This is a genomic window from Nocardia glycosmidis (genome assembly GCF_052545115.1).
This window is the reverse complement of the sequence record NZ_JBQWRH010000025.1, coordinates 1-57,671: the sequence shown is the minus strand read 5'-3', so window position 1 is coordinate 57,671 and position 57,671 is coordinate 1. Positions and strand designations below refer to the sequence as shown.

50 protein-coding genes and 1 pseudogene (1 of these 51 running past the window's edge) are annotated in these 57,671 nt (G+C 66.4%); 33 read left to right on the top strand and 18 right to left on the bottom strand.

The annotated features are described in order from the left end of the window. Together ACT86A_RS24955 and ACT86A_RS24950 are read right to left on the bottom strand one after the other, a co-directional pair. A protein-coding gene (locus ACT86A_RS24955; RefSeq protein ID WP_445094647.1) for a mandelate racemase/muconate lactonizing enzyme family protein crosses the window boundary here: on the bottom strand, positions 1–546 show its 5' end (the start). It extends 558 nt beyond the left edge of the window; the window shows 546 of its 1,104 coding nt (coding positions 1–546); its start codon is at positions 544–546; the stop codon falls past the left edge of the window. Further along, positions 543–1,451 carry a LysR substrate-binding domain-containing protein gene (locus ACT86A_RS24950; RefSeq protein WP_445094646.1) on the bottom strand — a complete coding sequence of 303 codons (909 nt, stop codon included), beginning with the start codon at positions 1,449–1,451 and terminating at the stop codon, positions 543–545. The genes ACT86A_RS24955 and ACT86A_RS24950 overlap by 4 nt, the downstream gene beginning before the upstream one ends. Positions 1,452–1,704: 253 nt before the next feature. Between ACT86A_RS24950 and benA the strand changes: the two genes are divergently transcribed. The 9 genes from benA (at position 1,705) to ACT86A_RS24905 (ending at position 13,861) form a co-directional block, all read left to right on the top strand. Beyond that, on the top strand, positions 1,705–3,099 hold the full coding sequence (gene benA, locus ACT86A_RS24945) for a benzoate 1,2-dioxygenase large subunit (RefSeq protein WP_445094645.1): 1,395 nt from the start codon (positions 1,705–1,707) through the stop codon (positions 3,097–3,099). 13 nt (positions 3,100–3,112) lie between these two features. Next, the gene (benB, locus tag ACT86A_RS24940; protein WP_445094644.1) at positions 3,113–3,643 is read left to right on the top strand and encodes a benzoate 1,2-dioxygenase small subunit; all 531 of its coding nucleotides are present in this window, start codon (positions 3,113–3,115) and stop codon (positions 3,641–3,643) included. Positions 3,644–3,663: 20 nt separating this feature from the next. Then, positions 3,664–6,426, top strand: a complete 2,763-nt coding sequence (gene benC, locus ACT86A_RS24935; RefSeq protein ID WP_445094643.1) for a benzoate 1,2-dioxygenase electron transfer component BenC — start codon at positions 3,664–3,666, stop codon at positions 6,424–6,426. An 85-nt stretch (positions 6,427–6,511) separates the two neighbouring features. Further along, positions 6,512–9,193 carry a helix-turn-helix transcriptional regulator gene (locus ACT86A_RS24930; protein WP_445094642.1) on the top strand — a complete coding sequence of 894 codons (2,682 nt, stop codon included), beginning with the start codon at positions 6,512–6,514 and terminating at the stop codon, positions 9,191–9,193. A 231-nt stretch (positions 9,194–9,424) separates the two neighbouring features. Further along, positions 9,425–10,249: a CoA transferase subunit A gene (locus ACT86A_RS24925; RefSeq protein ID WP_445094641.1), complete on the top strand. Its 825-nt coding sequence runs from the start codon at positions 9,425–9,427 to the stop codon at positions 10,247–10,249. Then, entirely contained in the window at positions 10,246–11,022 is a 777-nt protein-coding gene (locus tag ACT86A_RS24920; protein WP_445094640.1) for a CoA-transferase subunit beta, read from the top strand. The genes ACT86A_RS24925 and ACT86A_RS24920 overlap by 4 nt, the downstream gene beginning before the upstream one ends. After that, complete coding sequence (locus ACT86A_RS24915; RefSeq protein ID WP_445094639.1) at positions 11,022–12,206, top strand: thiolase family protein; 1,185 nt, start codon at positions 11,022–11,024, stop codon at positions 12,204–12,206. The genes ACT86A_RS24920 and ACT86A_RS24915 overlap by 1 nt, the downstream gene beginning before the upstream one ends. Then, positions 12,203–12,973 (top strand): 3-oxoadipate enol-lactonase, encoded by a 771-nt coding sequence (gene pcaD, locus ACT86A_RS24910; RefSeq protein ID WP_445094638.1) that lies wholly within the window; start codon positions 12,203–12,205, stop codon positions 12,971–12,973. Before ACT86A_RS24915 ends, pcaD begins: the two co-directional genes overlap by 4 nt. Before the next feature lie 66 nt (positions 12,974–13,039). After that, a complete protein-coding gene (locus ACT86A_RS24905; protein WP_445094637.1) occupies positions 13,040–13,861 on the top strand; it encodes an IclR family transcriptional regulator in 822 nt (273 codons plus the stop codon). A gap of 185 nt (positions 13,862–14,046) precedes the next feature. On the opposite strand, the gene ACT86A_RS24900 is transcribed toward ACT86A_RS24905, so the two are convergent. The 3 genes from ACT86A_RS24900 to ACT86A_RS24890 form a co-directional block, all read right to left on the bottom strand. Next, entirely contained in the window at positions 14,047–14,727 is a 681-nt protein-coding gene (locus ACT86A_RS24900; RefSeq protein WP_445094636.1) for an alpha/beta fold hydrolase, read from the bottom strand. Between the two features lie 222 nt (positions 14,728–14,949). Continuing rightward, positions 14,950–15,771, bottom strand: a complete 822-nt coding sequence (locus ACT86A_RS24895; RefSeq protein ID WP_445094635.1) for an alpha/beta hydrolase — start codon at positions 15,769–15,771, stop codon at positions 14,950–14,952. A gap of 304 nt (positions 15,772–16,075) precedes the next feature. Beyond that, entirely contained in the window at positions 16,076–16,663 is a 588-nt protein-coding gene (locus tag ACT86A_RS24890) for a TetR/AcrR family transcriptional regulator (RefSeq protein WP_445094634.1), read from the bottom strand. 432 nt (positions 16,664–17,095) lie between these two features. Between ACT86A_RS24890 and ACT86A_RS24885 the strand changes: the two genes are divergently transcribed. From ACT86A_RS24885 to ACT86A_RS24860, 6 genes are all read left to right on the top strand, one after another. Further along, positions 17,096–18,685 (top strand): ABC transporter substrate-binding protein, encoded by a 1,590-nt coding sequence (locus ACT86A_RS24885; protein WP_445094633.1) that lies wholly within the window; start codon positions 17,096–17,098, stop codon positions 18,683–18,685. A gap of 8 nt (positions 18,686–18,693) precedes the next feature. Continuing rightward, positions 18,694–19,635 carry an ABC transporter permease gene (locus ACT86A_RS24880; protein ID WP_445094632.1) on the top strand — a complete coding sequence of 314 codons (942 nt, stop codon included), beginning with the start codon at positions 18,694–18,696 and terminating at the stop codon, positions 19,633–19,635. Further along, positions 19,632–20,546: an ABC transporter permease gene (locus ACT86A_RS24875; protein ID WP_445094631.1), complete on the top strand. Its 915-nt coding sequence runs from the start codon at positions 19,632–19,634 to the stop codon at positions 20,544–20,546. Before ACT86A_RS24880 ends, ACT86A_RS24875 begins: the two co-directional genes overlap by 4 nt. Then, positions 20,533–22,203: a dipeptide ABC transporter ATP-binding protein gene (locus tag ACT86A_RS24870; RefSeq protein WP_445094630.1), complete on the top strand. Its 1,671-nt coding sequence runs from the start codon at positions 20,533–20,535 to the stop codon at positions 22,201–22,203. The genes ACT86A_RS24875 and ACT86A_RS24870 overlap by 14 nt, the downstream gene beginning before the upstream one ends. 19 nt (positions 22,204–22,222) lie before the next feature. Beyond that, a complete protein-coding gene (locus tag ACT86A_RS24865) occupies positions 22,223–23,671 on the top strand; it encodes an NtaA/DmoA family FMN-dependent monooxygenase (RefSeq protein WP_445094629.1) in 1,449 nt (482 codons plus the stop codon). A gap of 119 nt (positions 23,672–23,790) precedes the next feature. Next, positions 23,791–24,804, top strand: coding sequence for an aldo/keto reductase (locus tag ACT86A_RS24860; RefSeq protein WP_445094628.1), 1,014 nt, complete (start codon positions 23,791–23,793; stop codon positions 24,802–24,804). Positions 24,805–25,037: 233 nt separating this feature from the next. On the opposite strand, the gene ACT86A_RS24855 is transcribed toward ACT86A_RS24860, so the two are convergent. Together ACT86A_RS24855 and ACT86A_RS24850 are read right to left on the bottom strand one after the other, a co-directional pair. Continuing rightward, the gene (locus ACT86A_RS24855) at positions 25,038–25,664 is read right to left on the bottom strand and encodes an LOG family protein (protein ID WP_445094627.1); all 627 of its coding nucleotides are present in this window, start codon (positions 25,662–25,664) and stop codon (positions 25,038–25,040) included. 9 nt (positions 25,665–25,673) lie between these two features. Beyond that, positions 25,674–26,417, bottom strand: a complete 744-nt coding sequence (locus ACT86A_RS24850; RefSeq protein ID WP_445094653.1) for an isopentenyl transferase family protein — start codon at positions 26,415–26,417, stop codon at positions 25,674–25,676. Between the two features lie 486 nt (positions 26,418–26,903). On the opposite strand from ACT86A_RS24850, the gene ACT86A_RS24845 reads away from it, so the two are divergent. Further along, positions 26,904–28,082, top strand: coding sequence for a PucR family transcriptional regulator (locus ACT86A_RS24845; RefSeq protein ID WP_445094626.1), 1,179 nt, complete (start codon positions 26,904–26,906; stop codon positions 28,080–28,082). 56 nt (positions 28,083–28,138) lie between these two features. Here ACT86A_RS24845 and cysC read toward each other — a convergent pair. From cysC to ACT86A_RS24830, 3 genes and pseudogenes are all read right to left on the bottom strand, one after another. After that, positions 28,139–28,798 (bottom strand): annotated as a pseudogene (gene cysC, locus ACT86A_RS24840) (adenylyl-sulfate kinase); the annotation flags it as partial. Positions 28,799–28,995: 197 nt separating this feature from the next. Then, positions 28,996–30,156, bottom strand: a complete 1,161-nt coding sequence (locus tag ACT86A_RS24835; RefSeq protein WP_445094625.1) for a cytochrome P450 — start codon at positions 30,154–30,156, stop codon at positions 28,996–28,998. Between the two features lie 52 nt (positions 30,157–30,208). Continuing rightward, positions 30,209–31,402: a sulfotransferase family protein gene (locus ACT86A_RS24830; protein ID WP_445094624.1), complete on the bottom strand. Its 1,194-nt coding sequence runs from the start codon at positions 31,400–31,402 to the stop codon at positions 30,209–30,211. 142 nt (positions 31,403–31,544) lie between these two features. On the opposite strand from ACT86A_RS24830, the gene ACT86A_RS24825 reads away from it, so the two are divergent. Next, the gene (locus ACT86A_RS24825; RefSeq protein WP_445094623.1) at positions 31,545–32,585 is read left to right on the top strand and encodes a class I SAM-dependent DNA methyltransferase; all 1,041 of its coding nucleotides are present in this window, start codon (positions 31,545–31,547) and stop codon (positions 32,583–32,585) included. 393 nt (positions 32,586–32,978) lie between these two features. On the opposite strand, the gene ACT86A_RS24820 is transcribed toward ACT86A_RS24825, so the two are convergent. Then, a complete protein-coding gene (locus tag ACT86A_RS24820) occupies positions 32,979–33,248 on the bottom strand; it encodes a MarR family transcriptional regulator (protein WP_445094622.1) in 270 nt (89 codons plus the stop codon). Between the two features lie 562 nt (positions 33,249–33,810). Then, positions 33,811–34,689 (bottom strand): alpha/beta fold hydrolase, encoded by an 879-nt coding sequence (locus tag ACT86A_RS24815; RefSeq protein ID WP_445094621.1) that lies wholly within the window; start codon positions 34,687–34,689, stop codon positions 33,811–33,813. 78 nt (positions 34,690–34,767) lie between these two features. Between ACT86A_RS24815 and ACT86A_RS24810 the strand changes: the two genes are divergently transcribed. Next, a complete protein-coding gene (locus tag ACT86A_RS24810) occupies positions 34,768–35,592 on the top strand; it encodes a helix-turn-helix domain-containing protein (RefSeq protein ID WP_445094620.1) in 825 nt (274 codons plus the stop codon). Between the two features lie 142 nt (positions 35,593–35,734). Here ACT86A_RS24810 and ACT86A_RS24805 read toward each other — a convergent pair whose 3' ends face one another. Continuing rightward, complete coding sequence (locus ACT86A_RS24805; protein WP_445094619.1) at positions 35,735–35,935, bottom strand: hypothetical protein; 201 nt, start codon at positions 35,933–35,935, stop codon at positions 35,735–35,737. A 381-nt stretch (positions 35,936–36,316) separates the two neighbouring features. On the opposite strand from ACT86A_RS24805, the gene ACT86A_RS24800 reads away from it, so the two are divergent. Genes ACT86A_RS24800 through ACT86A_RS24765 form a run of 8 tightly spaced genes read left to right on the top strand, consistent with a single transcriptional unit; the run spans position 36,317 to position 43,335 of the window. Beyond that, a complete protein-coding gene (locus ACT86A_RS24800) occupies positions 36,317–38,200 on the top strand; it encodes an FAD-dependent monooxygenase (RefSeq protein WP_445094618.1) in 1,884 nt (627 codons plus the stop codon). A 22-nt stretch (positions 38,201–38,222) separates the two neighbouring features. Then, positions 38,223–39,203 carry a DODA-type extradiol aromatic ring-opening family dioxygenase gene (locus tag ACT86A_RS24795; protein ID WP_445094617.1) on the top strand — a complete coding sequence of 327 codons (981 nt, stop codon included), beginning with the start codon at positions 38,223–38,225 and terminating at the stop codon, positions 39,201–39,203. 16 nt (positions 39,204–39,219) lie between these two features. Further along, positions 39,220–39,618, top strand: coding sequence for a RidA family protein (locus tag ACT86A_RS24790; RefSeq protein WP_445094616.1), 399 nt, complete (start codon positions 39,220–39,222; stop codon positions 39,616–39,618). Beyond that, complete coding sequence (locus ACT86A_RS24785; protein ID WP_445094615.1) at positions 39,615–40,625, top strand: amidohydrolase family protein; 1,011 nt, start codon at positions 39,615–39,617, stop codon at positions 40,623–40,625. Before ACT86A_RS24790 ends, ACT86A_RS24785 begins: the two co-directional genes overlap by 4 nt. Before the next feature lie 8 nt (positions 40,626–40,633). After that, the gene (locus tag ACT86A_RS24780; RefSeq protein WP_445094614.1) at positions 40,634–41,287 is read left to right on the top strand and encodes an RraA family protein; all 654 of its coding nucleotides are present in this window, start codon (positions 40,634–40,636) and stop codon (positions 41,285–41,287) included. After that, entirely contained in the window at positions 41,274–41,945 is a 672-nt protein-coding gene (locus tag ACT86A_RS24775; protein ID WP_445094613.1) for an RraA family protein, read from the top strand. Before ACT86A_RS24780 ends, ACT86A_RS24775 begins: the two co-directional genes overlap by 14 nt. Beyond that, on the top strand, positions 41,942–42,553 hold the full coding sequence (locus ACT86A_RS24770) for an RraA family protein (protein WP_445094612.1): 612 nt from the start codon (positions 41,942–41,944) through the stop codon (positions 42,551–42,553). Before ACT86A_RS24775 ends, ACT86A_RS24770 begins: the two co-directional genes overlap by 4 nt. Continuing rightward, positions 42,550–43,335 (top strand): GntR family transcriptional regulator, encoded by a 786-nt coding sequence (locus tag ACT86A_RS24765; RefSeq protein ID WP_445094611.1) that lies wholly within the window; start codon positions 42,550–42,552, stop codon positions 43,333–43,335. The genes ACT86A_RS24770 and ACT86A_RS24765 overlap by 4 nt, the downstream gene beginning before the upstream one ends. Positions 43,336–43,356: 21 nt before the next feature. On the opposite strand, the gene ACT86A_RS24760 is transcribed toward ACT86A_RS24765, so the two are convergent. Then, entirely contained in the window at positions 43,357–44,319 is a 963-nt protein-coding gene (locus ACT86A_RS24760) for an AraC family transcriptional regulator (RefSeq protein ID WP_445094610.1), read from the bottom strand. 178 nt (positions 44,320–44,497) lie between these two features. Between ACT86A_RS24760 and ACT86A_RS24755 the strand changes: the two genes are divergently transcribed. The 7 genes from ACT86A_RS24755 to ACT86A_RS24725 all read left to right on the top strand — a co-directional run bounded on the left by ACT86A_RS24755 (position 44,498) and on the right by ACT86A_RS24725 (position 53,544). After that, positions 44,498–45,310: a crotonase/enoyl-CoA hydratase family protein gene (locus tag ACT86A_RS24755; RefSeq protein WP_445094609.1), complete on the top strand. Its 813-nt coding sequence runs from the start codon at positions 44,498–44,500 to the stop codon at positions 45,308–45,310. A gap of 9 nt (positions 45,311–45,319) precedes the next feature. Further along, positions 45,320–47,485 carry an acetate--CoA ligase family protein gene (locus tag ACT86A_RS24750; protein ID WP_445094608.1) on the top strand — a complete coding sequence of 722 codons (2,166 nt, stop codon included), beginning with the start codon at positions 45,320–45,322 and terminating at the stop codon, positions 47,483–47,485. Further along, a complete protein-coding gene (locus ACT86A_RS24745) occupies positions 47,482–48,858 on the top strand; it encodes a 3-hydroxyacyl-CoA dehydrogenase (protein ID WP_445094607.1) in 1,377 nt (458 codons plus the stop codon). The genes ACT86A_RS24750 and ACT86A_RS24745 overlap by 4 nt, the downstream gene beginning before the upstream one ends. Next, positions 48,855–49,739: an amidohydrolase family protein gene (locus tag ACT86A_RS24740; RefSeq protein WP_445094606.1), complete on the top strand. Its 885-nt coding sequence runs from the start codon at positions 48,855–48,857 to the stop codon at positions 49,737–49,739. Before ACT86A_RS24745 ends, ACT86A_RS24740 begins: the two co-directional genes overlap by 4 nt. Before the next feature lie 72 nt (positions 49,740–49,811). Then, positions 49,812–50,747 (top strand): SDR family oxidoreductase, encoded by a 936-nt coding sequence (locus ACT86A_RS24735; protein WP_445094605.1) that lies wholly within the window; start codon positions 49,812–49,814, stop codon positions 50,745–50,747. 206 nt (positions 50,748–50,953) lie between these two features. Next, positions 50,954–52,411, top strand: coding sequence for a benzaldehyde dehydrogenase (locus ACT86A_RS24730; RefSeq protein WP_445094604.1), 1,458 nt, complete (start codon positions 50,954–50,956; stop codon positions 52,409–52,411). Positions 52,412–52,434: 23 nt separating this feature from the next. After that, complete coding sequence (locus ACT86A_RS24725) at positions 52,435–53,544, top strand: NAD(P)-dependent alcohol dehydrogenase (protein ID WP_445094603.1); 1,110 nt, start codon at positions 52,435–52,437, stop codon at positions 53,542–53,544. A gap of 36 nt (positions 53,545–53,580) precedes the next feature. Here the strand turns inward: ACT86A_RS24725 and ACT86A_RS24720 are convergent, their stop codons facing one another. From ACT86A_RS24720 to ACT86A_RS24705, 4 genes are all read right to left on the bottom strand, one after another. Then, positions 53,581–54,834 (bottom strand): FAD-dependent monooxygenase, encoded by a 1,254-nt coding sequence (locus ACT86A_RS24720; protein ID WP_445094602.1) that lies wholly within the window; start codon positions 54,832–54,834, stop codon positions 53,581–53,583. A 100-nt stretch (positions 54,835–54,934) separates the two neighbouring features. Continuing rightward, entirely contained in the window at positions 54,935–55,813 is an 879-nt protein-coding gene (locus ACT86A_RS24715; protein WP_445094601.1) for a VOC family protein, read from the bottom strand. Positions 55,814–55,876: 63 nt separating this feature from the next. Next, entirely contained in the window at positions 55,877–56,719 is an 843-nt protein-coding gene (locus ACT86A_RS24710; protein WP_445094600.1) for a dienelactone hydrolase family protein, read from the bottom strand. A gap of 57 nt (positions 56,720–56,776) precedes the next feature. Beyond that, on the bottom strand, positions 56,777–57,637 hold the full coding sequence (locus tag ACT86A_RS24705; RefSeq protein ID WP_445094599.1) for a helix-turn-helix domain-containing protein: 861 nt from the start codon (positions 57,635–57,637) through the stop codon (positions 56,777–56,779). Positions 57,638–57,671: the final 34 nt, after the last annotated feature.

The following is a 57,671-nucleotide window of genomic DNA, read 5'->3' as shown; positions in this document are numbered from 1 at the left end:
GAACCGGTGGCGCAGCGCTCGCACCACCGCGATGTCGAGTCCGGCTGGTCGGCGGCCGACCTTCACCTTGAAGGTGGTGATGCCGTAACTGTCGCGCATGCGCTCGGCCTCGGCGACCATCGCGGCCGGATCATCGAAACCCAGCATGTGAGATACCCGCATGCGGTCGGTGAATCCGCCGAGCAAATCGGTGACCTGGACGTCGAGGGTGCGTCCGAGCGCGTCCCACACCGCCATGTCGATCGCTGCTTTGGCGGTCGGGTTGCCAACCGTGCGGCCCAGCCGGGCGCCGATGGTTTCGCGCTGGAGCAGCGTCAGTCCGATGATCTGGGGTGCGAAGATCTTTTGGATCACCGCCACGATCCCGTCCTGGGTCTCGCCGTAGGTGAACGGGCGGGGCGGCGCCTCCGCCACACCGACGATGCCGTCGTCGGTGTGCACCCGCACCAGCACATGCTCGGCGACGTGCACCTCGCCGGAAGCGAACTTCAGCGGCTTACGGTAGGGGATGGCGAACGGAATCGCTTCCACGCCAGTGATTTTCATCTGCTGACCTCGGTAGGTTGCGGGGCCGACGCCAGGGCGTCGGTGAGGACGTCGAGAACAGAGGCGACTGCCGCGGAGTCGTCATCGCGGTGCCAGGCCAGCGCCAATTCGACCGGCTCGGCGTCGAGCAGATCACGGAATACGACTCCGGCCAGCGGCAGCGCGCGAGCGGATGCGGGCACGATTGCGATGCCGAGCCCGCCTGCTACCAGTGCGAGCAGCACAGCGGTACCTGCCGCCTCGTGCCCCACGTGCGGACTGAATCCGGCGGCCCGGCAACTGCGCTGCGCCGCCGCGTTGACCACAGAGTCCGGGCTGGCGTACGCGATGAAGTTCTCCGTGCGCAGGTCGGCCACCCCGATCACGGGCTCGAGGGCGAGTCGGTGATCGACGGGCACGGCCAGCACGAGCGGCTCGACTTCGAGAGTGTGCAGCGCGATGCCGTCGCCCCGGACCGGCGGTCGAAGTATACCCAAGTCGAGGCTGCCGTCGCGCAGCCGGTCGCATTGCGCGGGGGTGAGTAGATCCGAATGGACTTCGAGTGCGATACCGGGCAGATCGCGCTGTAACGTGCGAGCGATTCGCGGGAGGTGGGACAACACTGCGGTGCCGGTGAAGGCCATGCGGACCAGGCCGCGCCGGCCCTCGGCGATCCGGCGGACGCCGTGCACACTTTCATCGACGATAGCGAGCACTCGGCGGGCTTCGCCGAGCAGAAACTCGCCCGCCGGTGTGAGCGAAACGTGGCGGGTCGTGCGGGTGAACAGCTCCGCGCCGAGCTCCGTCTCCAGTTGTCGGATCGCCTGCGACAACGCCGGTTGCGCCATATGCAGGCGCTCCGCTGCTCGGCCGAAGTGGCAGGTATCGGCGACGGCCGCGAAGTAACGCAGGTGACGTAGCTCCATGGGGACCTCCTTTCGCTCCACCGCAACCCGCCGAATATGTGCATTGAGTCACGGTAGGTACAAGCATTCAGTTCCGACAAATACTTATTATGCGTCAATTGATACGCTTGGATGATTAATTGGGGTCCAGGCCAGAGCTGGGCATTCACCTGGGGTGAGCGCCGTCACACCCTGTCACCATTGACGAACACGCCACGGCGGCGAGCGCTGCCGCCGGCCGGAGCGAAGTCGCTCGAAGCTGTTGGAGGACTCAATGACCAGTACGCTCGACCATCTGTCCGATGTGCTCGATGACGCGATCGTCGAGGACCGCGAGGCCGGTATCTACCGGGCCAAGCGCGAGATATTCACTGACGAAGACATCTTCGAACTCGAAATGAAGCACATCTTCGAGGGCAACTGGGTCTACCTGGCGCACGAGAGCCAGATCCCGAACCCGGGCGACTACTTCACCACCTACATCGGACGGCAGCCGATCGTCATCACGCGCGACCGCGACGGCGAGCTGCACTGCCTGATCAACGCCTGTGCCCACCGCGGGGCCATGCTCTGCCGCCGCAAGACGGACAACCGCCTCACCCTGACCTGCCCCTTTCACGGCTGGACCTTCCGTAACGACGGCAAGCTGCTGAAGGTCAAGGATCCCGATGGCGCGGGTTATCCCGATTCGTTCGATAGCAACGGATCGCACAACCTGACCAAGGTGGCACGCTTCGAGAGCTACCGAGGGTTTCTCTTCGGCAGCCTGAACGCTGATGTGGTGAGTCTGGGCGAGCATCTCGGCGACACGACCACAGTCATCGACATGCTGGTCGACCAGTCTCCCGAGGGCCTGGAGGTGCTGCGCGGCTCCTCGACCTACACCTACGACGGAAACTGGAAGGTGCAGGCCGAAAACGGTGCCGACGGCTACCACGTCACCGCGACGCATTGGAACTACGCCGCCACCACCGCGCGCCGCAACACCGGTCAGTCCAAGAACGACACCAAGACCCTCGACGCGGGCGGGTGGGGCAAGTCGGGCGGCGGCTACTGGTCGTACCCCCATGGGCACCTCTGCCTGTGGACCTGGGCGGCCAACCCGCAGGACCGGCCGCTGTGGCCGCGGATGGACGAACTCAAGCAGAACTTCGGCGACGCCAAGGGCGAGTTCATGGTCAAAGGCTCGCGCAACCTGCTGCTGTACCCGAACGTCTACCTGATGGACCAGTTCAGCACCCAGATCCGGCACTTCCGGCCGATCAGCCACGACAAGACCGAGGTCACGATCTACTGCATCGCCCCGAAGGGGGAGAGCCCCGAGTCGCGTGCCTGGCGGATCCGGCAGTACGAGGACTTCTTCAACGCCTCCGGCATGGCTACGCCCGATGACCTCGAGGAATTCCGATCCTGCCAGCTCACGTTCCAGGCGACCGCCGCGCCGTGGAACGACATGAGCCGCGGCGCCCAGCACTGGGTGTCCGGACCCGACCCCGTCGCGGAGTCGCTCGGCATGCACGGTGTGCTGTCGGCCGGTCTGAAGAACGAGGACGAGGGCCTCTATCCGGTGCAGCATGGCTACTGGCTGTCCGTCATTCGTGCGGCAGTCGAACGTGAGCGTGCTCGATCGGCCGCCGACCAGTCCGCCGCAACCGGCGCCGAAGCCTGAGGGGAACATCACCATGACTGTCACCGCTGACGCCACAGTGGCTGCGGGCGCCAAGCTCATCACCCAGAACGACATCGAACAGTTCCTGTACCGAGAGGCCCGCTACCTCGACGACCGGGAGTTCGAAAAGTGGCTCGACTGTTACGCCGACGACGTCGTCTACTGGATGCCCGCATGGGGCGATGACGATCTGCTGACCGAGGACCCGCAGACCGACATCTCGCTGATCTACTACCCGAACAAGGGCGGACTCGAGGACCGGGTCTTCCGCATCCGGACCGAACGGTCCAGCGCGACCTCCATTCCGGAGCCGCGGACCAGTCACAACATCGGCAACGTCGAGGTCATCGAGCGGCGCGGCGATATCGTCGACGTCCGATTCAACTGGCACACAATGTATTTCCGTTACAAGACGGTCGATCCGTACTACGGCACTTCCTTCTACACGATCGACTTCTCGGGTGATTCCCCGTTGATCCGCCGCAAGACAGTGGTGCTCAAGAACGATTACATCCACCACGTCGTCGACGTGTACCACTTCTGAGCCCGCGGAGAGTACCTGTAATGACCTACCGGATTGCGTTGTCCTTCGAGGATGGCGTGACGCGTTTCATCACCTGTGCCGCGGACCAGACCGTCGCGGACGCGTCCTACCGGCAACGCGTCAACATCCCGCTGGACTGCCGCGACGGAGCCTGCGGCACCTGCAAGGCGCTGTGCGAGTCCGGCGAGTACGACGGCGGCACATATATCGAGGACGCGTTGACCGCCGACGAGGCGGCTGCGGGTTATGTGCTGCCGTGCAGCATGAAGCCGAAATCTGATCTGGTGCTGCAGATCGCGAGCACGTCGGCGGTCGCCAAGACCCAGGCGGCCACCTTCACCGGGACGATCACGGCGTTGGAACGACTGACGTCGACCACCGTTCGCCTGACCGTGGAGATCCCCGACCGGGAGCGGTTGGCGTACCTTCCGGGGCAGTACGTCAATATCGCGGTGCCGGGAACGTCGGAGTCTCGGTCCTATTCCTTCAGCAACGCCCCGGACGACAAGCGTCTCACGTTTCTGGTGAAGCTGACTCCTGGCGGCGTCATGTCGGGCTACCTCACCGAACGTGCGATGGTGGGCGACGATCTCACCTTCACCGGCCCCAACGGCAGCTTCTTCCTGCGGGCGGGCGACGGCCCGATCTTGTTGCTGGCCGGCGGCACCGGGCTGGCGCCGATTCTGTCGATCGTGCGGTCCCTGCGCGACACGGGATCATCCCGTCCGGTACACCTGATATACGGCGTGTCCACCGACGAAGATGTGGCCGAGCTGCAGACCCTTACCGATCTGGCCGCGCAGCTCGACAGCTTCACCTGGGATTACTGTGTTGCCGACCCGGCCAGTTCGGCCCCCAGCAAGGGGTACGTCACGAGCCTCATGCGCGACGAGCACCTGCACGACGGCGCCGCCGCGGTGTACTTGTGCGGTCCGCCCGCCATGGTCGAGTCGGTGCGAAAGCATTTGGCGGAGAATGGGATTGTGCCGGCGGGTTTCTACTACGAGAAATTCGCTCTCTCCGGGACCGGAACCGAGCGGAGTTCGTCGGACGCCGCGGTCGTAACGAATGTGGCCGAGACCGCAGCAGAGGCATCCACCGCGCAATCGGCACCATCCGCGGCCGCACCCGTGCAGGTGGAATCCGTCATCGATGCTTACCTCCACCAAGCCGGTCCGGCGGTCGCCGAATCGACCGCCGCGCCGAACTCGGTGGAAGCTGTGCTCGGGAGCGGCCGAGCGATCGCGGGTCAGGAAATCTTCCCGGGCTCGTCGGTCGCATCACTGGGGGCAGCAGCGCCGACGCCGTCCGCGCCCGAGAGTGCGGAGACGATCCGGTCGATCGCCGGGCAAATCGTATGGTCGACCGGCGGTGGTCCGGCCGGTGCCCTTGATCCCGGCGATGCGATCCGGCCCGTCGGTTCGGCGCGTGCCGTGGCCGGTCAGCAGGTGCTCCCACCATCGGATGACATCGCGCCGCTGGTCGAACCCACGGTGCTGGACGCGGTCGCCAGTTATGAGATCGGCGAGGAACATCCGCCGGTGCACGACTGCGACGCCGTCTTCGAAGCGCGTCACGCCCTCGAGCTGGGCGCGCTGGAGGTCACGTTCGGCAGGCTCACCGCACAACAGCTCTCCGGTTACCGGCTGCTGGCCGAAGCGACCGCCATCTACTTGGACGGTGATCGGTTCGTCGATGCCGCGGCATTCACCGAAGCGAACTCGGCGTTTCACGAGTATCTGTTCACTTTGACCGGCAATGCCCACCTGCTGGAGGCCTATCGCGCCCTCGGTGTCACCGGGCGCATGGAGGAGACGCTACGGAACGCGACGTGGTGCGACCCCCGCTGCGCTCAGGATCATCTCGATCTGGTCGCCGCGTTCGAAGCCGGTGACCGTCAGCTCGCGCGCCGGTTGATCATCGAGCACTCCGAACGCTCCAAGGTGACGATGCGCCGGGCGATGGCCGACGCCGAGGCCATGCGGCGGCCGCGATTCATCAGCCCGGGGCGCTTCGACGGCAAGGTGGTCTTGGTTACCGGGGCGGCGCAGGGCATCGGTGCGGCCACTGCCCGGCGGATCAGCGCCGAGGGCGGCAGTGTTGTGCTGGTCGACCGCTCGGATCTGGTCTTCGAGGTGGCCGACGAGCTGACCGACTCCGGTGGCGATGTACTGGCGGTCACCGCCGACCTCGAGACCGGCGATGGCGCAACACACGCGGTTGCCCAGACCCTTGCTCAGTTCGGCAGGATCGACGTGCTGATCAACAATGTCGGCGGCGCAATTTGGTTCAAGCCGTTCGTCGAGTTCTCCGAGGCGGAGATCCGCACCGAGATCACACGTTCGTTGATGACCACAATGTTGTGCACCCACGCGGCACTACCGCACATGCTCGAGCGACGCAGCGGTGTCATCGTCAATGTGTCCTCGTGTGCGACACGTGGGATCCACCGAATCCCGTACTCGGCCGCCAAAGGCGGTGTCAATGCCCTGACCGCATCTCTTGCGCTCGAGTACGCCGATGCAGGTATCCGAGTGGTGGCAACCGCCCCGGGCGGTACCGCCGCGCCAGCGCGCCGGATCTCCCGTGGCGGGTCGTCGCTGGAGACGGAACAGGAGCGGGTCTGGTTCCAGGCCCACATCGACCAGACCCTGGCGTCCAGCCCGATGAAGCGATACGGCACCCTGGACGAGCAGGCCGCGGCGATCACCTTTCTCGCTTCGGACGAGGCCTCCTACATCACCGGTGTTGTACTGCCTGTCGCGGGCGGCGATCTCGGCTGAGCTCGTTGCGACCGGCGATGAATCGGCGGTGTGGCCACAGACCTTGGTGGCCACACCGCCGTCGGTCGAACGATACTGTGGTGGAATGACCCGGCTGCGTCCGTCGGTGATCGCACGTGACACCGCCCTTGCCAGCTTGTCCCGTCTTCTGTGGCAGGCCGGCGAGGGCGATTCGTGCTGCGCGCTCGTCGGCGGGAAGGCCGGGGTCGGCAAGACGACGCTGCTGGAGGAGCTGGCGGCCCGCCATGACGGACCGGTGCTGCGGGCTGTGGCCGCGCCTTGGGAGCTGTGCCGCCGGTATGGGGTGCTGGATCAGTTGGTTGCGGGGCTGGACACCAGTGGTGATCCGGTCGAGGTGGCGCAACGTCTGTCCCGGTATTTCGACGAGTTCGGCGGCACAGCGCTGGTCATCGTGGACGACGCGCAGTGGACGGATCCGGAGTCCCTGCAGGCGCTGGCATCCGCGGTCCGCCACCGCGCGGGGCGCGGATTTCTTATCGTGGCGACGATCGTTTTCGGAAACCCCGCGGTTCCCGCCGCCAATCTTGAATTGCTGCAGCATATCTCGACAGTGGTCATCTCGCTCGAGCCGTTCACAGCGGCGGAGGTGGGGGAGGTGGCTGCGGCGTACGGGATCGGACTGCATCCGGCGATGGCTGAGCTTCTTCAGACACATACGCAGGGCATAGCGCGCCATGTCGTACAGATGCTGATGGAGGTTCCCCGCTCGACCTGGGAACGATTCGACCCAGAACTGCCGGCGCCTGCGGCCGTGGCGGCCAGGGTGACCGAGGCCCTGACTTGTTGTGCGGCGCAAGCGCGGATATTCGTCGAGGCCGTCGCGGTACTCGGGCCGGGTACCGCGGTGCACGACGCGGCCCGCCTCGCCGGGATCGACGGCGATTTGCTCGCCGTCGTCGACGAGGCGGTCGAAGCGGGGCTCGTCGTGCTCGGGCCCCGCGGTCTCACCGAAGTCGGGCCGCCGGATCCGATGGTGCGGGCGGCGGTGCTCGCCTTCATGGGCCCGGCCGCGGCGTCGGTCTTGCGCCGGAAGGCTGCCGAGTTGGTCGATGATCCGCTCCTGCAGGTGCGGCTTCTGGTCGCCGCCGCACCGGTACCTGATCCGGCTCTGGCGCATCGGCTCGACACGTTGGCGGCTGAGCGGGCAGCGGAAGGCGCCTGGGGGGCGGCAGCGGGGTTGCTCTGGGATTCCGGCCGACTCACCGAGGATCGGTTGCTGCGGGAAAGCCGTCTTACCAGGGCAGTCGACGCCCTGATCGGCGCCGGTGATGTGCTCGGTGCGGCAGCCCTGGTGCCCGAGGTGGAGAGCTTGCGCGAAACCCCGTTGCGCAATGCTGTTTTGGGATATCTGGCGATAGTACGCGGTCGGCCGGCGGAGGCCGAGAATCGTCTCGGCCGGGCTTGGGATCTGGTCAACAGCCGACGCGAGCCCGACGTCGCTGCGCTGATCTGTCAGCGCTATGTGCTGCACGCGCTGTGCCGGTGTCGCCCTGAGGACTTGGTGAGGTGGGCGGATCGGGCGATCAGGTTGGTCGACGCGGATTCTCCGGCAGCCGTCGAGGCCTCTGCTATTCGCGGTATCGGCCTGGCGTATCGCGATATCGAGGCTGCTCAGCGCGCCTATCGGGAGCTGGGAGACCACGCCCGGCGTGGTGCTCAAGTTCAGCGCGTCGCGATCGGTCGCGGCTGGGTGAATCTGCTCGCCGATGCCGTCGACGACGCCCGCGTCGACTTCAAAACGGCGGTCCCCACCACATTTCTCGGCGGGTCCACGCGGATTTCGTTGTGGGCGCGGGCATGGCTGGCCAGGGTGCGGTTTCTCACCGGCGACTGGGAGGACGCGTTGCGCACCGCTCGCGAAGCCACCGAGCTCGTCGACCGGACCGGCATGGTGCTGTTCGATCCGCTGGTGCAGTGGACAGCAGTGGCAGTGCACACCCTGCGTGGTGAATGGGAGCAGGCCGACGCCGCGCTGCGCCGCGCTGACGCTGGTCTGCAGGATTACGAAATCATGCGTGTTCCCGCATGTCTGGCGCGTGCTCAGTTGGCTGAGGCGCGAGCCGACGCGGCGGGCGTGTTGCGTGCCCTGCGCCCACTGACCGAACCGTGGGCGCGGGGCAATGTCGACGATCCGGGGCAATGGCCGTGGGCGGATGTCTACGCATACGCGTTGATCGCTGAGGGGCGGTACGAAGACGCTGACGCCTTCCTGGTCATCCATGAGCGCCGCGCGGCCGAACTCGGCCGGATCTCGGCTCAGGCCAGATTGGGCGGGGCTCGTGGGTATCTGCTCGGCGCTCGCGGTGATCTCGATGGCGCGAGGACGGCTTTCGAAACGGCGCTGCAACAGCTCGACGGGCTGCCTTTGCGCTATGACCGAGCCCGCGTGACCTTCAGTTACGGTCAAATCCTGCGCCGAGCCGGGAAACGACGGGATGCTGACGCGGAATTCACGACTGCCCGTGACATTTTCGCCGCCCTTGGCGCACAGACCTATGTGATTCGTTGCGATCGTGAGCACAAAGCTGGGGGTGTCCGTGTCCATCGGGCCGAACGCGCGGTCGATGAGCTCACGCCGCAGGAGAAGACGGTCGCCGAATTGGTGGCCAGGGGGATGTCCAACCGGGAGGTTGCGGCAGAACTGTTCGTCTCGACGAAAACTGTCCAGTACCACCTGACCCGGATCTACTCCAAGCTCGGAATCCGGTCCCGAGGCGAACTTGCCGCCTTGCGAAATATTCAGTAAGACAACGGATTCGTGAATACGCCGCCACTTCGGCGGCCCTGGCGGCCGCGCTTGCCCTGCCGGACTGTCGCCGCGGCCCGTTCTTTGTGTCAGGCGTCAGGGCGCACCCGTCTCGGCCTTGAATCAAGGGGCCATTGATGGCTACAATGTTCGCATAGCAACCATATGTTCGGATTGCGCACAAAATCTAGCGTGGTTCGGCATATTCTCGAAATCGGACAAGGAGTATGCGTGGCCGAGATTTCGTCCCTTGCAGCGGCGGTGGCGGAGCTGGTCCATGACGGCGACACGGTCGCATTGGAAGGGTTCACCCATCTGATTCCGGTCGCCGCGGGCCAGGAGATCATTCGTCAGCGTCGGCGCGATCTGACCCTGGTCCGTATGACGCCCGACATCATCTACGACCAGTTGATCGGCGCCGGATGCGCTCGAAAGCTGGTCTTTTCCTGGGGTGGCAATCCGGGCGTCGGTTCGCTGCATCGATTCCGTGATGCGGTGCAGCACGCCTGGCCGGTGCCGCTCGAGATCGAGGAACACAGTCACGCCGGTATGGCCAACCGATACGTGGCCGGTGCGTCCGGTCTGCCGTTCGCGGTGTTGCGCGGCTACGTCGGCACGGATCTGCCATCGGTGACCGACAGCATCAAACCGATCACCTGCCCGTTCACCGGCGAGCAGCTCACCGCCGTGCCCGCGATCAATCCGGACGTCGCCATCGTGCACGCGCAGCGCGCCGACCGGCGCGGAAACGTACAGATATGGGGACTGCTCGGGGTGCAGAAGGAGGCGGTGCTCGCGGCGCGCCGCAGCCTGGTGACGGTTGAGGAGATCGTCGACGAACTGACGCCGACGCCCGGCGCGATCGTCCTGCCGTCCTGGGCGGTCACCGCGGTCGCGGAGGTGCCCGGTGGGGCCCACCCGTCCTACGCACAGGGGTATTCCGAGCGTGACAACGCCTATTACGCGGCGTGGGATGCGATCAGCCGCGATCGAGAAGCCTTCACCCGCTGGCTCGACGAGCATGTATACACCACGACGATGGGGACCAAGGCATGACTGGCAGCGAAACCCTCAGCACCGCACCGGAGCTGGACTACTCCTCGGACGACATGATGTGTGTGGCGGCCGCCCGGGCGCTGCACGACGATAAGCGCTGTTTCGTAGGCATCGGCCTGCCGTCGACCGCGGCCAACCTCGCCCGCATCACACACGCGCCGGGACTGGTCCTCATCTACGAGTCGGGCACACTCGGCTCGAAGCCGTACCGGCTGCCCGCCTCGATCGGCGACGGGATTCTCGCCGAAACCGCCGACGCGGTAATCAGCGTGCCGGAGGTATTCAACTACTGGTTACAGCCGGGCCGCATCGACGTCGGCTTTCTCGGCGCGGCACAGATCGACAAATACGGCAATATCAACACCACCGTTGTCGGCGACTATGCGGACCCGAAGGTCCGACTGCCTGGAGCGGGCGGGGCACCGGAGATCGCGGCATCCTGCGGTGAAGTATTCGTCGTGGTGCGCCAGTCCCGCCGAGCGTTCGTCGACCGTGTCGATTTCGTCACCTCGCTCGGCCACGGACGTGGCGACGGACTGCGCGCCCAGCTCGGAATGCGCGGCGCCGGACCAACCTTGGTGATCACCGATCTCGGCGTGATGCAGCCCGACGAGACCGGTGAACTGGTACTGACCTCAGTGCACCCCGGTGTCACCGTCGATCAGGTACGTGATGCCACGGGCTGGGATCTGCGCGTCGCGCCCGAACTACGAACCACCGAACCCCCCACCGCGGCGGAACTGGCCGCCCTGCGCGCACTGAAGGCAGCGTGATGACCACATCAGCGTTTCTCTATGACGGTGTCCGCACCCCGTTCGGGCGCTATGGCGGAGGGCTCGCCGCGATTCGACCCGACGACCTGGGCGCGCATGTGCTTCGTGCGCTCGCCGACCGCAATGACTTCGATCCCGCCGGCATCGACGAGGTGATTTTCGGCGCCGCCAACCAGGCCGGTGAAGACAATCGCAATGTGGCTCGCATGGCGACGTTGCTGGCCGAGTGGCCGACCTCCGTTCCCGGTAGCACGGTCAACCGGCTCTGCGGATCGAGCCTGGATGCCGCGATGCTCGGTTCCAGATTGATCGAAACCGGTGATGCCACCAAGGTTGTGGTGGGCGGCGTGGAATCCATGAGCCGCGCGCCGTGGGTATTGCCCAAGCCCGGCAAGGGGTTTCCCGCTGGCAACGAAACTTTGCATTCGACCACGCTCGGCTGGCGGCTGGTCAATCCGGCCATGCCGGCGCAGTGGACCGTGTCGCTTGGTGAGAGCACCGAAATCCTCGCCCGTCGGTACGGAATCGAGCGCGACGCGCAGGACGAATTCGCCTTCCGCAGCCACCAACTGGCCGCAAAGGCGTGGGACAACGGCTTCTACGACGATCACGTGGTCACGGTGCCCGGCACCAAGCTGCTCCGCGACGAATCGCTGCGCCCGGACACCAGCGTGGAAATCCTGGCCGGGCTGAAACCGTCGTTCCGGTCCGACGGTACCGTTACCGCAGGCAATTCCTCGCCACTGAACGACGGTGCTTCCGCACTGCTGCTCGGCGACGAGACGGTGGCGGACAGTCTCGGCCGTGCGCCGCTCGCGCGCATCGCGGGGCGAGGCGCGGCGGGCGTCGACCCGGACGTGTTCGGCATCGGCCCGGTAGCGGCGGCGCGAATTGCCTTGCAGCGCGCTGAAATCGGATGGAGCGATCTCGGCGTGGTGGAGCTGAACGAGGCGTTCGCCGCGCAGGCGCTGGCCTGCCAGTCGGACTGGCCCGACCTCGACCCGGCCATCGTCAATGTCAACGGCGGGGCGATCGCGATCGGGCACCCGCTCGGTGCTTCCGGCGGTCGCCTGCTCATTCAGCTCGCCCGAGAAATGCGGCGCAGCGGCAGCCGCTGGGGACTGGCCGCCTTGTGCATCGGAGTCGGCCAAGGTCTGGCCGTAGTTCTCGAGGCGGCGCAATGAGTCTCGCAGTGCACCACGAGGTCACGGGCCCCGAGGACGGCATTCCGGTTGTGCTCAGCGGCTCGATCGGCAGCGATCTGCGAATGTGGGCTCCCCAGGCAGCATCCTTGAGCAAGGCCGGCTATCGGGTGGTGCGGTACGACCACCGCGGCCATGGTGCCTCGCCGGTGCCGGACGGGCCGTCCACCATGGCCGACCTGGGCGGCGACGTGTTGACGCTGCTGGACAGCTTGGGGATCGAACGCGCCCACTGGGTTGGTCTGTCGCTGGGCGGCATGGTGGGTATGTGGTTGGCAGAGCAGGTCGGCGAGCGCCTGAAAACGTTGACGCTGCTCTGTACCTCCGCCCAGTTGCCGGCAAGCGCCTGGGCCGATCGCATACGAACGGTACGCGCGCAAGGAATGCGGGCTATCGCCGATACCACGGTGCCGCGTTGGTTCACTCCGGAGTGGCGGGCGGCCAATCCCGAGCTCGTGCGCTACTACGGGGACATGATCGCGGGACAGCCGGTGGACGGCTACGCATCGTGTTGCGCTGCCATCCAATCGATGGATATCGAAGCCGGCCTTCCGCGCATCCTTGCGCCCACCCTCGTCATCTCCGGCGCCGAGGACCCGGCCACGCCACCCGAGCACGGAAGGCGTATCGCCGCGGCCGTGCCCGGCGCTCGGTTCGAAATAGTCACTCCGGGAGCTCATCTGGCCAATGTCGAGGCAGCCGAGCAGGTCGATGCTCTCATTCTCCAGCATCTGAACGAGAATGCCTGAACGGTCGATCGGTGCACGGAGTGCGGGCCCCGGCTGACTGACAGCTGTACGACGAGGAGGAAGAGAATGACCGGCAGTAGGCCCGACGACTCGGCTGACGACATCGTCCGCGGCGCTCACTTCGTCCAGTCGCTCGAGCGCGGGTTGGCGGTGATCACGGCCTTCGGTCCGCGAACGCCGGAGCTGACTCTCTCCGATGTCGCACGGCGAACCGGGCTCACCCGCGCTGCCGCCCGCCGCTTCCTGCTCACCTTGGCCGATCTCGGCTACGTCCGCTCCGACGGAAAGCGCTTCGCGCTGACCGCGAAGGTGCTCGAGATCGGTTACTCCTACCTGTCGAGCATGACGTTGCCGGAGGTGGCACAGCCGCGTCTCGAGCGGCTTTCGGCCCAGGTGCGTGAATCGAGCTCGGTATCGGTACTCGACGGCGGGGACATCGTCTACGTGTCCCGCGTCGCCGCCTCCCGCATCATGACCGTCAGCATCAATGTCGGCACCCGCTTTCCGGCCCACGCCACCTCCATGGGGCATGTTCTGCTGGCCGGACTGCGAGCCGATGACCTGGACGACTACCTGTCGCGGACCGCGCTGGAACCGTTCACCGACAAGACGCTCACCGACCCTGCCGCGCTACGCGCCGAAATGGAAAGCGTTCGGGCTCGGGGCTATTCGATCGTCGACCAAGAGCTCGAAGAGGGCCTGCGCTCGGCCGCCGTTCCCGTGCACGGCGCAGACGGCGCGGTGATCGCCGCAGTCAACATCTCGACGCACGCGAGCCGCCGCACTATCGAAGAGATCCGAACCGACCTGATACCACCGCTGCTCGAAGCCGCCCGCGGTATCGAGCGAGACCTGGCCGCCGCGAAACCGGTTGTGCGGCTCGGCTGATCACGGTTACCCAGCTCGCTGCCGGAACAGCAAGCGTTCGGACATCGTGACCATGATCCTGGCCGAGGTGGCCCGCTGGCCCGCTGATCGCACGCGCCGGAGTACCGCGGTGAGCGGTCCTCCGGCGCGTGCGAAACATGGAAGCCGGATCGTTGCAGAATGCTCAGCCGAACCGAGTGCCCGCGTCAGATCCTCTTCGTGATGCTGTCGAGGTAGGCGGCGAGTTCCTTCGGGCGGCCGTACATCGGCCCATGTCCGGTCGCCCACTCGGTGGTTTCGGCGCCGGCGCGGGCGGCCAGCTCGTGTTGTGTGGCGGCGGGCAGAACCCGGTCCTCGGTGGCGACCAGGTAGTGCGATGGCAGATTTCGCCAGGCGGCCGGGCCGGAGGGGGCACCGTCGATGCCGAGACGGGCAAATTTCTGCACCGCGCTCGCGAGTGCGGTGCGCTCGGCGGAGGCGTCGGCGGCTATGACGGTGCCGTAGGCAGATCGATCGATATAGGAATAGCCATCCTCGGTAACCCGCAGCGGCTCCGGAAGCACGGTGCCCGGGCGTCGGCGGGCGATATCGCTCACCGACTCGCCCTCGTCGGGCACGAACGCCGCGATGTACGACAGCGCCTGGACCTTGTCCTGGCCGAGGGCAGCATTGGTGATCACCGCACCGCCATACGACCAGCCGACGAGCAGCACCGGCCCATCGACTGTGGACAGCGTCCGGCGTACGGAAGCAATGTCCTGCTCCATCGACTCCAGGGTGAGTTGGGTTGCCACGGGTGCGTGTCCCAACGCCTGTAGCTCGGTGATCGTCTCGCTCCAGCAGGAGCCGTCGGCCCAAAGTCCGTGGACCAGAACGATGGTGGTCATGAGGAACCTCCGTAAGAGTTGTCGGAAAAGGGTTGCGGGAAGTCTTGCAATAGCGTGGTGACCGAAGAATCAGTGCCAGTGGCCGGCTCGTCGAGCCGCTGGATGTTCACGGCAGGAACGCCGGGCGGCCGGCGCCTGAGTCGGCGAGGTCGTCCTGAGCCCGTGGCGGGCGGGGCTCGCGTGGTGCACCGGTCCAGCCGCGGTCGGAAGAGCAGTGCACCGTTAGACAGGGGTATTGCTGTGGTGGGCAGCCCAGCCGAGCGCGTAGTCGGCTACCTCCTGCCAGCCTTCTTGGCCGACGATGAAGTGGGTGCGGCCCGGGAACTCGTGATAGTCGGTAATCGCGGAGGACTTGCGGAACAGTCGCACGTTGGCCTTATTGATGTTCGGCGGCGAGATGTGGTCGGCCTCGGCAGCGATGAACAGCAGCGGTGGCCGCTGTGGGTTGCGAAAGTCGACTTTGGTAGCGGCGCGCGGATTGAAGTTGGCGAGTGCTGCTTGGAAGAGCACGCGCGGCGAGCCCGGCACGTGGTAGCGCTCGTAAGCGGCGGCGGACTCCGCCTCGGTGAGCGTATGGGTGAAGGCGTAGTGGAACTGCCGCGGTGTCAAAGTGATTGCCTTGTTCATGCGGGCGGGGTTGCGAAGGGCCGGCCACACCGACTTCAGTGTGGAGTACGGCAAGGGGAGCACGCCTTTGACGGCCGCCGAGCTGATGGCCACACCGACGCTGCCCAAGCCCCGATCGAGCAGGATCTGGGTGATAGCGCCGCCGAAGGAGTGCCCCATGATGATGGGTTCCTCATCCAGGTCTCGGATGACCTCCTCGTAGTGCGCGATCACCTCGGGTAGACCCAATCCGGAGACGCGCGCTGGATCGCGTCTGATTTCTTCCACCTCGCCTGCCAAGCCCGGCCATGCAGGGACAAGGACCCGATAGCCCTGCTCCTCGAAGCGATTTGCCCATTTCTCCCAGCTGCGTGGGTTCATCCAGAGGCCGTGGATCAGCACGATTGTGCCGGCCGCGCCGGTTCGGGTTCTTGCCATCAGGACTCCAGTAGATAGAACGGTCTGTTCACTTGAATACTAGGAGAAGGTCGGCCGCTCGAGCAAGCGGTGGAGGTGAAGCGCGTGTCACATGCCGGACCGGATGCGGCGATGCCGCGATAGGCGGGTGCCCGTCGTGCCGGGCCTTGGCGGCGCAGCGGCAGGGGCGGTGGAATCGGTGCGGTGACGTGGAGTGCGGGGCAATTCAGGCCGGATCAGAGCGTCGCCCTACCCGGTCTCGTTCAGCGCAGTCCACAGTTGGTCGATTGGATTCGATACAGCGCATGCGCATCAGGCGCAGCGGTCAGTTCATGGTCAGAAGAGCGGCGACACCTTCCTTCCAAGTGTCGCTGGCTGTCTTCGGATCTCCCAGATAAGCAGCCACCATCGACCCGTCGCGCAATGCCACCATCGCCTCGGTCGACCGGCTGAAGTCGGACACCCCGACCTGCCGGAATGCGTCCTGCAGCACTTGGTGAAATGCGTCCCGGTATGCCATTACCGCCTGGTGGACCGAACTATCCCGCTCTGGGTACTCGACCGCGGCGTTGATAAAAGGGCATCCACGGAAACCTTCGCGGCACATCTCCTCGGCGATGTTGTGCGCCACCATCTCGAGGAACGCCGCGGGTGTATCGGCTTCTTTCCTGGCTGCGGCCAAGCCGGCGCGGATGTCGTGATCTCTGGCCTCGAGGTAGGCGCACACAAGATCATCCTTGCCCTGGAAGTGCCGGTAGAAGGTGCCTCGGGCGACATCCGCCTCGGCCATGACACGATCGACGCCTACCGCCCGGATGCCCTCGGTGTAGAACAGCCGGCTCGCCGTGGCCAGCAGTCTCTCGCGCGCCTCGGACCGACGACCCGGTGCAGGCGCGTTCTTCGCCTTCGTCATCCCGCCAGTATATAGAACGTTCTCTCTACTACAGGGCGGTGAATCCTCGGCAGCGCAGGATCCGGAGATGACCAGCCGGTCGGTTGAGTACGGTGACGGCGCACGACGTCCGCCCCTTGCTCGAAGGTGTGCCGCATAGTAGCCACCGGGTTTAGAACACCACTGAGGCAAATTATTTCGTTCCTCGACCGGTGCGCATACATTCGGCGGGCGATCGCTTTCCGGTGGCTCGCGTACCTGGGTAGATCTGGGTGCAGAGCGATCAGGAGTGGTTCGCAGTCGACCGGTCGGTGCGGTTGCCACGTGCCCGCCTCTGGCCCGGGAACCTCTGGCCGAGCGGATCACCGAGTCGATGTGGCGCTGGATGCCACTCACAACCTGCGAGGAGGTCACTCGGCAGGTTCTTGCGCGTGAAAGGAGTCGGAGTTGTCCATGGGGCGAAAGAGGGGAGGATGGCGTTTCGCGGTCGCAGCGGCACTGGTGTCGCTGGTCGCGACCTCCTGTAGCGGCGGATCGAGCGGCGGTGACGGATCAGGGGAACCGCAATCCGGTGGAACTCTGAACATCGGTCTGTCCAGTGACAACAACGGTGTCGACGCCGCGGTGGTCAACCAGACCTGGCGTACGGTCGCGCGTGCCCTCTCGGACTCGCTGGTGTTCTACAACCCCGACACCAAAGAAATCGAGCCTTGGCTGGCTACCAAGTGGGATGTCACCGATGCGCGCGTCTATCACTTCCAGCTGCGCCAGGACGTGACGTTCCACGACGGCACCAAGCTGACCGGTGAGGTGGTGAAGCAGAACTTCGAGAGCCTGAACCGTCCCGGTATCCACTCCAGTGCCAAGACCATCGTCGAGGGCATCACCAAGATCACCGTTCCGTCCGAGTACGAGGTGACCGTCGAGTTCGAAAAGCCCAACGCGGCTTTCCTGACCAGCCTTTCGCGTGCGCACGCCGGAATCGTCTCGGCGAAGACCGCCGCGCTGCCGGTGGCCGAGCGGCAGAAGTGGGTCGACGGTTCCGGACCGTTCTACCTCGACGAGTTCGTCCCCAACCAGCAGATCGTGCTGAAGAAGCGGCCCGAATACAATTGGGCGCCCGCGTATTTCAAGCGAACCGGCCCGGCGCGGCTGGATGAGGTGGTCTACAAGGTCATCCCCGAGGACTCGGTGCGCAACGGCGCGGTGATCGGCGGCGACGAACTGCAGTTCATCTACTGGGTCAACGGCAAGTACGTCGATCAGCTGAAAGCGGCCGGCCTCACGATTGCGAAGACGCTCAACCCTGCGACGGGCACCGAGCTGCCGGTGAACACTTCGTCCAAGTTCCTCAGGGATGTGCGGGTTCGCCAGGCCCTGCAAGTGGGCTTGAACCGCGATGAGTTCGTCAAGATCGTCTCCAACGGCTACGACAGGGCCGCCAAAGGCCCGCTGAGCGAGGACAATCCGTATTTCATCGATGTCAGCCGCTATCTGAAGTACGACCAGGCCAAGGCCGTCGGCCTGCTCGAGGAGGCGGGCTGGAAGACTGTCGGCGCCGATGGCATCCGAGTCAACGCTACCGGCGAGCGGCTCAGCTTGCGCGCGCCGCAGGACACCGCCGCCTGGCAGGTGCTGCAGAGTCAGTGGCGCAAGATCGGTGTCGATCTGGTTCTGGACCCGCCGTTGCCGGCCGAGGCGAACAAGAAGTTGCTCTCGGGTGAGTACGACATCGCCTATTGGTACCACTCGACGCCGGACCCGGATGTCCTGCGCGCGAACTACGGCAAGGTTACCGGCTCGAACCGAGCGTTCCTGCCCGACGGCACCGAGGTGGACAAGCTGCTCCAGGACCAGAACACCGTCCTGGACAAGGCCGCCCGCCAGAAGATCGTCGACCGTGCCGCCGAGTTGCTGGTCCAAGAGGCGTACGTGATCCCGGTGGTCAACGACGTGGACGTGTGGGCCTATCAGCCGAGCGTGCACGGGCTGCAGGCTGTGGGCCTGGATCAGTACCTGTACAACACCTGGCTCGCGCGGTAGGTCCGCTCATGACCTTGGTGCGGTACGCCCTGCAGCGGCTGCTCTACGCCGTCGTCGTGGTCTGGGGCGCGTTCACGGGGGCGTTCTTCCTGCTCTACATCGTGCCCAGCGACGCCGCGGGCGGCCTCACCATGGGCGCGAGCGGCGGCGATATCGAGAAGATGCTCGCGGAGCAGCGGGAGTTGCTCGGCCTGAACCGGCCACTGTATGTGCAGTACTTCGACGCGCTCACCGGCGCGCTGCGCGGCGACTTCGGCGACAGCATCTACCAACGCCGTCCGGCCACCGACGTCTTCTTCGAGTCTTTCAGCCGGACACTGGAACTGGCGTTCGTCGGGCTGGTGTTCGCGGTGCTCCTCGGTGTCACGTTCTCGGTGGTGATCGAGCTGATCAACTGGAAGTGGGCACGCGAGCTGCTGATCTCGCTTCCCCCGGTGGCGGTTTCACTGCCACCGTTCATCGTGGCGCTGGTCGCTGTGCAGATCTTCGCGTTCCAGCTGCACTGGATCAAGGCGTTCGGCGACAAAAGCACACTCGGGTTGCTGGTCGCGGCGCTGTCGATCGCGATTGCCGGTGGCGGGCAGATCTCGCAGCTGTTGACCGTCAACCTGCGCGCATCGTTGACCTCGCCGTACATCGAGACCGCCCGCAACTGGGGACTGAGCAGGTTCGATCTGGTGGTCCGGCACGCGTTGCGCGCGTCGGCGCTGCCGGTGGTGACCGCGCTGGGCACCACCGTCGGCGTCATGGTCGGCGGCACCGTCCTCACCGAGACGGTGTTCTCCCGGCTCGGTGTGGGCAGGCTCATCGTGGACGCGGTGAACGGCAGGGACATGCCGATCGTTCTCATCGCGGTCACGGCGAGCGCCCTGATCTTCGTCTCGGTCAATTTCGTCGTCGACTTGGTCTATCCGGTCATCGACAAGCGAATCCGATTGGACGCCCGATGAGTGTTGTCGAGGTCCTCCCGGCCCTTTCGGCGAAGCCTTCCGACCGCACCGCCACGAGCGGATGGCGTGGCCGGGCGGCGGCGGCCGGCCGCTGGGTCCGCCACATCGCTGGATCACCGAGCCTGCTGCTCGCCTACGTGTGGGTCGGACTGATATTCGCGGCCGCGGTCGCACCCCAGGCGTTCACCGCGCGCGACCCGCTGGCCCAAGACGCGGACGCGCTGCTGCTGGCGCCGAGCGCGACCCACCTTTTCGGCACTGACGATCTGGGGCGCGACCAGTTCACCCGCATGGTGCACGGCACCTCGCTGTCGGTGCAGGCCGCGGTTGCCGCGGTGCTCATCGGCCTGGTGAGCGGCGCGCTGATCGGACTCGTCGCCGGGTCGCTACGCGGCCCGGTCGACAGCGTCCTGATGCGAGTCATGGACATCATGCTCGCGGTGCCGAGTCTGATCGTCTCGCTGGCCATCATCTCGGCTCTGGGGCACGGCGTAGTCAACATCGCGGTGGCGATCGGCATCAACAGCACCGCCGGGTTCGCCCGAATCATGCGCTCGGAGGTGCTGAAGGTCTCGGGGTCCAAGTACGTCGAGGCATCGGTGTTCGCCGGGCACGGCTACGCCTACCGGTTGTTCCGCCATGTCGTGCCGAACTCGTCGCGGTCGGTGCTGGCCGCGGCGACCATGGAGATCGGCGCGGCGATCCTGACAGTTGCCGCGCTGAGCTTCCTCGGCCTCGGCGCGCCACCGCCCACGCCCGAATGGGGGCTGCTGGTCGCGCAGGGGCGAACCTTCATCGCCACCCAGTGGTGGCTGAGTCTGCTGCCAGGACTCGTCATCACCGTCTCTGTCGTCGCGGTCTACCGGATCGGCCGATCACTCAACCGCGGGAGAACCAGTGTTGTCGCCTGAGCTGTCCGTACCTGAATCCGGTGCCCTGCTGAGTCTCGAGGACGTCGTCGTCGACTTCGACGTGCCCGGCCGTCCACCGGCACGGGTGGTCGACGAGGTGAGCCTGAGCCTGCGCGCGGGCCAGGTGCTGGCGCTGGTCGGTGAATCCGGCTCCGGCAAGTCCACGCTGGCGCGCACGGTGACCGGCACGCTGGCCGAGAACGGCCGAGTTTCGGGCGGGCGGGTGCTCTTCGGCGGCAGGCAGCTCAACGGCCTGCGGGACAAGCAGTACCGCGCCATTCGCGGCCGCGAGATCGGCTATATCCCGCAGGACGCGCTGCTCGGGCTGAACCCGCTGCTGCCGGTCGGAGTGCAGGCCGGCGAGCCACTGCGCGCGCACGGCCTGGCGGACAAGGCCGACCGCCGTGAGCGGGTTCTCGACCTGTTCGGCAAGGTGGGTTTGCGCAATCCGGACAAGGTTTTCCACGCCTATCCGCATGAGCTGTCCGGCGGAATGTGCCAACGGGTGCTCATCGCCGCGGCCATGTCCACCGGGCCGGCGTTGCTGGTGGCGGACGAGCCGACCACCGCGCTCGACGTGACGGTGCAAAAAAGGATCCTGGATCTGCTGAGCCAGTTGGTCGCGGACGAGGGGCTGTCGATCCTGCTGATCACCCACGACCTTGGGGTAGCCGCCGAGCGGGCCGATGAGATCGCGGTGCTCCAGAATGGCCGGCTGGTGCGGTCCGGGCGTGCTGCGGAGGTGATCGCCGATCCGGGTGATCCGTACACGAGCGCGCTGGTGCGGTCGTCGTCGCTCGGCTTCGAGGGCGCCGCTGCCGCAGTCGAGCGCCAGGAACGCCGCGGAGCCGACGAGCGAGCAGCCCCGATCGTCGTGCGGGCCGAGCACGTGCGCAAAACCTTTGTCGCCCATCGAGGCCGGGAATCGGTGACGGCTGTCGCCGACGCCTCGTTCGTGGTGCGGCGGGGCACCACCCTCGGCGTCGTCGGCGAATCCGGCTCCGGCAAGACCACGCTGGTGCGGTTGCTGGCCGGGCTGACCGCGCCTGACTCCGGGACCATCGAGGTCGCGGGCGAGCCGGTGGTGCACCGTCGGCGTGGCGCGGGGCAGGGCGCGCTCTACCGCAAGATCCAGATGGTCTACCAGGACCCGTTCGCCTCGCTGAATCCGCGCGCCACGGTCCGGGCCATCATCGAGGAACCGTTGCGCGGGCACAAGCTCGGCGACCGCGACCGGCGCCGCCGCCGGGTCGTAGAACTGCTCGACCGTACGGGCCTACCCACCGGCGTCGCCGACCGCTACACCGCCGAGCTGTCCGGCGGTCAGCGCCAGCGGGTCGCCATCGCCCGTGCGCTGGCGCCCGACCCGGAACTGGTGATCCTCGACGAGCCGGTCTCCGCGCTCGACGTCACTGTCCAGCGCCAGATCCTCGACCTGTTGGTTTCGCTGCAACGCGAGCTCGCACTCACCTACGTGTTCATCTCGCACGATCTCGGTGTGATCGCTGAGGTCTCCGACCAGATCCTCGTGCTACACCACGGCGACATCGTCGAGCGAGGCACCGCAGTCGAGGTCATCACCGCTGCCCGGACGGATTACGTCAAGGAACTGCTCGCCTCCGTTCCCGGCGCGGGCCCCGCGACCGTCTCCATCTGATCCACCGAAAGGAAATCCCGTGGGCACCCCCGCGAATCGTCAACTGCACCTGGGCTATATGTATTGGCTCAACGGCACCCATTGGGGTGGCTGGCGCCTGCCCGAGGCACCCACCGCCAACGCCTTCGAACTCGACTACGCCGCCAAGGCCGCCAAGATCGTCGAGGAAGCCAAGTTCGACTTCTTCTTCCTCGGCGACACCCTGCCCGGCGACATCTACCAGGAGCACTGGGGCACCACCCACAACGCGGGCAGGCTGGAGCCGTTCACGCTGGCCTCGCAGCTGGCGCTGACCACTTCCACGATCGGTCTGGTCGTTACCGCGCACCCCACCTACTACGAGCCCTACATTCTGGCCCGGCTCACCGCGTCGCTGGATCACCTGAGCAAAGGCCGCTTGTCGTGGAACGTGGTACTCGGCGCATCCGATCTGGCGGCGCAGAACTTCAGCCTGCCCGACCTGGGCGGTGAGCGCCGCTACGCCCGCGCCGACGAGTTCATCCGGGTCATCCGCCGGCTGTGGGACAGCATCGAGGATGGCGCCTACCTGCAGGACAAGGCCAGCGGGCACTACCTCGACCCGACCAAGGTCCACCGCCTCGAACACAAGGGTGAGTTCTTCCAAGTCGCGGGCACCCTGCCCATGGCCCGGCCGCCGCAGGGCCAGATCCCGCTGCTGTACGCGGGCGCGTCGGAGCTCTCCCGCGAACTGACCGCGCGCCACTGCGAACTCAACTTCACCGGGCCCGCGAGCATCGAGGACTCCGTCGATTTCAACAGCGACATCCGTCAGCGGGCACGCCGCATCCACGGCCACGATGTCCCGATCTTCTTCCTGCCCGGCATATCCCCGGTCATCGGTGACACCCGCGCGGACGCCGTGGAGATCTTCGAGCGCCTCAACGCCGGACTGCCGCTGGACGAGGACCCCATCGACGGCGACAAGGACGAGCAGTTCTGGAGCAACAACGCGTGGACGGCGATTCAGCAGTCGCGCTTCCCGCTGCCGCGCGGGGTGCGCAGCCTCCGCGCGCTGTCGGAGCGGATCGGCGTCGACGTGCGTGGCGGCGGCCTCGACGCTGTCATCACCACCGCCATCGCCGCCGGCTTCAACGACTACGGCAGGCAGCTGCTGGACGCGGTTGCGGCTCGGACCGACCGCACCGTGGAAAAGAGCGCGGTGCGCGCAGGCGATTTGCTGCGCAATGCCATCGGCGGCGGTTTCCCGCAGGTCATCGGAACCGCCTACGACGTGGCCGATCGGCTCATCGAATGGTTCGACCGGGGCGCCGCCGACGGCTTCAACATCAATTCCCCCTACCTGTGGGACCAGCTGGAACGGTTCACCGCAGAAGTGGTGCCGATCCTGCAGGACAAGGGGGTCTTCCGCACCGAGTACACCGCCGACACCTTCCGCGGCCACTTCGGCCTGCCGGTGCCGCCCAACCAATTCGCCAACAATTCCTGACTCCACCAAGGACGTTTGATGACTGACATAAAACTCCCGCTCGGTCAGCGGCGCGGCCTGTTCCGCACCGAGTACGAGGCCGTCACCCTGCCGGGCCTGCTCGAGACGGACAACGGCTGATGGCGCCGGAACCGGCGATCCCAGCCGGGTATCGTGCGCTCGGCAGGTCGGGGCTCGTCCTGTCGGAGCTGGGCATCGGGGCGAGCACATTCGGACGCTCCGGAATGCGAGCCGTGGACCCCGAACAGGTCCAGGCCATCGTGGACCGGGCCATCGATCTCGGCATCACCTACTTCGACTTGGCCGAGGGGTACGGCGACCGGACTGGACTCAGCGAAGAACTGTTCGCGAGAGCGCTGGGCAGCCGACGCGAAAGCGTGGTCATCGGAACGAAGTTCGGTCGCTCGCTGCTGGCCGACCGGGGGCCGTCGTATGCGCTGACCGGATCGCGCAAATACATCGTGGCGTCGGTGGAGGACTCGCTGCGGCGGCTGAACACCGACTACATCGACCTGTATCAGATTCATTTCCCCGACCCGCACACGCCGATCGAGGAGACTTTGGCAGCCCTCGATACATTGGTTCGCTCAGGCAAGGTCCGCTACATCGGCGCGTCGAACTTCAAGGCGTGGCAGATCGCCGATGCCGAACATGTCGCCACGCGGGGCGGATACCCGCGTTTCGTCTCGACCACCGACGAGTACAACCTCACGTGGCGCAAATCGGAAGAGGAACTGATCCCCGCGTTACAGCACTATGGCCTGGGTTTCATTCCGTACTTTCCGCTGCAGAACGGTTTGCTCACGGGCAAATACCGCGCGGGTGATGCCCCGCAGGGCGCGAAGATCACCAACCTGAAGCGCTACCTGCTCGAGACCGCGCCCTGGGACGCGCTCGAGCGGTTCGCCAAGTTCGCCGCCGAACGCGGGGTGGCACCGTCCGCGCTGGCACTGGGCTGGCTGCTCGCTCAGCCGACGGTAACCAGCGTCATCGCCGGCATCACGGTGCCCGAACAGCTGGACGAGAACCTGACCGCCACCCGCTGGGTGCCCAGCCCGGAAGAGGAAAGGGAACTGCGCGAACTGTTCACCGGGGACCTTTCCGGCGGGCCGGGTGTGGTCGACAAAGGTTGACGGCAGCGCTTTCACCAGCGCCTTCAACGCTTGCGAAGCATGCACGTCGGCGGCTGAAACTGCCATGGACAGCGGAATTCCCGCGCGGCCGGACAAGATCTGCTGCTCGGAACCAGGTTTACCCCGATTGGTCGGATCCCGGTTCACCCACGGCCGGGACCGCCGCGTCAGCGACTGGATAAGGGCAGCGGCATATCCCGGGCCGCGTTCGGTCATCAACCGACATCGTCGGCTCAGGCCGGCGGTCCAGGTGGTGCGGAGGAATCGCCGGCCAGGGCGGCAAAGGCGTGGTGCAGGTCGGCAGTCACTGTGACGCGATCGAAGGCGGTCGCGCCGATGAAGTTCCGGGCGCGTAACTCGTCGAGCCAGGCGAGCAGCCCCCGATAGTGTCGATAGGGGTCGAGGAGGACCAGGGGTTTGTTGTGCAGGCCGAGGTCTGCGTTGGTCCAGGCCTCGAGGAACGTATCGGTGGTGCCGACACCACCGGGCAGGAACAGGTGCGCATCCGCGCGATTGTCCATCTCTCGCTTGCGTTCTCGCCAGGATGGGGTGGTGGGCGATGCGCCGGCCGAATCAGGGTGCGTCTCGTCGGCAGCGACAACCGCGACAGTGCGGCCGCTGTGTGCTCGTGCTGCCCTCGCAACAGCACCCAGCATGGCGGCGCTGCCGTCGGATTCGACCAATCTCCAACCACGGCAGGCAATTTCAGAACCGACGCGAGTAGCCAGGGCAAGTTGCACGGGATCGGTGCTCGTTGCCGAGCAATGGACACCGATGGCGTGCCGTCGTGTCGATGGTGGAACGGACCGCTGCCGGCCTGATGCGGGCGGCGCTGCGCGGGTTTCTCGCACGTCGGTCATGTGCGCTTCTCAGCCGAATAGACTTGTGAATACGGCATATTGCTCGTGACCGTGTTCGGCGTGCGCGCGGGCTACTGCGTCGGCAAGTTCAGCCGATACAGGATCATCGTTGGTGACACCGAGAAGATCCTCCGGGTGCGTCCCGGTGCGCTCACACCACTGGACGATCGCTTCGAATCCGTTGATCGAGGCGACAAATCGACGTTGCGCGGTATGGCTCCAGGCCGTGACGAATTCATCGAGCAGACCCGCGTCGATCATTCGAGTCGCTCGATCCCGGAGCCGATCGAAGTAGTCCGAATCGCTACCTGGGTCGAGTACTCGAGCGTGGAGCGGAAAAGGTGATCGGCGATGATAGCGCGCGAAGTGACGCAGGACAGAGATCGAACCGCCCTCGACAACGACGACAGGGTAGTGCGCGGCGAGATCGCGTACGTGTGCCAGCAACCTTGCGGCGGCTTCCTCTGTCGGGTAATCACCGTCTTGGACAAGCCGGTCGTCGAGATGGTGCCGGTCGGCCGTATCGGTGAACCGCGCGCTTGTCGTCTCGAGGTCGACGTAACACTGAATGCGATCGGCCACGACCACCGGTGCGCCGATGCGCTCCGCCAGATCTGTCGCCGCCTCGGTTTTTCCGGAGCCCGTTGGTCCCGCGATGAGTTGTATCTGTGCGGGTAGGCCGCCCCTCGCGGTCGCCGTAGATGTCCACTCCGAATCGGCGGGCGATTCTTGCAACCGGTTGTAGCTGCGCACGATCACTGAGCTCCATCTCGTGTCGGTGGATTGATTGCGATCCGGCGATCCGGCGCCGTTCGGTTCGGGTTGGAAGCGAATTTCTGGCCTTATCTCGCGATTCGCACATACGCGTTGATCAGGTGCCCTTCATAGAAAAGCGCCGTGCTCGCCCGCATAAATGCAATTTCGCGACAATGCCGTAATGTCCTGTGAACAAAAGTATGTCGTAATCACCGGCAAGGCAATACTCATTTTAAGAAAGCGAAGCGCCGGGTTTTCCACATGTGTCAATCCCGTGGCCGCACGTTGTGATCAGAGGAGACTGCGTGGCGTGCGCTTGCGAGTGCTGCATGCCGATCCGATGTCAGATCGCGGCGGATAGCAGTGGTAAGAAACTATGAGCGAGACCCAGGGCGGGTCTCGCCCAGTCCCGGAGCCGTGTCCGGGATCTGCACCGCGCAGTCGGGACGGCGCCGTCCCGACTTTTCAAACCAGGGGGTTTGTATGTTCAACCGGCAAACCGCGGGCCGCGAACTGGATCGGCTTGTTGTCTTTATCTCATCGCATATCGACGCGATCGGCGACGCGATGACGGCTGCGATCGACCTCGTGGTCGCCGCGCAACGGCAGCTGCCGCCAGTGCATCGGGCGCGAATCAAGCATCTGATTCAGCAGTTCAGCATGGATCTCATAGAAAATTTCCGCGAGAGTGCAGAATTGAATCTCCTGAAAGTCGATACACTTCGCGAGATAGGTCACGCCTACGCCGAACTGAACTGCACCGAAGCAGAGGTCAGATCGGCCACCAACACGGCTGTCAGCAGTATCGTGAAATACCTTTTCGAGCAGAGCGCGGAGTCCGTTTTCAGCGGGCTCATCGAGTTCACCGCCTACTATTACGAAGGGGCGGAAAGATTCAATCAGATCATCTTTTCGGAATTTCGTTCCCACCTTTCCGAATTGGGTCGCGAAATCAGCCCGGCGGAGCTGATCGGGCAGGCCTTGCTGTACGGTGACGATTCCGATCCGGCAGCGCGTGACGTGGATCGGAACGTTCGCTATACCGTTGCCATGGTTGTCAGTGAGAACAGCGACCTCACAGAAGGCGGCAGAGGTATCTGGAGTAGGTTCCTGGATAACATCGAAGATTCCCATGTCTACTGGGCGCTATCCGATAATGCGCTGGTGCTCATCTTCCCCGAGTCGAGCAAATTTTGTTTTGCCGAGGAAACGCATAGACAGGTATCCCATTGGATCGGCGCGCGGTGTTGGGTAACAATATTCGAGGAGCAAAAGATATCCAAAATTTCCCGAGCGGTTGCCGAGTGCCGAGAAAGCTATGCCTGCTTGCGTCGTCTCGGATACGCGCCGGGCGTATACAATGCAAGGTCGACGCTCTTCGAGCGAGTGATACTCAGCGCAGACCCGGAAATCCTGGAAGAGGTCAAAAAAATAGTACGCCCGGTCATCGACCGGCCGAAGCTGGCGGAAACGCTCTTCGCGTGGATAACGCACCGTGCACGGAGAGGTGCTACTGCGAAATCTCTCGGCATCCACCAACGTACGCTCGACTATCGATTGCGGCAGATCAGAGAAATCACCGCATTCGATCCTGCCGACAACTCCACGCTCGGTCTCCTGCATTGCGCCGCCATCGCGTGGTCGGCCGACCGGAAAAGCTGATCGACTCGGCACCCGGCGACCGCGCCGTTACCTGCTCCGGATCCGGACGCGCCGGTTCACTGCCGGCTACTCACCTTCGCCAGTATCGCCGCGGCCATGGCGGGGGGATCGCCGTCGCTGGGCCGCAGCACGATCTCGGGCGCGGCTGGGGCCTCGTACGGGTCGTCGATACCGGTGAAGCCGCGGATCTCGCCCGCGCGGGCCTTGGCGTACATCCCCTTGGGATCGCGCGCCTCGCAGACCTCGAGTGGTGTGTCCACGAAAACCTCCACAAAGGACAATCCGGCCTGTATGTGTGCTGCGCGGACGCGGGCACGATCGGCGCGGTATGGGCTGATCGACGAGACGACCGCCACTACGCCGGCGTCGGCGAACAACTGCGCGACCTCCCCGACCCGCCGCACGTTTTCGGCCCGATCCGCGGCACTGAATCCGAGATCGGCATTGAGGCCGTGCCGCAGGTTGTCGCCGTCGAGCAAGTAGGCGGGCCGTCCCGCGGCGACCAGTCGCCGCTCGAGTTCGACCGCGACGGTCGACTTTCCCGACGCCGAAAGGCCGGTCAACCACAAGGTCATGCCCCGGGTCGCGCGTTCGTCACGGTCTACCGCGGCGGGATGCCAGACGACATGGGACGCAGGCAGGCTCGGTCCGGTGATCATGTCGGTCCCGACCGTGTCGTCGGTCGCGTCATCCACCACGACGAAACTGCCGGTGACGTAGTGGGAGTGGTCGGCGTTGGCGCCGAAACCGTTGCCCGGTGCGATGATTGATACCTCCGCCGGTCCGCGCTGAATGTCCGATGGCACATCGCAAGCGGGTGACGCGCCGGGTAGTGGTGTTCGACACCGCGGCATGTGGTGAATGGCGGCGCTGCCGGTAGCGATCGCATGGGCGGCGTCGTGGCCTGGCCGCCTCACTCGCCGAAAGCGACCGGCAGCACGGACATGCAGCGTACGGTGGCCGTAGGCCGCCGGACCGGCTTGCCGGCCAGTCGTAGCGGCACAGGATTCTCCAGCAGGCAGACGATGAGCGCCCGGATGGCAATCTGGCCGACCAGCGCGCCCACACAGGCGTGGGTGCCCCAGCCGAAACCCAGATGCCGGTTGGGGTGGCGGTCCAAGACGAGTTCGTCAGGGTTGGGAAACTGCTCTGGATCGCGGTTCGCGGCGGCGAGTGCGGTCATCACGAGCTGACCGGGTTCGATCGTGACGCCCCTGATCTCGGTGGCGCGCACTGCGACCCGGCTGGTTCCCTGGACCGGGCCGTCGAACCGAACGAGTTCGTGCACCCCTGTGCTCAGCAGCCGCTCGTCCCGCAGCCGCTCCAGCGCCTGGGGGTGCTCCAGCAAGGTGAGTACCGCATTTCCCGCGGTGGCGAAGATGGTGCCGTAGCTGGAGTTGAACATCAAGGCGACACTGTTGTGAATGTAGTGCTCCGGCACCTGGGCCCGCGCGGCGTTGGCCTTCACGTCCTTCAGCAGCCCTGCGCTCGCCTCGGCGGCAAACCACTCGTCTGCCAGGGCGTTGACCCTCAGACGGGCCTGGTCGCCGCGTTCGGCGTTCTCCGGCCGGAGGCTGGCGTCCATGCGCAGCGCGATGCTTTCCGAGATTTCCAGGTAGCTGTCGTGGTCGGGCGCTTCCACACCGAGGAGGTCGGCCGTGATGGACAGCGCGACCGGTGACGCGACCTCGGTCATCCAGTTGAACGACGGGCGCCGCGACAGGTCGGAGAACCGCCGTCGGATATGTTCGCGGGCGCGCTGAGCGATGCCATCGAGGTCCTGTGCGTGCAAGGAGTTCATGATCAGGCTGCGCAGCGGCGCCTGTCTCGGCGGGTCCAGCGACTGCAGGTGCTGTCGGGACTTCGGGATCTCCTCGCCGGTGGGGGTCCAGTTGATGGCGAACGTAGTGTGGTCGAGCAGTATTTCCCGGCAGTCACGGTAGCGCGTCACCACCCAGGACCGGATACCCTCGTGCCAGAAGATCGGATGCTCTTTCTGCAGCAGCATATAGCGCGGGTACGGATTCTCCAGCATTTCCGGATCGAGTGGATCGAAGAGCGAAATTTGCGTCACGCAGGTGCCTACCTATTCACTCGGGCGCTCACCGAAACGGCAACGGAATCGGTCATCGAACCGACGCCAGAGGATCCGTCCCCGATGCATAAGAATACAATTCGAGAATCTTTCCGTATCTTTCGTTGAACATGGCTTCGTGGGACTGCGTGAAGTGTTCGCGCCAACCCCCGATCTGTCCCTTGAGAAAGGTGAACGAATCTTTGTCGAAAAGCTGTTCGGCAATTTTTTCCACGTCGGCGTCGGCTCCGAGAAAATCGATGACCCGCTGCACGGCGGCCCGCTGCCGCGTCTCGGAGCCGCCACCGGACGGGCCGACCAGCTCCTCGAAGGAAACCTTGCACACGTCGGGGTGACGCAGCAGCCAGAGAGCATTCTCGAAGGCGTCGGCGCCCGGGAAGGTGGGGTCGGTCAGCGCGAGGTTCAGCCGGTCGTCGAAAGTCTCGGCGGTCCGGAGGATATCGCCGTGGATACGGAGCCGCCCACCGAGCACTACCGTGCGCGGCAAACTGGAGCCACTCACCCTGCCCGGGCTCTCCCCGGACAGGAAGTTCACCATCGAAACCAGCACATCCCGAGGATCTCGATAGTTGAAGATGATCCGCGGCTTTCCAGTATCGGACCATTGCCGCAAGAAGAACTCGTCCACTCGGTCGAGAGCCAGCTCGTGCAGGAACCAGCAGGTGTTATCCGGGGTATCGACGAAGGATTTCGCCTCCGGGCGGGACAACGCTCGGACCGTCAAAGCGTTGAGCGTCTCGCCATCGCGCTCGTCATTGACCGCGAGCCCTCGCTGGAGTATCCCGAGACGGAGTCGCCAGGACTCGTTCAACGCGACTATGGCCCGTTTCATCCCCCGGTCGACGACGGCAGGATCGCAGCACCCGACGAGTTCATCGAGCTCGTCCGGCAAATAGATCAGCTGTAGTACCCGCCACATCTGCTCGGCAGGCAGCACCGGCTGCTCCTGCGGGCTGCTGAATACCGTGCCGCGCAGCGCGTAGCCGAGCGCTGAAATCACTTCACGCACCAGATGGGTACCGGACTTGGCTAACGAGACCACGACGACATGGGGGGCTTTCGCGGTGTCTGCCCACGGTGTGAGCTGGTAGCGCGCAGGGCGGTCCGGCCGGCGCCGCGCGGGCGCCCGGCCGGCCGACCCGAGCGCTGTCCCTTTTTGCGTGGACAGCGCAGTACGGAATTCCCGGCTTGCGCCCGCGGGAATCGTGGTGGTGAGCTTGTTCATCTCATTCCTCTTTGCGTCCGGCAGATTTGCGCCCGGCAGAAAAATAATGGCACTGGAATGCCGGACTTGCCGGCGTCGCCGGAGGCGCACGGCAAGCCCGGCAAAGTGTTATGGCAGAAGGTCACCAGGTGTAGATGTACGGTTGCAGCATGTCGTCTCCTCCCTCCGTAGAATTGAGGGCGATTTCGCCTCTCGCCGGGTCACTGCCGGCCAGGTCAGTATTTCGATCGAGTCTTCGATTGTCAACACTTTCTCTCCTGCGGCACCGGCCGCTACGTTCGTATCCATGAACAAACTCGACAACAAAGACGTCAATATTTCCAAAGGTGACAACAAGGAGGTCAATATTTCGAAAGGTGACAACAGCGGCATCGATACTTCCGAACGTGACAACAATAAGGTAGATATTTCCAAAAGTGACAACAGCGACGTCGATTTCGATCCAGCGGCAATCGGCGACAGGCTTGCCGATGTTTATGACGGCTGGTATTCGTCGCCCGTCCAGGGGGCTGCGGAGATCGCGGCGACCGTCGACTTCCTGCACGCCCGGGCAGGTGCGGGGCCTGCGCTGGAACTGGGCGTCGGAACCGGTCGTATCGCCGTTCCCCTCGCCGCACGCGGGGTGCCGGTCGTCGGCATCGACATCTCCCCGCGGATGCTCGACCGGATGGCCACCAAGCCGGGTGGCCGGGATGTTCGGGCTGTGGTCGGTGACTTCGCCGAGGTAGCCGCCTCCGGAGGCCCGTTCGGGCTGGTGTACGTGGTGTTCAACACCTTCTTCGGTCTGCGGAGTCAGGACGCGCAGGTGCGGTGCTTTGTGAATGTTGCCGCCGCCCTGCGACCAGGCGGGCTGTTCGTCATGGAGGCCGGCGTGCCCGCCCCCACCCGGACCGACCGCGACCACCATGTCCAGGTCGACGACGTAGCAGGGGACACCATCCGGCTGAGTCTTTCGCTGCGCGAGCCGATCTCGCAGCAGCTCCGCATCAGCCATATCGTGATCGAGCCGCACCAGACGACGAACTATCCGGTTGAACTGCGCTACGCCTGGCCGAGCGAACTGGATCTGATGAGCCGAATCGCCGGCTTGCGCCTCGCCGAGCGATACTCCGGCTGGGCCGGTGAGCCCTTCACCTCCAGCAGCCCCAACCACATCTCCGTCTGGCGGAAACCGGAGTCCTGACCCCCGCCCGAAGGACACCACGGCCGCCGCTCCCACGACCGCGGCAGGGTCGGGCACGGCGCGGCCACCGAGACCACCAACCGGAACAAACCCCGGCTTCCACGGCCGGGCCCGCCCGCTCTCTGCGCAGAGTGCCGCGCGCAGGGAGCCGTGAGCTCGATGAGTTGCTCGCAGGTCAGGTCTGTCATTGCGGCGTGCCGCAACGGCTTCCGTTCTCGATCATGAATGGCATCTCGAGGTACGGCACGAACAGAGGTCACGGAGATTTGTAGAGTTTCTCGAGGAGTCGGCCGAGTTCTGCGCGCTCGGCCGGATCCAGTCGTTGCACCACGTCTTTCTCGACTGCGTGATGTGATCCGACCGCCTTTTTCATGGCATCTCTGCCTGCTCGAGTCAATTCGACGAGGACCTTCGTCTCGCGGTGGGATGCTCTTCTCGAGTGACGTAGCCATCGCGTTCCAACTTCTGTAGCGCTGCGCTTATGGTCGGCCGGGAAACTTCGATCAATTCCGCCAATTTTGAGGGTTCGAGTGGGCCGAGCACATGGATATTCGCCATGATGCGAAAACCTGCCCAGGTCCACCCCAGAGGCCGATGAACCTCGAATTCGAGGCGATGCTCGGCGTGTCGCGCGATGCGGATGAGGTGCCACACGATCGACATGGCGTCCAGGTCTGCGGGCGCCTGGCCGTCAGGCAGTAGATCAAGGAGCGTGGCTTGGAACTTCTTCCCATCTTCGACATGTACAGCAGAATTATCCCACCGCCTCCCGGCTGCCCGTGCAGCACGGACACCCAGCCATAGAGGTCTGCTCTGGTGCGCGAGGCGCACTCAGCATCTCGGCGGCTTCGAGACCTGGCGGCCGGTTGAGGATCGGCGCAGGCATGACCGGCGTCGCGTACGCGCGGCGAGGCGCTCCGGCCCGAGATCCGGCCTGAGCCGGAGTCACACAAACATGGCAGATGACTATTGACGGCCACCTGTTAGACGTCTAATGAGACACGGCGGCACCCAGTCTCCCCGTAGACGGCGGCATGACCATGGGTTACTGATAGTCGATTCACCGATTCGGGGCTTCCGCCCCGATGGTGAACTGCTGCACGTTCGCACATGTTCGCAAAAGGGTGATTGTTGAACGACTTATCGCTCTGATTCATCGCTGAACAGCGATGAATCCAATGGGGTCGTCCACGAATGCATAATGGCCGCTGCTCCCCGCCCCCTACTACCGGCCCCCTTGGCTACGCGAGGTCGGATGCTTCCTCGGGCCGAGACGTCCGGGACGATCTGGTGCGCGGCGGAGGATCGAGCGAGTGAGGGCGTCGCCGTCCTCGAGCATCGCGAGATGCCCGACTCCGCGAAGGTATTCCAGCTCGGCATCCGGCACCGCCTCGTACTGGTGCGCTGATGCCGGGTCCCAACGCGGGTCGGAATCTCCGAAGATCACGAGGAGGGGCTTTCCGGAATCGACGAGGCGCTGGGGCACAGTCCGCGTGGTGATGTAGTTGATGTTGGCCGCTAGAATCGCGCGGAACGCTCGATAGGACGTTCTTCGCAAGTCGGCCAGGGCCCCGTCCGGCACTGTGATCGGGGCCGCCGCAGTCGCCACCAGGCCGCGGCGGATCAGCGAATCGGTACGGATAGCCCACACGAGCGGACCGAAGGGCGGCGAGGCGAGCATCCGGATGATCGCCGGCTCAGGAAGAAGCGCCGCGGGACTCGGCCCCGTGCTGACCAGAACCAGATCGCCGACCAAGTCGGGACGGTGTTCCGCGAGAGCGGTAGCGACGTACCCTCCGCTGGAGTGACCGACCACCGTCAGATTCCGGGCGCCCAGCTCATCCAATACCGCCGCCACCCGCTCCGCCTGCTGCGGTACGGCGTACGTCGACACCGGTTCGGACCGGCCGCAGCCCGGAAGGTCGATCGTGATCACCCGATACTCGGTGGCGAGCGCCGGCACCACCGGCTCCCACGTCGAACCAGTCGCGCCCGAGCCGTGGATGAGCAGCAAGGGCGGCGCTGCCGGATCCCCGTCGATCACGACGTGCAATCCGTGGACTGTCATGTTGTTGCCTGTCCGGGCGGGACTCGATTCGCTCATGCCGACAGTTTCGTCACCGGCTCCTCACGCCGTATTGGACGAATGTCACGCTATCCCGTTCTGGCTAGCCTGGGACATATGACCACAACGGGCAGATGGGACTGGAACCGGGTGGATGTGACCGTCCCGGCCCGGTTACCGGCTCCGGGAGTCCAGATGGCGGGTTTCCGTTACCACGACGTCGCATCCGTCGATATCACGATGATTCCACATCCTTTGGTCACGCTGCTGCTCGATCTCAGCGAGGCCGGCGGCGTCTACGACGTTCCCGGGCGGCTGGTCACGGGGAATGTGATCGTCGGCCTCCGGGCCGGCGCCTTACGTATCACCGGTGCGGAAGCCGGTGACGTCCTGCAGATCCGAGTGTCCCCCGTTGTCGCCGCGGCGATTCTCCGAGACACCGACATCATCGGCGGCACCGTGATACCGCTGCCGGAGCTGTGGGGGAGCTGCGTCGGCATCTTGACCGAGCGACTCCGCTCGACGCCGTCGTGGGACGACCGGTTCGCACTCGCAGCCGCGTTCCTTCGAAGCCGGCTACCTCGCGGATTCGGTGTAGCACCCGAGATCGCGTACGCCTGGGACCGGACCGTCAGCACCAAAGGCCTGCTCCGAGTCGAAACCCTTGCCGCAGAGACCGGCTGGACCCGGCAGCGGCTCTGGTCCCGCTTCCGCACCCATCTCGGGATTTCACCCAAGCATGCGTCCGAACTGGTCCGCTTCGACCGTGCCGCCCATCTCCTGGCCGCAGGGCGCTCGCCTGCGGATGCCGCCGCCGAGGCCGGCTACGTCGACCAATCCCATCTTCACCGTCGAACCAAGGCGATCACCGGTATGACCCCCACCCTCGTCGCGGTGGCGCCATGGCTGGCGATCGACGAAGCCGCCTGGTCGACAACCTGATCTCCGCGTCCGAACGAACATCGACGGCCTGTCTGCCGGGTGTATGAGGACGGGGTGAGTACCGCCTGGTCCTGTGAGGCCGGAGTCCTGCTCCGCCGGATCTGCTGGGTCGTGGTCGGCGTTGCGGGCCGGTCCGCTTCGTTCAAACTGCGCTTCGTCGCGACAACGCCTCGAGCGCACGTATGGCTTCCGCGGTCTCCCGCTGGGCTTCCGCCTGTGCGAGGGCAGCATGTGCCTGCGCCTGCGCGATCACATTGCGCCGCTCCGCTTCGCTGACCGTTTCCCCGGTGAGGCCATTGAGTAACGCCTCGGCGCGCTGCTTGTGAGCGATGTAGTCATCCATCGGGCGATTCTCGCACCCTCCCCGTCGTGTCCCGTGCGATGCCTGTATGCCGCGTGCGCGACATGGGGTTCCGGAACCCAGAGAAAGTCTCACCAGTGGCGACATTGCCATCTCGCTCCTTCGCCGGATGGGGACGGGCCGCGCCGGAGGGGTTCGTCGGACACATCAGTGATGCAAGTCACTTCTATCGGAAGTCATTATTGGAGCCAATTCTGCACGCTTAGGGCCAGCTTGGATCGGCTATACCCAGCTGAATTTCGCCTATATCGGGGGTAATCAACGTGAAAGCCATCCGATTCGGCCCTTGCGCAGCTCGCCGCTAGGCGGCATATTGGCTACCAATCTTGTCTACAAAGAGAACGCTGTCATCGGAGGATGCAGATGAACCGACCCGCGGCGCAGAGCGGCGCCGACCTCGACGTCCCGGTCCTGATCGTCGGCGGCGGCCCGGCCGGGCTCACGGCCGCGCTGGAGCTGGCCAGACGCGGCATCGATGGGCTATTGGTCGAGCGGCGCGCCTTCACGGCCCACTTTCCGCGAGCGCACCTGCTCAACGTTCGTACGATGGAGACCTTCCACGACGTGGGAGTGGCGGAGCAGGTCTACCAGGAGTCGCCGCCCGAGGATCAATGGCACAAGTGCGCCTGGTACACCTCGCTCGCCGGCCCGACGGTTTTGCACGGCCGCAAGATCGGCGAGGTCCCGGCATGGGGCGGCGGAGCGGACGCGGCCCGCTACGCGGACGCGAGCCCGCGCAGGTTCGCAAACCTCCCGCAGTTGCGGCTCGACACCATCCTCGCCGACCATGCCACGCGAGCCTGGCCGGGGCGAGTCCGAGCGCAGCAGGAACTCATCGGCCTGGACCTCGACGACACCGGCGCGACGGCGACGGTCACCGACCGTGACAGCGGCCGCTCGTACCGGGTCCGCGCCCGTTTCGTGATCGCCGCCGACGGTGGGCGAACGTGCGCGGGGCTGTTGGGTGTCGGGGTCACCGGTCCGCGGGCCCTGCTGGACATCGTCAGCGTCTACTTCGCCGCCGACCTCTCCTCCTATGCCGACCCGGAGGCGCTGCTCACCTACTTCATCGCACCCTCCGGCCAAGGCAGTTTCTCCGGGGCGCTACTGGCGCTCGGCCCGGGCCGGTGGGGTGCGCAGTCGCCGGAATGGTCGCTGAGCTTGGCGTATCGCATCGGCGACCCGGCGGCGCACGACACCGACGCGATTGTGCGGCAGGCACAGGAAGTCCTCGGCCTGCCCGGTCTGGATATGGACGTGCGCGCGATCAGCCATTGGCAATTCGAGGGCGTGGTCGCCGACCGTTTCCGCGTCGGCCCCGTGTTCCTCGCCGGCGATGCGGCGCACCGGCATCCCCCTACCGGGGGCCTCGGACTGAACACGGCAATCGGTGACGTGACGAATCTGGCCTGGAAGATCGCGGCGGTTCTGCAAGGTACGGCCGCGGAGACGCTGCTGGACAGCTACGAGAGCGAACGGATGCCGGTCGCGGCGCGCAACGTCGAGCACTCGCTGCGCAACGCGGGACGGCACGCGCCGGTGGCCGCCGCACTGGGCCTCGCGAAGGGGCAGTCGGACGAGGAAGGCTGGGCGCAGATCGCCGTATGGGCCGCCGATACCCCCGAGGGTGCGCGGCGGCGTACCGCTTCGGATTCTGCGGTGGCGCACAACGCGGAGGATTACGGCCAGCTCAATATCGAAGCCGGGTTCGTCTATGAGGCCGGTGCGGTCATCCCCGATGGCACACCGCCACCCCTAGGACACGACTCGGCCACCGAATTCAACCCGACAGCGCGGCCGGGACACCACATCCCGCATGTCTGGCTGGTCCGGGATGGTGAGCGATTGTCCACCTCGGATCTGGTCGCGCCCGAAGGGATGACGCTGTTCGTCGACCATGCGCATGCGGCGGTTTGGCGCCGTGCGGCCGAGACCGTCACCTGGGTCCGGCTCACCCTCGTCGAGGTCGGTGGCGAACTGGCCGACCCGTCGGGGGAGTGGACATCCATGCGCGGCACTGCCCCGGACGGGGCCCTCCTCGTCCGCCCCGACCGCCACGTCGCATGGCGCGCCGCGACGGCTCCCGCCGATCCGACCGCTGAGCTGGCCGCGACGCTGCAGCTACTACTACGCCCCGCGCCGGCTCCCGCACGAGTCCGTGGCGACTTGGCCGGGATCACCGATGCCGGCGAGGCCCTGCGGGTGGGGCCGGCGCGAGACGCGCGCTTGTTCAGCGTCCTCGAATGAGGCCGATCAGGAGGGAATTGCCATGGCAGAGATTGTTTTCGGGGCGGCGACATCACATAGTCCGCTGCTGGCCGTACCGCCGAATATGTGGGCGGAGCGTGCTGACCAGGATCGGGTGAACCCCGAACTCTACGATGCCGCGGGAGTCATCCGGAGCTTCGACGACCTCGCGGCCGCAGCCGGCGACCGGTTCGCCCAGAACTGCACACCCGGCGCCTGGGCGGAGAACTGGCGGCGGTGCGCGGCGGCGCTCGCGAGGTTGCGCGAGGATTTCCGTCGTATCGCCCCGGACGTCGTCCTGATCGTCGGCGACGACCAGCGCGAACTGTTCACCGAGACCAACCAGCCGGCCATGGCGATCTCCGCGGCCGCGGCGATGACAACCGGCGTGCTCGACGACCACGACTCGGAATTCCTTCAGGAGGCGGCTCGTAGCTACCTGATGGACGCCGAGTTCACCTTCGCCGGCCATGCGGCGCTGGCGGCGGATCTGGTCCGCGGCCTGATGACCGAGGGCTTCGATATCGGCTGGATGGCCGACGCGCCGCCCGGAACGGGATTCGGTCATGCCTACGGCTTTCCGATTCACAAGTTCCTGCAGCCGGACCCCATCCCGGTGATCCCATTCATGCTCAATACCTACTACCCGCCCAACCAGCCGAGCCCCACGCGCTGTTTCGAACTCGGGCGCGCGCTGCGTGCGGCGGCCGCGGCGTCGCCGATCGATGCCCGGATCGCTGTTCTCGCTTCAGGTGGCCTGAGTCATTTCGTCGTGAACGAGGAACTGGATCGCCGGGTACTCGAGGCGATCGCGAACAAAGACAGCGAGGCGCTGTGCGGGCTACCGGCCGCGCTGCTCAACAGTGGGTCCTCCGAGATCCGGAACTGGATCACCGTGGCCGGCGCCATGGAGGGCCGAGCGGTCGACTGGTCCGAGTACGTGCCCATCGTGCGGTCGGCGGCTGGAACCGGCTGCGGCATGGGCTTTCTGAGCTGGCATTAGAAAGGAAAGGAATAACGTGGCGCGACATTCGATCGAGGTGCCCGGCCTGCATCACGGCGATCTACCGATCCCGCAGGCGTGTGTGGTGGGCAATCTGCTGGCCTCCAGCGGGATCTCCCCGCTCGACCCGGCGACGGGAGCGGTGCCGGAGGGTACCGAGGAGCAGGTGGAGCTGGTGTTCGCGAACGCCCGCCGGGTGCTCGAGGCCGCGGGCGGCAGCCCCGAGAACGTGGCCAAGTGCACCGTCTTCGTGCGCGACAAGGCAATCCGCCCGGTCATCGACAAGTACTGGACCGAGATGTTCCCCAACGAAGCGAGCAGGCCGGCCCGGCACACGCTGCGGATCGACCTGGCCGAGCCGCTGCAGATCCAACTCGAGATCCTCGCCCTGCTCGAAGAAGGCGGACGCCCATGATTATCGACGCACACGCCCACCTCGTCGCCCCGGACGGGCTCTATGCCTATCGCGCGGCCCTGCTCGCGGACGGCGGCTACCATGCCGGCGGGCCCAAGATTGCGGACGACGCGCTGGCCGAGGCGGCCGCGGGAAACGTGGCCGTGATGGATTCGGTGGGGACCGACCTGCAGCTGCTGTCGCCCCGGCCCTTCCATCTCGGTACCTCGATGAAGCCGGATCGGCTGGTGGACCCGTGGGTGCGGGCGAACAACGACACCATCGCCCGGACCGTTGCCCTGCACCCGGATCGGTTCGCCGGAGTCGGCGCGCTGCCGCTCGTACCCGACCGCCCGGTCGACGTCGCGTTCGCCGAGCTGGACCGGATCGTGGACCTCGGCTTCGTCGGCGTGCTGATCAACCCGGACCTGCACGAGGGTCGTGGCACCACTGCGACACTCGGCGACCGGTACTGGTATCCGCTGTACGAGAAGCTGGTCGAACGCGACCTTCCCATGCACGTCCACTCCGCGGGTTGCTACAGCGAGCGCGAGACCTACAGCGAGCATTTCGTCACCGAGGAATCCATCGCGATCCTGTCCATGCTGCGCAGCCCGGTCTTCGCCGACTTTCCCTCGCTGCGTGTGATGATTTCCCACGGCGGCGGCTCCGTGCCTTACCAGATCGGGCGCTGGCAGGCCGAGGCCCTGCACCCCGCACTGGGCGGTAGCCCGCAGGCGGAGCGCTTCGAGACCTCGTTGCGCAGATTCTGGTTCGACAGTGTGCTGCACCACCCACCGTCACTGGAGTTGCTGTTACGCACCGTCGGTGCGGACCGTGTGCTGTTCGGGACCGAGAAGCCGGGCAGTGGCAGCGCCCCCAACCCGGACACGGGCCGCGACTTCGATGACATCAAACCCGTCATCGAGGGCTTCGGATTCCTCTCGGACACCGATCGCAGTGCCGTGTTCGAGGACAACGCGCGGTTGGTGTTCCCAGCCCTGAAGAATGTGGCGGGCCGTCGATGAACGACCTCGTGAAACGGCTCCGCGCACTGGATACTTGCGCCGTGTCCGACGCCCTGGATCGGCACGGCCGCACCGGCGTTGTCCACGGGCTGCGGCCACTGGCCGCCGACCGGCCCCTGGCGGGCCGGGCGGTCACCGTCCTGCTGGGCCCGCCACCCGCGCAGCACGCGGGATCGCCGCAGCGGCATCTCGGGACCGCCGCCGTCGACGCCTCCGGCCCGGATGACGTCGTCGTGGTTGCCCACCAGGGTCGCATCGACTGCGCCGGCTGGGGTGGCCTGTTGTCGCGTGCCGCCGCAATACGTGGCGTCGAAGGCGTGGTGGTCGATGGGGCAGCCCGCGACCTGAGCGAGGCGAGCGAAGTGGGACTGCCGGTGTTCGCGCGCGCCGCTACACCTGTCACCGCCCGGGGGCGGGCGGTCGAGCTGGCCTGGGGTGAGCCGGTCGAGATTGCCGGAATACCCGTCGCCCCCGGTGACCTCGTCCTCGCTGACGCCGGCGGGGTAGTGGTTGTCCCGGCGGGACAGGCGCAGGACGTGCTGGCCACTGCGGAGCGGATCGTCGCCACCGAGGCGGCCATGGCCACCGCGATCCAGGCGGGGACTCCGGTCTCCAGCGTGATGGGCAAGACATACGAGGAGCTGACCGATGGTAACCGCTGATCAGACACCGAAAACCCGGCTGGCCGCATTGCCGACCTCCGCGGTCTCCGACGCACTGGACCGCCTCGGCATCGCGGGGCAGGCCCTGGGCATCACGCCCCTCGACAGGTCGTTCCGGCTGGTCGGCCACGCCTGGACGGTTCGATACGGGCCCGTCGGGCAGGACCGTGGCACGGTCGGTGACTTCATCGACGACCTCGGCCCGGACGATGTCGTGGTGCTCGACAACCAGGGCCGTCTCGACGCCACAGTGTGGGGTGACCTGCTCACGTCAACCGCCCATAGCCGGAGTATCGCCGGAACGGTGATCGATGGTGTCTGCCGGGACGTGGACCGCAGCCTCACCCTCGGCTACCCGATCTTCTCCCGGGGCAATTGGATGCGCACCGGCAAGGATCGCGTCCGGGTCGAGGGCACTCAGGTGGCGGTGTCGGTCGGCGGCGTCCGGGTCGAGCCGGGTGACCTGCTGCTCGGCGACGGCGACGGATTGGTGGCGATCCCCTTCTCCCGTGTCGATGAGGTGCTGACGGCGGCGGAGGAGATCGAGCGCGCGGAAGAGAGCATTCGCCGGGCCGTCGAGGCCGGAACATCGCTGCGGGAAGCCCGCCGTACGCATGGCTATCACGACCTGCAGCACCTGACCGGACGGACGTCATGACACCGACCGGCGGGGGCGGTATCGAGTTGAGTTCGGCCACGGTGCACGAGGCGGCCGGCCGCATCGGTTCGTTGCCGTCGGCGATCAAGCCGCTGTCCCCGGACATGCACCTGGCGGCACCGGCGTTTCCCGTGCGGGTGCCACCGGGGGACAACCTTTGGCTACATCGCGCGGTGTACGCGGCCCGCCGTGGTGAGGTGCTGATCGTCGATACCGGTGGCGGTCTCGAGTACGGCTACTGGGGTGAGATCCTGGCCGAGGCCGCGATCGCCCGCGGCCTCGCGGGCCTGGTGATCAACGGTGGAGTCCGCGACTCCCGGCAGCTGATCGAGCTCGGCTGGCCCGTCTTCGCCGAGCGGCTCTGCGTCCGTGGCACCGGGAAGGACCCGCACGGTGACGGCGAACTGGGCGAACCCGTCCAGTTGGGCGAGGTCGTCATCGGTCTCGGTGACCTCGTCGTCGCCGATGCCGACGGAGTCGTGTGCATTCCCGCGGCGCGCGCCGACGACGTCAGGAACAGATCCGTCGAGCGTGAACGAACTGAGACCGAGTACATCCAGCGGCTGCGTGCGGGAGAAACAACCGTGGCGCTCTACGGTCTGCCATGAGCTTTCGTCCGGCGGCTGGCGAGCCTGCCGCTGCTATAGTGCGAGCGGTGGTGCTCAGCGAACAGGGGCGGGTCACGCCGAGGAAGGTGGTTGCGATCGCGTCCGCGTCCACTGTCCAGAACCGAAGCGTCGCGGATGTGATCAACCGGTTACGGGACATGATCATCAATCGTGCCCTCCTGCCGGGCCAGCAGATCCGACAAGAGGAAATGGCTCGCGTGCTGGGGATCAGTCGGGTGCCGCTGCGGGAGGCGCTGCGGGTACTCACGACCGAAGGTCTGTTGACGCATCGGCCGCACCAGGGCTATTTCGTCACGAGGCTCAACGCCGAAGAGCTCGGGCAGATCCACAACCTGCTCGAGTTCCTGGAGACGGAGCTGATCCGGACGGTGCGCTGGCCCACCGGCGATGAGGTGACCCGATTGCGCGGCATCAACCGGGAGATCGCCACCGCCGCGGTGGCACGGGATGTCTCGGCGGTCAACCGGCTCAACCGGGTCCTGCACCGGGAGATCTTCCAGCTGTCCCCGATGGCGGTGTATCTGGCCGAGGCCGAGAAATTCTGGACCATGTCCGAGCCGTACCGTCTGCTGCACGTAGCCACCACGGACACCGCGATCGCCACCGAAGAGCACGATCAGCTCATCGACGCGCTCGCTGCCCGAGACCGGGCCCTGTGCCTGCGGATCCTCGCTCGCCACCGGCGCGAGACCCGTGCGGCCGCGCTCACCATGCTCGCCGGTGACATCGGATACGGCGTGGAGTTCGGCACCGGGCAGTAGCACGCAGGCCGGCTGGACCGCTCAGCGGTGGCGTTTGTGGTACTCGCGTGGGGTGCTGCCGAGGTGGTCGGCGAAGGCGCGCCGGAAGGCCGCCTCGCTGATGTACCCGACGGCAGTCGCGACGCGGGCGACCGCGAGGTCGGTCGTGGCAAGGAGTTTCGCGGCGGTCGCCATTCGCCAGCGGATGAGATAGGAGTGCGGGGTTTCGCCGACCGCCTCGGCGAACCGGGCAGCGAAGGCCGATCGCGACAGGCCGCAGGCCGACGCGAGCGCGGCGACCGACCAGGAATGCCCGGGGTCGGCATGGATCAGCGTGATGGCGGGCGCGATCAACGGGTCGGCGAGGGCTCGAAAACCGGGTGGGCCGCTGCTGTCGTGGGTCTCCAGCCGCAGGGCGAGGATCAGCAGGATCTCCGCGAGGCGGCTCATCAGCCGGGTACTCGCCGGACCGGGTGACGCACTCTCCTCGATCATCGTGTCGGCGATGTGCCGCAGCGGCCTGGACCCGGCCAGGCCGTTCCCGGGGACATGGATCACCGCGGGAAGGCTGTCCCACAGTGGCCCGCGCGGCGCGTCACCCATCTGCATCAGGCAGCACACGAAGGAGCTGCCGGGGTCGTCGCCACGAGTCAAGCGCAGCGGCTGCGGCGTCGCCGTACCGGCGGGCGGGAGGGTGAACGTCCAGGTGGTATCCGGCGGGTCGGAGCCGTCGTGCAGGTATCCGGCCGCGCCGTGCGGGCGGATCACGACATCCCCTGGCTTGGTCACGATCGGCGCGGCGCCCGGTGCCGGGACCAGGTGACTCTCACCGGCGACCTGGACCAGAACCACCAGCAACGTGGTCGGCGCACAGTTCACCCGCCACGGCGTGGTGAGGTCGATCCGGCCCGCCACGACGGTGGTCAGGCGATGCACATCCAGTAGGGACGCGAGCACGTCGACGTCCGCGGCGGCCGGGTCGGCCAGGGGTTTCTGCGGTGGCATCGGTTCTCCGTACTATCCATCGCCAGCTCGGCCAGCATTGGACGATTTAATCGTTTTCAGCGACATTACGGCATGGATGCTCTTTCTGCTGCGCGGTTTACTTGAGGCTCGAATCCGGACTGCACGCGGACCGCAAGCTGTGCGGGCGTCGCCCCGGTGTAAAGGAGATGATTCCCCGATGGCGGAGAACCAGTTGACGTATGAACTCGACGGCGACGTCGGGTTGATCGGGATCAACCGGTCAGAAAAGCGCAACGCGCTGCACGAGCAGATGTTCGTGGAACTCGGTCGGCTCATCGACGAGGCCGCCCGGCACGCGAAGGTGGCCGTGATCTTCGGCGTCGGCGGCGACTTCTCAGCTGGTCTGGACCTCGCCGAGACCGCTCGCCGCCTGCTGGCCGGGGACATGCAACGGACGCGGGTAGGCCCGCATGCTCCGCATATCGCTTTCGACAAGATCGCCCGCGGACGTATCCCCGTGATCGCTGCCCTGACCGGTGCGGTGGTCGGCGCAGGGCTCGAGCTGGCCGCCTCGGCGCACATCCGGGTGGCCGACGACACCGCCTTCTTCGCGCTGCCCGAGGCGCGGCGCGGGATATACGTCGGCGCTGGTGGCTCGGTCCGCGTTCAGCGCCTGCTGGGCAACGCGCGAATGACCGACATGATGCTCACCGGCCGGGTCCTCGACGCCGAGCAGGCGCTCGCCCAGAACCTGGTCCAGTATCGGGTCGACACGGGCAAAGCGCTCGAGACCGCGCGTCAAATCGCGAAGACCGTCGCCGGCAACACCCCCGAGTCCAATTGGGCGATCACGCAGGGACTCGCCCGGGTGAACGACATGTCCTACGACGACGGCCTCTTCGTCGAGACCCTGGTGGCTCACAATGCGCTCTCGGCGGAGTCCGAGCAGCGCCTGCGGGATTTCGTCGAGAAGCGAGCCGAGCCGCTGGAGCGCCCTGCCACCGTCGCACAAGTGAAAACAACCCGGTAAAGGTGCCCGATGACGAGCAACCGAGATGAATCGACCCCCGCCTCGGCGGTGGAGACAATACTCAACCCACGGTCGATCGCGATCGTCGGCGTCTCCGCGAAGCCGGGATCGAGCGGGCGCACCCTGCTGGACAATCTCCAGCGCAACGACTATCGCGGCGAGATCCACCTGGTCGGCCGATCCGGCGGGGAGATCGGCGGACTTCCGCTGCTGGCTGCTGTCGACGAGCTGCCCATGGGCGTCGATCTCGCGCTGCTGATCCTGCCCGCGACCGGAATCCGGGACGCGGTCGCGGCCTGTATCCGCAGGGGCGTCCGCGTGGGCGTCATCTACGCATCCGGGTTCGCCGAGTTCGGCGACGCGGGTCGCGCCGAGCAGGCGGAGATCACCCGGCTGGCCCGGGCGGGCGGGTTGCATCTCGTCGGGCCGAACTGCATCGGCTACACCAACTACGTCGAGCCGCTGAACACGGTCTTCCTGCCTGATACTCCGGTACGCCGGCTCGACCCGACCGCGGGGCCCGCTGTGGCCGTGCTGGCCCAGAGCGGCGGGCTCATGAGCATGATCTTCCAAGGCTTGCAGGCCCGGGGAGTGCCGATCTCATATCGCCTCTCGACCGGCAACGAAGCCGGACTCACGCTGAGCGACTACCTGGCGTATCTCGCCGACGACCCCGCGACCGGCGGCGCCGTCGTCTATGCCGAGGACATCCGTGATCCGGATGGCTTTCTGGAGGCGGTCCGGAAGGTGCGTGCGCGGGGAAAATTGCTGGTATTGATGCATACCGGCCGCAGTGCCAGGGCCCAGCAGGCCGCGGCGTCGCACACCGGGGCGCTCGCCGCGGACTACGGGGTGATGAAAACCCTGGCGACGCACGCGGGCGCGTGCGTGGTGGAGTCCATCGAGGAACTCGTCGATGTGGCCGAGATTCTCGCGCGGTACCCCCAGCCCCCGACGGGAGGCGCCGCGGTCGCGACCACCTCGGGAGCCTTCTGCGCGATCGCTCTCGATGCGCTGGGCGATCTCGACATCGAGGTTCCGGCTCTCTCCCCGGGCACCGAGGAAACCCTCGGGGCCCGGCTGCCGGCGTACATGAAGCCGAGCAACCCGCTCGACCTCGGCACGGCGGTCGTCACCGATCCGGAGCTGTTCCACGACGGGCTCGCCGCACTGCTCGGCGACGATCGGATCGGTTCGGTCACGCTCGCCGTCCCGTATTCGCATCCCACCGCCAACCAGGAGATGCTCAGGCAGGTGACCAGGGCCGCGGCTGGGCAGCCCAAACCCGTCGCGGTCGCCCTGCTCGGCGACGTGCTGCCGATCCCCGCTGAACTGGGCGCCTATGCCGCCGAGCACGGGGTGGTCATCTCCAGCTCGCCGGAGCGCAGCCTGCGGGCGATGGCCGCGGTGACCCGCTACGGGCGCTCCCTGGCCCGCGCCCGGGCCGTCGCCACCGCACGGGATGACCTGATCGGTCCCCTCGATCTCGGTCCGGGCGCGCAGCCGGAATGGCGCGGCAAGCGGATCCTGGCCGCGGTCGGCGTGCCGGTTCCGGAGGGCGCGCTGGCCACCTCCGTCGACGAGGCCGTCGCTATCGCCGCGAAGATCGGGTATCCGGTGGCGGCCAAAGTGCAGGCCGCGGCTCTGCAGCACAAGACCGAGGTGGGCGGGCTGGTACTCGGCATCGCCGACGAGGCCGGCCTGCGCACCGCCTGGACCGAGCTGAACGACCGTGTCGCGGCAGCCACCGGCGTCGATCTCGACGGGGTCCTCGTCGAGGCAATGGCACCCCGGGGCATCGAGTTGATGGTCGGCGCGAAGCGGCACTCGGCCTGGGGCCCGGTCGTGATGATCGGACTCGGCGGCATCTGGGTCGAGGCGCTCGGCGACGTCCGGCTGATCCCGCCGGACCTGGCCGAATCCGAGATCGTCGACGAGCTCGAGAAGCTGCGGTCGGCGAAGCTCTTGGGCGGGTTCCGCGGGTCCGCCGCCGTCGACCTGGCCGCGGTGGCCAGAGTGGTCGCCACCGTTGGCCGACTGGTGACCGAGCATCCCGACATCGCCGAGATCGACATCAACCCACTTCTGGCCCGTGCCGACGGAGCGACGGCGCTCGACGTGCTCATCATCGGTAGCGACGCCGACCGGACCACAGAGGCGGTGAGCCGAACATGACGGAGCACACTCCCGCGGCGACGAGCGGCGCGGTCGGCGCCGACGGCGAGGCCGCCGCGCTGGAGCATGTGCGGCATGCGGAGCGCGCGGCCGGCAACCTACCGGGCCTGCCTCGGGTAGACGCCGGCTGGCGTCCCGGTCACGCCGCGGTAGTCGGTGCTGGGACGATGGGCGGCGGGATCGCGATGGCGCTGGCGAATGCCGGGATCCCGGTGACGCTGATCGATCGCAGCACGCACGATCTCGACCGCGGTCTGTCCCGGGTCGCCGCGAACTACGCATCGAGCGTGCGCCGCGGCCGGCTCGATGCAGCCGATGCCGACCAGCGGCTCGCGCTCATCGGGAGGGCAACCGACATGGCAGCCATCGGCCAGGCCGACGTCGTGGTGGAGGCGGTCTTCGAGGAGCTGGCGGTGAAGCAGGATGTCTTCGGCGCGATCGACCGGCATGCGCGTCCCGGCACCCTGCTCGCGACCAATACCTCCGCGCTGGATATCGATGCCATCGCGAGTGTGACCAGTCGCCCGGAGGATGTCATCGGGGCGCACTTCTTCAGCCCCGCGCAGGTGATGCGCCTGCTCGAGGTCGTGCCGGGCGCTCAGACGGCACCGTTGACCGTGGCTCGCCTGATGGCGCTGGGCCGGTTGCTGGGCAAGGCGCCGGTACGCGCGGGCAACGCGCGCGGGTTCATCGGCAACGCGATGCTCTTCGACTACCACCGGGAGGCGCTGTTCCTCCTCGAGGAGGGCGCGTTCCCCGCAGATGTCGACCGCGTCCTCACGCAGTTCGGGTTCGCCATGGGCCCGTTCACCATGACCGATATGGCCGGGCACGACCTGGCCGTCGATTCTCGTCGCCGGGCGATCGCGACCCGGCCGACGGGCCGTCGCTACTGCGACCTCGACCTGTGGCTCGTCGATCTGGGCCGGCTCGGCCAGAAGAGCGGCGCCGGTTGGTACCGCTACGTTGACGGAGACCGAACTCCGCATCCGGACCCGGACCTGAATCGGCAGCTCGCGGAGTACTCCGCGCGCATCGGCATCGAGCGCCGCCGGATCGGTGCCGACGAGATCCTCGAGCGTTGCCTGTACGCCCTGGTGAACCGTGCGGCGTGGCTGTTGGAGCAGGGCGTCGCCGCCCAGCCCAGCGACATCGACCTCGTCTACGTCACCGGCTACGGCTTCCCCGCCCGCAAGGGTGGCCCGCTGTACTGGGCCGACTCGGTCGGTTCGGCTGACGTGCTGGCCGCCGTCGAGCGCTTGCACCGACAGCACGGCGTGTGGTGGGAACCGGCGCCGCTACTGGTACAACTCGCTCGCACCGGCGCGGCTTTCGCCGACCTCGGTGCGGCTGCGAACGGAGTGTTGTCATGACCAGCTACCGACCCGCGATCGATCTCGACGCGATCACCGCGCTCGACATGCACACCCACGTCGACGTCTCCGCGCGAACCCCCGCGCCGGCGCACGACGAGGTCCGCGCCGCGATGGCGAAGTTCTTCAAGACCGAGCATGCGCCTTCCGGAACGTTGCCGGATCTGGCGGCCTACTACCGCGAGCTGAGCATCGCGGCGGTCACCTTCACCGTCGACCGGGGCCCGTCGCAGCCCGATCCGGCGCTGAGCAACGACGAGATCATCGAGGAAGCGGCCGCGCACAGCGACATCGTGATTCCGTTCGCGAGCGTGCATCCCGACCGCGGCGAGCAGGGCGCTCGCACCGCGGAGCGGCTCATCGTCGAAGGTGGCGTCCGCGGGTTCAAGTTCCATCCGAACGCGCAGGCTTTCTACCCCAACGACCGCAAGGCGTACGACCTCTACGAGGTACTCAACGCACATCGCATTCCCGCGCTGTTCCACACCGGCCAGAGTGGAGCGGGAGCCGGTACCCGAGGCGGCGGCGGCTTCCGGCTGAAGTACTCCAACCCGCTGCACCTCGACGACGTCGCCGTCGACTTTCCCGACATGCCGATCGTGCTCGCGCATCCTTCCTTCCCGTGGCAGGAGGAGGCGCTGGCCGTCGCCGTCCACAAACCTCAGGTGTACCTCGAGCTGTCCGGTTGGTCGCCGAAGTACTTCCCGCCCATCCTCGTTCAGTACGCCAACACACTGCTGCGCGACAAGGTTCTCTTCGGCAGCGACTTCCCGATGATCACCCCCGAGCGCTGGCTCGCGGACCTGGAGCAGACTGGCATCAGGGACGAGGTCAAGCCTGGGTTGCTCAAGGACAACGCCGTGCGGCTGCTGGGCTTGTGAGCCGGGCTCGCCGGCGCCACCGTGGGCCGGTCGCCACTGATCGTGTTCGACATTCGAGTAGAGGAAAATAGGTTGCCGTACAACTGTAAGCCGGTACCCAGCAGCGTCCTGATCTTCGGCGCGGGCGGCCATATCGGCGGGCCACTCGCCCGCTTCCTGGCGCGTGAGGCGCCGACGGTCCACCTGCGCCTGGCCTCGCGCGATAGCGCACGCGCCGCCACGCTTCAGGCGCAGTTCCCGCACGCCGAGGTTGTGCAGGCGGACTACACCGATCGCGCGTCTCTCGAGGCGGCGGTGCGCGATATCGAGGGAATTTTCGTCCTGACGCCGAGCGGTACGGACGAAGCGCCGGCGATGACGGGTCTCGTCGAGGCCTGCCGATCGGCACGGGTGAATCCGCACGTCATCCGGTTGCTCGGAATGCAGCCGGAAGCCGACCCCGGTCGCATCCCGCAATCCCTGCGCGATCACGGATTGGGCCTGCCGATCCAGCACCCGATCGCCAAGGCGGTGCTCGGCGACAGCGGTCTGCCCGCCACCTTCCTCAACAGCGGCGCCACATTCATCGACAATTTCCGTTGGATGGTGCGAGCGCTGCGCGAGCGCCGGACGCTCGTATGGCCCGATCGACTGATCCCCTATATCGACCCCTCCGATATAGCCGAAGTGGCCGGACGCCTGTTCCTGTCGGATAATCAGCGGCACATCGGACAATTCCACACGATGAACAACGGACAGGATATCCTCCGGTTCGGCGAGGTCGCGGAATTGATGTCCGATGTCTGGGGTGAGCCGATCGCCTATGACGGAAGCCGGGCCGGGTTCTTCGCCGAATATGCCGAAATGGGGGACCGGCGGCTCGATTATCTGTGGGAATTCTTCCAGTACGAGCAGGACAACGAAGTCGTCTGGGCGCGAAACGACTTCGTCGAACGGACGATCGGACGCCGGCCCACGAGCGTTCGCGAATGGCTCTCGGCGCATCGGGACGATCTGCTCGGCCCCTGACGGCGCCGACCGCTGCTGGAATTACCTGTCATTGCTTGCCGCTTTTCGACAGAAAAATATCGGACGCTCGATCGTCCGGATTCGCACATCGCGCAGCCCACATGAAATACAAGAAATGCGCTGCCGGTCCATTACGCCGCGAGCCGCACCGATGGTGCGCACGATCGGCTGTTCAAATTATCAGAAACAAAAGGAAGGAGCCTGCGATGACTCTGCTCGAAAGCGTCGAGTGGTCCGGCAATATCTTCGCGGGTCAGTGGCACAGTGGCAGCGGCGTCCGGTACGAGGTGGTGGAACCTGCCACAGGTCGACCACTGGGCAGCGTGGGCACGGCCTCGCCGCAGGATGTCGTGCGGGCGGGGGAGCGGGCCGCCACCGCACAGCGGGAATGGGCGGCCCGGCCCTACCTCGAACGTTCCGCGGTACTGCAGCGGGCGGCGGCGCTGTTCCAGGAGCACCGAACCGAGATCGTCGATTGGCTGATCCGGGAAGCCGGTTCGACCCGGTTCAAAGGCGACATCGAGGTGCAGGGCTCGATCGGCGAGTGCGCGGAGGCCGCCGCTCTGGCCGGCTCCCCCTACGGTGAGCTGTTGCGGTCCCCGATGCCCCGGCTGAGTATCGAGCGAAAGATCCCCGTCGGCGTGGTCGCGGTGATCTCTCCGTTCAATTTCCCGCTCATCTTGTCGATGCGCTCGATCGCGCCCGCGCTCGCGCTCGGCAACGCGGTACTGCTGAAGCCCGACCCCCGCACCGCCGTGTGCGGCGGCGTGCTCATCGCCCGGATCTTCGAGGAAGCGGGGCTTCCCGAAGGCGTGCTGCACATGCTGCCCGGTGGCGCCGACGTCGGCCGCGCCATGATCGACCATCCCGAAGTGCGCGTGGTGTCCTTCACCGGCTCGACCGCGGCCGGCCGGATCATCGGCGCGCAAGCGGCAACGACGCTCACGCGGGCACATCTGGAGCTCGGCGGCAACAACTCGCTGATCGTATTGGGCGACGTGGATCTCGAGGCCGCCGCGTCATGTGGCGCGTTCGGGACCTTCGTCCATTCCGGCCAGGTCTGCATGGCGATCGGCAGGCATCTGGTGCACGAATCGGTATACGACGACTACGTAGGCCGGCTCGCGAAAAAAGCGGACGCGCTGACGGTGGGCGACGGTTTCCGCACGGACGTCGCTGTCGGACCCATGATCGACCAGAAGCAGCTCGGCCGCGTCGAGGACCTCGTCGACCGCAGCGTCGCCGCCGGGGCACGGCTGGTCGCCGGCGGCACCCACGACGGGTTGTTCTACCGGCCCACCGTGCTGGCCGACTGCACTCCGGAGATTCCGGCGTACGCCGAGGAGGTCTTCGGCCCGGTGGCGTGTGTCCGCAAGTTCACGACGATCGATGAGGCGGTGGCGATGGCGCGCGACACCGAGTACGGGCTCAGCCTCGGCGTACTCACCAACGACCTCGCCGCCGCGATGGCGATCGTCGATCGCGTTCCCGCCGGCCTGGTGCACATCAACGACCAGACCATCAACGACGACCCCACCGCCCCGTTCGGTGGTGTTCGCGCTTCCGGCTCCTCGCGGGTCGGCGGGCGCCGCGCAAACATCGAAGCCTTCACCGAGACGCAATGGATGACGATCCGCGCCACGGCGCCGACATACCCGTTCTGATCCGGCACGCAGAGGAAATCAGCATGACCAGAGCACAAGCAGCGGTGGTCGACACCGTGGGTGCCCCCTTCACATTGCAGGAGATCGAACTCGACCGTCCCGGCCCCAACGAGGTGGTCGTGCGTTTGGTCGCCGCCGGTCTGTGCCACACCGACCTGAGCGTCCAGGCCGGTTACCTCCCTTTCCCGTTGCCCGGCGTGCTGGGCCATGAGGGTGCCGGCGTGGTCGAGACGGTTGGCGCGGCGGTCACCCGCGTAAAACCGGGCGACCACGTCATACTCACCTTCACTTCCTGTGGTCGCTGCCAGGCATGCGGTAGCGGACATCCGGCCTACTGCGCCACCTGGCCGTCGGCCAATCTCCTGGGACAACGCGCTGACGGCAGCAAGACGCTCCGGCGCGGCACGCAGGAGTTGGGTGGCCGCTTCTTCGGGCAGTCGTCCTTCGCGACGCGGGCGTTGTGTGACGAGCGCAGCCTGGTCGCAGTGGACCCCGCCGTGCCGCTGCATGTTGTGGCGCCGCTGGGCTGCGGTGTGCAGACCGGAGTCGGTGCGGTCCTCAACGTACTGCGGCCCAAGTATGGCTGCTCGTTGGCGGTGTTCGGGTCCGGCGCGGTCGGCCTGTCCTCGGTGATCGCGGCGACGTGGACCCACGCGGGCACGATCATCGCCGTCGATCGAGTACCCGAGCGTCTCCAACTGGCCGGCGATCTCGGGGCAACGCATACCGTCAACGCGGCGGAGCAGGACGTTGCCGCAGCCATCGCCGAGATCACCCACGGCCGCGGCGTCGACCACGCCGTCGAGACCACCGGCAACACCGCGGTGCTGCGCGGTGCAGTCGACGCCCTGGCCGCGCAGGGCTCGTGCGCGGTGGTCGGGGTGCCCCCGTTCGGTTCGGAGGTGTCCCTCGACGTCAACGGGCTCCTGTCCGGCAAGCAGGTGATAGGCGTCACCGAGGGCGATTCGCTGCCGGAGACCTTCATCCCGTTTCTCGTCACGCAATACCAGGCCGGCCGGCTGCCGCTGGAGCGGCTCATCACCGAGTTCGCGTTCAGTGACATCGAGAATGCGGCCCGTGCCGTCCACGCCGGAGAGGCGGTCAAGCCGGTTCTCCGGTTCGACACCGCGTAGTATCCACGGCCGGTCCCGGGCGGGCGGCCACCGCGGCTAGTTACCGCTTCGGTCGCCCACGAAACCGGCCCGGCCGCCTGACGCGGCGGGTGCCGGCGGGTAGTCCTCGACGGTCATGCAGTTGTAGAGGCGTGCGCTCTTGGTGGCGCGGCGCAGGAGCGCGCGCCTGGGCCCCGCGGGCAGGGCGGAGATCAGGCGAGTGCCCTGGACCAGGCCCGATACGCCGAGGCGGGAGGTGGGGATCAGGGTCTTCGCCACGCTCAGCGCGACCGCGTGGCTGCCGCGCACATGCTCGGCCATCGCGCGCTCGTAGGCGGGGAAGGCGCGCTCGTGGTCGCCGCCCGCCCGCGCCAGCTCCCCGGCGAGGACGTACGCGCCGACGACGGCCAGGGTGGTGCTGCCGCCAACGGCCGGGCCGGGGCAGTAGCCCGCGTCGCCGACGAGCGTCACCCGTCCCCGCGACCAGGTGTCCATGCGGAGCTGGGTGATCGAGTCGAAGTAGAACGCCGGAGTGCAATCGAGCTGGTCCAGCCAGCGATCCACGTCGGTGTGCATGCCGCGGAACGCACTGCGCAGCAGGTCTTTCTGCCGGACCACGTCGCGGTGCTGGTAGTCGAACTCGCGATCGCTCCGGAACAGGAACAGCGCCCGCGCGCCGTCGAGGTGCCGCGCGCCGTACATGCCCGCGGTGCGGCCGACGCCGACGTGGAGGCGGAGTTCGCCGTCGAGGCCGAAGGCGTTGGGCAGGGTCAGCACCCCGAGGTACGCCCCGATGCCGGCGCTGAAGCGGGACTCGTCGCCGAAGACGAGGCGGCGCACGGTGGAGTGCAGCCCGTCCGCGCCGACGACCAGGTCGAAGCGGCGTGGTGCGGCGTTCTCGAACCGCACCTCGGCGTCGGGCGAGATCGCGGTGATCGAATCACCGAAGACATACTCGACGTCCTCGTGCGTGGCGTCGTAGTAGATCTCGCTCAGGTCGTCGCGCATGATCTCGACGTGCCGGTCGGAGGTGGCGCTGAAGATCTTGGCGACGTCTACCCGGACGCAACGCCGTGCGCCCTCCGGGTAGAGGGTCATCCGGCTCGTGCCGGTAGCCCGCGCCTCGACGCGCGGGAGCACGCCCATCTGCTCCGAGATGTTCATCGCGGGCCGGAACAGGTCGACCGCATGGCCGCCGGTCTTGCGCAGAGCCGGTGCGCGCTCGACGACGGTGACGGAGTATCCGTGCCTGGTGAGCCAGTACGCCAGGACCGGACCGGCGATGCCGGCGCCGGAGATGAGAATCCGCATCAGTCTGCGTCCTTACTTGCCGAAGTTTTGTTCAATGGGCATGCGCGTGCCTGGTTATCGTGTCTGCCCGCAGCCGTGGTGTAGTCGGGCAGTGCAGCCGTCACGCCGCCTGGAAGGCGAGTGCCGCGCCGCATGCCTGCGCTGCCCCGACGAAGAACCCACCGGGCAGATCGCGCGTGGTGAAGCCGTTGCCTTGCAACAGCTTTCGAGCCGACGCGACGTCTTTCACCGTGACCGTCTGCCCAGCCATGTAGGGCAGTGCGGGCACCGGCTCGTCGGGCCGCACCGCGCCGAAGTCGGAGACCGCGACGATCTCCACCCGGCCCGCTGGGAGCGCAAAGACGTGCAGCGGCCCCTCAGCTACCGGCGCGACATCGAGAACGAGTGCGTAGCGCGTGACGACCGCTCCGATCTGGGAATCGTCCACGACCAGGAGCACACTGTGCAGATCGGTAGCGCCGTTGGCATGCTCGAGGTAACGAGGCTGGTGGATCAGCTCGGGCGTGAGGTGCTGCGCGGCATGGATCAAACCCTCGGGGGTGAGTGCGCGGTCGAGATGAACCGCCTGAAAGCGGGCCGTCGCCACGCCGGTGGGTGTGTCCACATCACGCTGCAGTGGCAGCACACCGGACGCCGACAGCCCCGCCGCGCGCAGCCGTTTCTCGGTGAGTTCGGCGTCGGGACTGCCGAACGAATAGCCGTGCAGCCCTTCGTACTCGGCGATCAGCGGGCGGATGTTCCACGGGTCGACCGACCCGTCCCCGAATAGGCCGAGCAGTTCCAGATAGGTCCGGCCGAACAGGGCGCACCGGTTGCCGGCGCCCATCGGTGCGCGTTCGCCGCCGGGACGATCCGAGCCCATGTGCATGGACAACGGGCTGAGGGTGAAGCCGAGCCTTTCGTACGTTGCCGCGGTGGCGTCCATGTCCGTGGTGTAGAGGACGGAGTGGTCGATTCTGTCGATGTCTCGAGCGATCATGATGCTCCTTGGATTCTTGTGTGTCGGTCGGCCCAGAAGGCTTCGTGCGATCCCGCTCGGCCGCTATGGCCGCTTGCCGATCGGTCGGTGATCAGCGAGGAGCCGGCCGCCGAGGAAGTCCAATACCTGGTGCAGCGCGGCCTGCGTGGGCTGGCCGGGTTCATCGATGAGGTGCTCGGTCAGCACCGAGTGCGGGCTCAGTGCTGCGTCGGGATTCGCGTCGGCGTCATCGAGTTCGATCGCGATGAACGCCTCGCCGAGCTGCTCCCGCAGGAACTCGAATCGCTCTGCGGGAGAACGCCGATCGCCACGGAAGCGCAGCCCCATTACCGCAAGCCCATCCACGCAGCGTTGTCTGACCCGAGCCAGGTCGGCCGGCGAGAGGTCGATGTTGTACTTCCGCCGGGAGGTGAGCCCCAGTGGTAGCCCCGGCTGGGACAACACGGGTGCGACCAACCGGTCGTCGACCGCCATGGCCAGGGCGAATCCGGCCGTGAAGCACATTCCGACGGCGCCGACTCCCGGTCCGCCGCAACGGTGATGCTCGTGCTCGGCCAGTGCCCGTAACCAGTGCACGACCGGTGAGGTGCGACCGGTCGCCAGTACCAGAAATTCTCGGCTCACACAGATCGGGCCGAACTGACCGGCCACATTCGTCAGGGCAGCGGCGAGCCCGTGCGCGGCGGGGTTCGGGTCGCGTCCGGGATTGCCGTACAGGTGCGGCACCACCGCCGTGCACCCCAGGTCCGCGACCCGCCGCGCGAAGTCGAACACTTGCGGCGAGATACCCGGAAATTCGGCCATGACAATGACAGCGGGCCCGAATCCTCGACGAAAGAGGGTGCGGGTCTTGCCATCGTAGGTGAACGTATCGCGCTGGAAGTCGATGAGGTCGTCGTCTGCCATGTGAGGCCTTTCTCGTGGAATGAATGGCTCTCACTATCGGCTGACCGGCCGCGCCGACTATAGGAAAAATGTTCCCCAGGTCTGATTGCGGTGCGTCGAGAACGAGGAGTGTGGCTCCCGCGTCACCGCGCCCGGCGTGATGTCGGCGAAGCTGGACATGTCCCGGCCGAGATGGGACTGATCGGTATAGCCACAGTCGGCTGCCACGTCGGCGGCGGGTCGGCCCGCCACCAGCCCCTCGACCGCGCGCCGGAACCGGACCAGCATCGCGGCCCTTTTGGGGGTGAGACCGACCTGGGATTCGAACCTCGCCCACAGCCGTTTTCGGCTCCACCCGCAGGACGCGGCGAGTTCGGCGACCGTGACGTGCCCCCGGCTCGCGACAATGCGTTCCCAGCTGGCAACCACTTCCGGGTCCGGTGTCCGGGGCCTCGTATCACAGTGCGCCAGAAACGATTGCGTCAGCGCAAAGCGTTCGTCCCATGTCCCGGCGGCCGCAAGCCGCTCACGCAACCGCAGCGCCGATTGTCCCCACAGATCTTCCACGCTGACGACTCCGCCGCCCAGTTCGGTCGGCGCGAGATCGAGCGACGAATAGGCACGTATCGGCGACAGGCGCACCTCGATGCACTCGGCCCGCTCGCTCCGGATACGCATCCTCCCGGTGGAGATTCCCGAGACGAAACCCGGGTACCCCTGCTGCCGGACAGCGCTGTCGACGATCAGTTCGTTCCCGCCGAACTCGATCAACACGGTGACCGCCGGTACCCCGACCACGTGGATGTCGAGCCCGGCGGCGTCGCGATCACGGAACCCGATCATCGCGGCACCGCCCGCCGACACAGCACCGCCCGCCGATACGGCGCCGGCCGGACGCCCGAAATCCCATCCGCCGCCCCGACCACTGTCCGGGCTCATCGTCTCCACCTATCCAGGCTAATCAGGGGTTCCG

What these genes read in the sequence shown, in the direction of transcription:
- ACT86A_RS24950 (WP_445094646.1), bottom strand. Translation starts at nt 1,451, where the DNA reads ATGGAGCTACGTCACCTGCGTTACTTCGCGGCCGTCGCCGATACCTGC.
- benA (WP_445094645.1), top strand. Translation starts at nt 1,705, where the DNA reads ATGACCAGTACGCTCGACCATCTGTCCGATGTGCTCGATGACGCGATC.
- benB (WP_445094644.1), top strand. Translation starts at nt 3,113, where the DNA reads ATGACTGTCACCGCTGACGCCACAGTGGCTGCGGGCGCCAAGCTCATC.
- benC (WP_445094643.1), top strand. Translation starts at nt 3,664, where the DNA reads ATGACCTACCGGATTGCGTTGTCCTTCGAGGATGGCGTGACGCGTTTC.
- ACT86A_RS24930 (WP_445094642.1), top strand. Translation starts at nt 6,512, where the DNA reads ATGACCCGGCTGCGTCCGTCGGTGATCGCACGTGACACCGCCCTTGCC.
- ACT86A_RS24920 (WP_445094640.1), top strand. Translation starts at nt 10,246, where the DNA reads ATGACTGGCAGCGAAACCCTCAGCACCGCACCGGAGCTGGACTACTCC.
- ACT86A_RS24915 (WP_445094639.1), top strand. Translation starts at nt 11,022, where the DNA reads ATGACCACATCAGCGTTTCTCTATGACGGTGTCCGCACCCCGTTCGGG.
- pcaD (WP_445094638.1), top strand. Translation starts at nt 12,203, where the DNA reads ATGAGTCTCGCAGTGCACCACGAGGTCACGGGCCCCGAGGACGGCATT.
- ACT86A_RS24905 (WP_445094637.1), top strand. Translation starts at nt 13,040, where the DNA reads ATGACCGGCAGTAGGCCCGACGACTCGGCTGACGACATCGTCCGCGGC.
- ACT86A_RS24900 (WP_445094636.1), bottom strand. Translation starts at nt 14,727, where the DNA reads ATGACCACCATCGTTCTGGTCCACGGACTTTGGGCCGACGGCTCCTGC.
- ACT86A_RS24895 (WP_445094635.1), bottom strand. Translation starts at nt 15,771, where the DNA reads ATGGCAAGAACCCGAACCGGCGCGGCCGGCACAATCGTGCTGATCCAC.
- ACT86A_RS24890 (WP_445094634.1), bottom strand. Translation starts at nt 16,663, where the DNA reads ATGACGAAGGCGAAGAACGCGCCTGCACCGGGTCGTCGGTCCGAGGCG.
- ACT86A_RS24885 (WP_445094633.1), top strand. Translation starts at nt 17,096, where the DNA reads ATGGGGCGAAAGAGGGGAGGATGGCGTTTCGCGGTCGCAGCGGCACTG.
- ACT86A_RS24880 (WP_445094632.1), top strand. Translation starts at nt 18,694, where the DNA reads ATGACCTTGGTGCGGTACGCCCTGCAGCGGCTGCTCTACGCCGTCGTC.
- ACT86A_RS24875 (WP_445094631.1), top strand. Translation starts at nt 19,632, where the DNA reads ATGAGTGTTGTCGAGGTCCTCCCGGCCCTTTCGGCGAAGCCTTCCGAC.
- ACT86A_RS24860 (WP_445094628.1), top strand. Translation starts at nt 23,791, where the DNA reads ATGGCGCCGGAACCGGCGATCCCAGCCGGGTATCGTGCGCTCGGCAGG.
- ACT86A_RS24855 (WP_445094627.1), bottom strand. Translation starts at nt 25,664, where the DNA reads ATGACCGACGTGCGAGAAACCCGCGCAGCGCCGCCCGCATCAGGCCGG.
- ACT86A_RS24845 (WP_445094626.1), top strand. Translation starts at nt 26,904, where the DNA reads ATGTTCAACCGGCAAACCGCGGGCCGCGAACTGGATCGGCTTGTTGTC.
- ACT86A_RS24830 (WP_445094624.1), bottom strand. Translation starts at nt 31,402, where the DNA reads ATGAACAAGCTCACCACCACGATTCCCGCGGGCGCAAGCCGGGAATTC.
- ACT86A_RS24820 (WP_445094622.1), bottom strand. Translation starts at nt 33,248, where the DNA reads ATGTCGATCGTGTGGCACCTCATCCGCATCGCGCGACACGCCGAGCAT.
- ACT86A_RS24815 (WP_445094621.1), bottom strand. Translation starts at nt 34,689, where the DNA reads ATGAGCGAATCGAGTCCCGCCCGGACAGGCAACAACATGACAGTCCAC.
- ACT86A_RS24810 (WP_445094620.1), top strand. Translation starts at nt 34,768, where the DNA reads ATGACCACAACGGGCAGATGGGACTGGAACCGGGTGGATGTGACCGTC.
- ACT86A_RS24805 (WP_445094619.1), bottom strand. Translation starts at nt 35,935, where the DNA reads ATGGATGACTACATCGCTCACAAGCAGCGCGCCGAGGCGTTACTCAAT.
- ACT86A_RS24800 (WP_445094618.1), top strand. Translation starts at nt 36,317, where the DNA reads ATGAACCGACCCGCGGCGCAGAGCGGCGCCGACCTCGACGTCCCGGTC.
- ACT86A_RS24795 (WP_445094617.1), top strand. Translation starts at nt 38,223, where the DNA reads ATGGCAGAGATTGTTTTCGGGGCGGCGACATCACATAGTCCGCTGCTG.
- ACT86A_RS24785 (WP_445094615.1), top strand. Translation starts at nt 39,615, where the DNA reads ATGATTATCGACGCACACGCCCACCTCGTCGCCCCGGACGGGCTCTAT.
- ACT86A_RS24775 (WP_445094613.1), top strand. Translation starts at nt 41,274, where the DNA reads ATGGTAACCGCTGATCAGACACCGAAAACCCGGCTGGCCGCATTGCCG.
- ACT86A_RS24770 (WP_445094612.1), top strand. Translation starts at nt 41,942, where the DNA reads ATGACACCGACCGGCGGGGGCGGTATCGAGTTGAGTTCGGCCACGGTG.
- ACT86A_RS24765 (WP_445094611.1), top strand. Translation starts at nt 42,550, where the DNA reads ATGAGCTTTCGTCCGGCGGCTGGCGAGCCTGCCGCTGCTATAGTGCGA.
- ACT86A_RS24760 (WP_445094610.1), bottom strand. Translation starts at nt 44,319, where the DNA reads ATGCCACCGCAGAAACCCCTGGCCGACCCGGCCGCCGCGGACGTCGAC.
- ACT86A_RS24755 (WP_445094609.1), top strand. Translation starts at nt 44,498, where the DNA reads ATGGCGGAGAACCAGTTGACGTATGAACTCGACGGCGACGTCGGGTTG.
- ACT86A_RS24750 (WP_445094608.1), top strand. Translation starts at nt 45,320, where the DNA reads ATGACGAGCAACCGAGATGAATCGACCCCCGCCTCGGCGGTGGAGACA.
- ACT86A_RS24745 (WP_445094607.1), top strand. Translation starts at nt 47,482, where the DNA reads ATGACGGAGCACACTCCCGCGGCGACGAGCGGCGCGGTCGGCGCCGAC.
- ACT86A_RS24740 (WP_445094606.1), top strand. Translation starts at nt 48,855, where the DNA reads ATGACCAGCTACCGACCCGCGATCGATCTCGACGCGATCACCGCGCTC.
- ACT86A_RS24730 (WP_445094604.1), top strand. Translation starts at nt 50,954, where the DNA reads ATGACTCTGCTCGAAAGCGTCGAGTGGTCCGGCAATATCTTCGCGGGT.
- ACT86A_RS24725 (WP_445094603.1), top strand. Translation starts at nt 52,435, where the DNA reads ATGACCAGAGCACAAGCAGCGGTGGTCGACACCGTGGGTGCCCCCTTC.
- ACT86A_RS24720 (WP_445094602.1), bottom strand. Translation starts at nt 54,834, where the DNA reads ATGCGGATTCTCATCTCCGGCGCCGGCATCGCCGGTCCGGTCCTGGCG.
- ACT86A_RS24715 (WP_445094601.1), bottom strand. Translation starts at nt 55,813, where the DNA reads ATGATCGCTCGAGACATCGACAGAATCGACCACTCCGTCCTCTACACC.
- ACT86A_RS24710 (WP_445094600.1), bottom strand. Translation starts at nt 56,719, where the DNA reads ATGGCAGACGACGACCTCATCGACTTCCAGCGCGATACGTTCACCTAC.
- ACT86A_RS24705 (WP_445094599.1), bottom strand. Translation starts at nt 57,637, where the DNA reads ATGAGCCCGGACAGTGGTCGGGGCGGCGGATGGGATTTCGGGCGTCCG.